General features: G+C 62.4%; 57 protein-coding genes, 1 tRNA gene and 2 pseudogenes (1 of these 60 running past the window's edge). 31 read left to right on the top strand and 29 right to left on the bottom strand.

From position 1 onward, the window contains the following. Positions 1-1377: the 5' end (the start) of an FAD-binding and (Fe-S)-binding domain-containing protein gene (locus ACT3UA_RS12340; protein ID WP_444616713.1), read on the bottom strand. 1458 nt of this gene lie to the left of the window's left edge; the window shows 1377 of its 2835 coding nt (coding positions 1-1377); it begins with the start codon at positions 1375-1377; its stop codon lies beyond the left edge, outside the window. A 127-nt stretch (positions 1378-1504) separates the two neighbouring features. On the opposite strand from ACT3UA_RS12340, the gene ACT3UA_RS12335 reads away from it, so the two are divergent. Then, complete coding sequence (locus tag ACT3UA_RS12335) at positions 1505-2158, top strand: GntR family transcriptional regulator (RefSeq protein WP_444616711.1); 654 nt, start codon at positions 1505-1507, stop codon at positions 2156-2158. A 63-nt stretch (positions 2159-2221) separates the two neighbouring features. Here ACT3UA_RS12335 and ACT3UA_RS12330 read toward each other — a convergent pair whose 3' ends face one another. Next, the gene (locus ACT3UA_RS12330) at positions 2222-2581 is read right to left on the bottom strand and encodes an ArsR/SmtB family transcription factor (protein ID WP_255248422.1); all 360 of its coding nucleotides are present in this window, start codon (positions 2579-2581) and stop codon (positions 2222-2224) included. A gap of 60 nt (positions 2582-2641) precedes the next feature. Here ACT3UA_RS12330 and ACT3UA_RS12325 point away from each other — a divergent pair, with 60 nt between their 5' ends. The 5 genes from ACT3UA_RS12325 (at position 2642) to ACT3UA_RS12305 (ending at position 8761) form a co-directional block, all read left to right on the top strand. Next, positions 2642-4315 carry an ABC transporter substrate-binding protein gene (locus ACT3UA_RS12325; protein ID WP_444616709.1) on the top strand — a complete coding sequence of 558 codons (1674 nt, stop codon included), beginning with the start codon at positions 2642-2644 and terminating at the stop codon, positions 4313-4315. Further along, entirely contained in the window at positions 4312-5319 is a 1008-nt protein-coding gene (locus ACT3UA_RS12320; protein ID WP_444616707.1) for an ABC transporter permease, read from the top strand. The genes ACT3UA_RS12325 and ACT3UA_RS12320 overlap by 4 nt, the downstream gene beginning before the upstream one ends. Further along, on the top strand, positions 5312-6865 hold the full coding sequence (locus ACT3UA_RS12315) for an ABC transporter permease subunit (RefSeq protein WP_444616705.1): 1554 nt from the start codon (positions 5312-5314) through the stop codon (positions 6863-6865). Before ACT3UA_RS12320 ends, ACT3UA_RS12315 begins: the two co-directional genes overlap by 8 nt. Continuing rightward, a complete protein-coding gene (locus tag ACT3UA_RS12310) occupies positions 6862-7578 on the top strand; it encodes an ABC transporter ATP-binding protein (RefSeq protein WP_444616703.1) in 717 nt (238 codons plus the stop codon). The genes ACT3UA_RS12315 and ACT3UA_RS12310 overlap by 4 nt, the downstream gene beginning before the upstream one ends. A 199-nt stretch (positions 7579-7777) precedes the next feature. Further along, the gene (locus ACT3UA_RS12305) at positions 7778-8761 is read left to right on the top strand and encodes a diaminopimelate dehydrogenase (RefSeq protein WP_096285905.1); all 984 of its coding nucleotides are present in this window, start codon (positions 7778-7780) and stop codon (positions 8759-8761) included. Between the two features lie 12 nt (positions 8762-8773). On the opposite strand, the gene ACT3UA_RS12300 is transcribed toward ACT3UA_RS12305, so the two are convergent. The 8 genes and pseudogenes from ACT3UA_RS12300 to ACT3UA_RS12265 all read right to left on the bottom strand — a co-directional run bounded on the left by ACT3UA_RS12300 (position 8774) and on the right by ACT3UA_RS12265 (position 14838). Continuing rightward, positions 8774-9661: an urease accessory protein UreD gene (locus ACT3UA_RS12300; protein WP_255248423.1), complete on the bottom strand. Its 888-nt coding sequence runs from the start codon at positions 9659-9661 to the stop codon at positions 8774-8776. Continuing rightward, entirely contained in the window at positions 9661-10272 is a 612-nt protein-coding gene (gene ureG / locus ACT3UA_RS12295) for an urease accessory protein UreG (RefSeq protein ID WP_444616700.1), read from the bottom strand. Before ureG ends, ACT3UA_RS12300 begins: the two co-directional genes overlap by 1 nt. A 47-nt stretch (positions 10273-10319) precedes the next feature. Further along, positions 10320-11015: an urease accessory protein UreF gene (locus tag ACT3UA_RS12290; protein ID WP_444616698.1), complete on the bottom strand. Its 696-nt coding sequence runs from the start codon at positions 11013-11015 to the stop codon at positions 10320-10322. Further along, complete coding sequence (ureE, locus tag ACT3UA_RS12285) at positions 10996-11469, bottom strand: urease accessory protein UreE (protein WP_444616696.1); 474 nt, start codon at positions 11467-11469, stop codon at positions 10996-10998. The genes ACT3UA_RS12290 and ureE overlap by 20 nt, the downstream gene beginning before the upstream one ends. A gap of 35 nt (positions 11470-11504) precedes the next feature. Further along, positions 11505-13217 (bottom strand): urease subunit alpha, encoded by a 1713-nt coding sequence (gene ureC, locus ACT3UA_RS12280; RefSeq protein ID WP_096285913.1) that lies wholly within the window; start codon positions 13215-13217, stop codon positions 11505-11507. Between the two features lie 248 nt (positions 13218-13465). Continuing rightward, positions 13466-13768: pseudogene (locus ACT3UA_RS12275) on the bottom strand (urease subunit beta); the annotation flags it as partial. 14 nt (positions 13769-13782) lie between these two features. Then, positions 13783-14085, bottom strand: a complete 303-nt coding sequence (locus ACT3UA_RS12270) for an urease subunit gamma (protein WP_096285917.1) — start codon at positions 14083-14085, stop codon at positions 13783-13785. A 465-nt stretch (positions 14086-14550) separates the two neighbouring features. After that, on the bottom strand, positions 14551-14838 hold the full coding sequence (locus tag ACT3UA_RS12265) for an LLM class flavin-dependent oxidoreductase (RefSeq protein ID WP_141393527.1): 288 nt from the start codon (positions 14836-14838) through the stop codon (positions 14551-14553). Between the two features lie 424 nt (positions 14839-15262). On the opposite strand from ACT3UA_RS12265, the gene ACT3UA_RS12260 reads away from it, so the two are divergent. From ACT3UA_RS12260 to ACT3UA_RS12250, 3 genes are all read left to right on the top strand, one after another. After that, on the top strand, positions 15263-15433 hold the full coding sequence (locus tag ACT3UA_RS12260; RefSeq protein WP_217990367.1) for a hypothetical protein: 171 nt from the start codon (positions 15263-15265) through the stop codon (positions 15431-15433). 69 nt (positions 15434-15502) lie between these two features. Continuing rightward, the gene (locus ACT3UA_RS12255) at positions 15503-17080 is read left to right on the top strand and encodes a BCCT family transporter (protein WP_444616692.1); all 1578 of its coding nucleotides are present in this window, start codon (positions 15503-15505) and stop codon (positions 17078-17080) included. 264 nt (positions 17081-17344) lie between these two features. Beyond that, complete coding sequence (locus tag ACT3UA_RS12250; protein ID WP_105553630.1) at positions 17345-17797, top strand: hypothetical protein; 453 nt, start codon at positions 17345-17347, stop codon at positions 17795-17797. A gap of 110 nt (positions 17798-17907) precedes the next feature. On the opposite strand, the gene ACT3UA_RS12245 is transcribed toward ACT3UA_RS12250, so the two are convergent. The 5 genes from ACT3UA_RS12245 to ACT3UA_RS12225 form a co-directional block, all read right to left on the bottom strand. Beyond that, positions 17908-18369 (bottom strand): pyrimidine dimer DNA glycosylase/endonuclease V, encoded by a 462-nt coding sequence (locus ACT3UA_RS12245; RefSeq protein WP_444616690.1) that lies wholly within the window; start codon positions 18367-18369, stop codon positions 17908-17910. Positions 18370-18378: 9 nt separating this feature from the next. Next, a complete protein-coding gene (locus ACT3UA_RS12240) occupies positions 18379-18792 on the bottom strand; it encodes a DUF779 domain-containing protein (RefSeq protein ID WP_444616688.1) in 414 nt (137 codons plus the stop codon). A gap of 108 nt (positions 18793-18900) precedes the next feature. Then, positions 18901-19929, bottom strand: coding sequence for an alcohol dehydrogenase AdhP (adhP, locus tag ACT3UA_RS12235; protein ID WP_444616686.1), 1029 nt, complete (start codon positions 19927-19929; stop codon positions 18901-18903). A 150-nt stretch (positions 19930-20079) separates the two neighbouring features. Then, the gene (adh, locus tag ACT3UA_RS12230; protein ID WP_105553633.1) at positions 20080-21603 is read right to left on the bottom strand and encodes an aldehyde dehydrogenase; all 1524 of its coding nucleotides are present in this window, start codon (positions 21601-21603) and stop codon (positions 20080-20082) included. A gap of 126 nt (positions 21604-21729) precedes the next feature. After that, positions 21730-22641 (bottom strand): EamA family transporter, encoded by a 912-nt coding sequence (locus tag ACT3UA_RS12225; protein WP_444616683.1) that lies wholly within the window; start codon positions 22639-22641, stop codon positions 21730-21732. Between the two features lie 84 nt (positions 22642-22725). Between ACT3UA_RS12225 and ACT3UA_RS12220 the strand changes: the two genes are divergently transcribed. After that, positions 22726-23637: a LysR family transcriptional regulator gene (locus ACT3UA_RS12220; protein ID WP_444616681.1), complete on the top strand. Its 912-nt coding sequence runs from the start codon at positions 22726-22728 to the stop codon at positions 23635-23637. 9 nt (positions 23638-23646) lie between these two features. On the opposite strand, the gene ACT3UA_RS12215 is transcribed toward ACT3UA_RS12220, so the two are convergent. After that, positions 23647-24867 carry a GAF domain-containing protein gene (locus tag ACT3UA_RS12215; RefSeq protein WP_444616679.1) on the bottom strand — a complete coding sequence of 407 codons (1221 nt, stop codon included), beginning with the start codon at positions 24865-24867 and terminating at the stop codon, positions 23647-23649. Between the two features lie 236 nt (positions 24868-25103). Here ACT3UA_RS12215 and ACT3UA_RS12210 point away from each other — a divergent pair, with 236 nt between their 5' ends. The 7 genes from ACT3UA_RS12210 to ACT3UA_RS12180 all read left to right on the top strand — a co-directional run bounded on the left by ACT3UA_RS12210 (position 25104) and on the right by ACT3UA_RS12180 (position 30665). After that, positions 25104-25442 (top strand): ArsR/SmtB family transcription factor, encoded by a 339-nt coding sequence (locus tag ACT3UA_RS12210; protein WP_096285933.1) that lies wholly within the window; start codon positions 25104-25106, stop codon positions 25440-25442. 11 nt (positions 25443-25453) lie between these two features. Continuing rightward, positions 25454-26425 (top strand): SRPBCC family protein, encoded by a 972-nt coding sequence (locus ACT3UA_RS12205; RefSeq protein ID WP_096285935.1) that lies wholly within the window; start codon positions 25454-25456, stop codon positions 26423-26425. A gap of 58 nt (positions 26426-26483) precedes the next feature. Further along, positions 26484-27185, top strand: coding sequence for a demethylmenaquinone methyltransferase (locus tag ACT3UA_RS12200; protein ID WP_444616676.1), 702 nt, complete (start codon positions 26484-26486; stop codon positions 27183-27185). Positions 27186-27459: 274 nt separating this feature from the next. Beyond that, positions 27460-29067 carry an ABC-F family ATP-binding cassette domain-containing protein gene (locus ACT3UA_RS12195; RefSeq protein WP_444616674.1) on the top strand — a complete coding sequence of 536 codons (1608 nt, stop codon included), beginning with the start codon at positions 27460-27462 and terminating at the stop codon, positions 29065-29067. 72 nt (positions 29068-29139) lie between these two features. Beyond that, complete coding sequence (locus ACT3UA_RS12190; RefSeq protein WP_105569833.1) at positions 29140-29391, top strand: hypothetical protein; 252 nt, start codon at positions 29140-29142, stop codon at positions 29389-29391. Between the two features lie 73 nt (positions 29392-29464). Then, positions 29465-30055: a dienelactone hydrolase family protein gene (locus ACT3UA_RS12185; RefSeq protein WP_444616671.1), complete on the top strand. Its 591-nt coding sequence runs from the start codon at positions 29465-29467 to the stop codon at positions 30053-30055. Positions 30056-30167: 112 nt separating this feature from the next. After that, positions 30168-30665, top strand: a complete 498-nt coding sequence (locus ACT3UA_RS12180) for a hypothetical protein (RefSeq protein ID WP_096285945.1) — start codon at positions 30168-30170, stop codon at positions 30663-30665. An 83-nt stretch (positions 30666-30748) separates the two neighbouring features. Here the strand turns inward: ACT3UA_RS12180 and ACT3UA_RS12175 are convergent. Beyond that, positions 30749-30824, bottom strand: a tRNA-Lys gene (locus ACT3UA_RS12175). 314 nt (positions 30825-31138) lie between these two features. Between ACT3UA_RS12175 and ACT3UA_RS12170 the strand changes: the two genes are divergently transcribed. The 4 genes from ACT3UA_RS12170 to ACT3UA_RS12155 all read left to right on the top strand — a co-directional run bounded on the left by ACT3UA_RS12170 (position 31139) and on the right by ACT3UA_RS12155 (position 34958). Continuing rightward, positions 31139-31804, top strand: a complete 666-nt coding sequence (locus ACT3UA_RS12170; protein WP_096285947.1) for a hypothetical protein — start codon at positions 31139-31141, stop codon at positions 31802-31804. Between the two features lie 61 nt (positions 31805-31865). Beyond that, on the top strand, positions 31866-33074 hold the full coding sequence (locus ACT3UA_RS12165) for an MFS transporter (RefSeq protein WP_444616668.1): 1209 nt from the start codon (positions 31866-31868) through the stop codon (positions 33072-33074). Positions 33075-33316: 242 nt separating this feature from the next. Then, entirely contained in the window at positions 33317-33931 is a 615-nt protein-coding gene (locus tag ACT3UA_RS12160; protein ID WP_096285949.1) for a DUF47 family protein, read from the top strand. A gap of 7 nt (positions 33932-33938) precedes the next feature. Beyond that, positions 33939-34958, top strand: a complete 1020-nt coding sequence (locus ACT3UA_RS12155) for an anion permease (RefSeq protein WP_444616666.1) — start codon at positions 33939-33941, stop codon at positions 34956-34958. Here the strand turns inward: ACT3UA_RS12155 and ACT3UA_RS12150 are convergent. The 8 genes from ACT3UA_RS12150 to pstS form a co-directional block, all read right to left on the bottom strand. Further along, positions 34955-37276 (bottom strand): FdhF/YdeP family oxidoreductase, encoded by a 2322-nt coding sequence (locus ACT3UA_RS12150; protein WP_096285953.1) that lies wholly within the window; start codon positions 37274-37276, stop codon positions 34955-34957. The genes ACT3UA_RS12155 and ACT3UA_RS12150 overlap by 4 nt on opposite strands. Before the next feature lie 17 nt (positions 37277-37293). Next, complete coding sequence (gene fdhD, locus ACT3UA_RS12145) at positions 37294-38127, bottom strand: formate dehydrogenase accessory sulfurtransferase FdhD (protein ID WP_105553647.1); 834 nt, start codon at positions 38125-38127, stop codon at positions 37294-37296. A gap of 88 nt (positions 38128-38215) precedes the next feature. Beyond that, positions 38216-38413: a helix-turn-helix transcriptional regulator gene (locus ACT3UA_RS12140; RefSeq protein WP_096285957.1), complete on the bottom strand. Its 198-nt coding sequence runs from the start codon at positions 38411-38413 to the stop codon at positions 38216-38218. Next, on the bottom strand, positions 38413-38877 hold the full coding sequence (locus tag ACT3UA_RS12135; protein ID WP_096285959.1) for a hypothetical protein: 465 nt from the start codon (positions 38875-38877) through the stop codon (positions 38413-38415). Before ACT3UA_RS12135 ends, ACT3UA_RS12140 begins: the two co-directional genes overlap by 1 nt. A 194-nt stretch (positions 38878-39071) precedes the next feature. Next, complete coding sequence (gene pstB, locus ACT3UA_RS12130; RefSeq protein WP_444616662.1) at positions 39072-39851, bottom strand: phosphate ABC transporter ATP-binding protein PstB; 780 nt, start codon at positions 39849-39851, stop codon at positions 39072-39074. 48 nt (positions 39852-39899) lie between these two features. Continuing rightward, positions 39900-41033, bottom strand: a complete 1134-nt coding sequence (gene pstA / locus ACT3UA_RS12125; RefSeq protein ID WP_444616660.1) for a phosphate ABC transporter permease PstA — start codon at positions 41031-41033, stop codon at positions 39900-39902. Then, complete coding sequence (gene pstC, locus ACT3UA_RS12120; RefSeq protein WP_444616658.1) at positions 41033-41968, bottom strand: phosphate ABC transporter permease subunit PstC; 936 nt, start codon at positions 41966-41968, stop codon at positions 41033-41035. Before pstC ends, pstA begins: the two co-directional genes overlap by 1 nt. A gap of 105 nt (positions 41969-42073) precedes the next feature. After that, positions 42074-43189 carry a phosphate ABC transporter substrate-binding protein PstS gene (gene pstS / locus ACT3UA_RS12115; RefSeq protein ID WP_444616656.1) on the bottom strand — a complete coding sequence of 372 codons (1116 nt, stop codon included), beginning with the start codon at positions 43187-43189 and terminating at the stop codon, positions 42074-42076. Positions 43190-43405: 216 nt separating this feature from the next. Between pstS and ACT3UA_RS12110 the strand changes: the two genes are divergently transcribed. Genes ACT3UA_RS12110 through disA form a run of 3 tightly spaced genes read left to right on the top strand, consistent with a single transcriptional unit; the run spans position 43406 to position 47068 of the window. Continuing rightward, positions 43406-44536, top strand: coding sequence for an FUSC family protein (locus ACT3UA_RS12110; protein WP_096285967.1), 1131 nt, complete (start codon positions 43406-43408; stop codon positions 44534-44536). A 30-nt stretch (positions 44537-44566) separates the two neighbouring features. After that, complete coding sequence (radA, locus tag ACT3UA_RS12105) at positions 44567-45961, top strand: DNA repair protein RadA (RefSeq protein WP_096285969.1); 1395 nt, start codon at positions 44567-44569, stop codon at positions 45959-45961. A 33-nt stretch (positions 45962-45994) separates the two neighbouring features. Continuing rightward, a complete protein-coding gene (disA, locus tag ACT3UA_RS12100) occupies positions 45995-47068 on the top strand; it encodes a DNA integrity scanning diadenylate cyclase DisA (protein WP_105553650.1) in 1074 nt (357 codons plus the stop codon). Here disA and ACT3UA_RS12095 read toward each other — a convergent pair. Beyond that, positions 47065-47667 (bottom strand): hypothetical protein, encoded by a 603-nt coding sequence (locus tag ACT3UA_RS12095; protein WP_444616653.1) that lies wholly within the window; start codon positions 47665-47667, stop codon positions 47065-47067. The genes disA and ACT3UA_RS12095 overlap by 4 nt on opposite strands. 86 nt (positions 47668-47753) lie before the next feature. On the opposite strand from ACT3UA_RS12095, the gene ACT3UA_RS12090 reads away from it, so the two are divergent. Continuing rightward, the gene (locus tag ACT3UA_RS12090) at positions 47754-48662 is read left to right on the top strand and encodes an A/G-specific adenine glycosylase (RefSeq protein WP_096286059.1); all 909 of its coding nucleotides are present in this window, start codon (positions 47754-47756) and stop codon (positions 48660-48662) included. Positions 48663-48715: 53 nt separating this feature from the next. Beyond that, positions 48716-48931 (top strand): annotated as a pseudogene (locus ACT3UA_RS12085) (DUF1206 domain-containing protein); the annotation flags it as partial. Between the two features lie 54 nt (positions 48932-48985). Here ACT3UA_RS12085 and ACT3UA_RS12080 read toward each other — a convergent pair. Beyond that, positions 48986-49192 (bottom strand): hypothetical protein, encoded by a 207-nt coding sequence (locus ACT3UA_RS12080; RefSeq protein WP_444616748.1) that lies wholly within the window; start codon positions 49190-49192, stop codon positions 48986-48988. Between ACT3UA_RS12080 and ACT3UA_RS12075 the strand changes: the two genes are divergently transcribed. Continuing rightward, positions 49191-49517 (top strand): DUF1206 domain-containing protein, encoded by a 327-nt coding sequence (locus ACT3UA_RS12075; protein WP_444616650.1) that lies wholly within the window; start codon positions 49191-49193, stop codon positions 49515-49517. The two genes, ACT3UA_RS12080 and ACT3UA_RS12075, sit on opposite strands and share 2 nt — an antisense overlap. Here the strand turns inward: ACT3UA_RS12075 and ACT3UA_RS12070 are convergent. Continuing rightward, entirely contained in the window at positions 49514-50020 is a 507-nt protein-coding gene (locus ACT3UA_RS12070) for an amino-acid N-acetyltransferase (protein WP_255248426.1), read from the bottom strand. The two genes, ACT3UA_RS12075 and ACT3UA_RS12070, sit on opposite strands and share 4 nt — an antisense overlap. 115 nt (positions 50021-50135) lie before the next feature. Here ACT3UA_RS12070 and ACT3UA_RS12065 point away from each other — a divergent pair, with 115 nt between their 5' ends. Genes ACT3UA_RS12065 through ACT3UA_RS12050 form a run of 4 tightly spaced genes read left to right on the top strand, consistent with a single transcriptional unit; the run spans position 50136 to position 52636 of the window. After that, the gene (locus ACT3UA_RS12065; RefSeq protein WP_176484164.1) at positions 50136-51335 is read left to right on the top strand and encodes an MFS transporter; all 1200 of its coding nucleotides are present in this window, start codon (positions 50136-50138) and stop codon (positions 51333-51335) included. Continuing rightward, complete coding sequence (locus ACT3UA_RS12060; protein ID WP_096285977.1) at positions 51336-51725, top strand: helix-turn-helix domain-containing protein; 390 nt, start codon at positions 51336-51338, stop codon at positions 51723-51725. It abuts the gene before it with no gap. 47 nt (positions 51726-51772) lie between these two features. Continuing rightward, positions 51773-52180, top strand: a complete 408-nt coding sequence (locus ACT3UA_RS12055; protein ID WP_096285979.1) for a VOC family protein — start codon at positions 51773-51775, stop codon at positions 52178-52180. Between the two features lie 9 nt (positions 52181-52189). Further along, entirely contained in the window at positions 52190-52636 is a 447-nt protein-coding gene (locus tag ACT3UA_RS12050; RefSeq protein ID WP_444616647.1) for an iron chaperone, read from the top strand. 70 nt (positions 52637-52706) lie between these two features. Here ACT3UA_RS12050 and ACT3UA_RS12045 read toward each other — a convergent pair whose 3' ends face one another. Continuing rightward, positions 52707-55220: an ATP-dependent Clp protease ATP-binding subunit gene (locus ACT3UA_RS12045; RefSeq protein ID WP_096285982.1), complete on the bottom strand. Its 2514-nt coding sequence runs from the start codon at positions 55218-55220 to the stop codon at positions 52707-52709. Between the last annotated feature and the right edge of the window lie 300 nt (positions 55221-55520).

Here is a 55520-nt window from a genome sequence, read left to right as displayed (position 1 = left end):
GCGGTTCAACGCCGTCTCGCCCTCGAAGCGGTCGGTGAGCATGAAGTGGATATTTCCATCCTTGGCGTGGCCGAAGATCACCGAATCTTCATACTCGTACTCCTCAAAGAGCTCCTGCAGGCTTCCGCAGGTTTCGGCCAACGAGGCAACGGGCACCGCAACGTCCTCGAGCAACGCGGTAGTTCCCGACACGCGTGCGCCGGCCACCGAAGCATAGAGCCCCTTGCGGAACTTCCACGCGGCCTGGCGGTTCGCCGCATCGGTTGAAAGCATGGCCGGGGCGCGGAGCGACGCCGCGTCCAGCAGGCGCTGCCCATCACCTTGCAGCCCGGCAAGCTCTTCCTCCGAGTCCGCGTGGTATTCCACGAGCAGGGCCGCTTGGGCGTTGATTTCGAAGCCCATAATTGCCTCGGGCACCCCGGGCAGGCTCTGGCCCACGCGCAGCGAGGTGGAGTCCATGAGCTCCAGAGTCGCCGCGCCCGAGTCCAGCAGATCCGGTAGCGCGCGAGTTGCCAGATCCAAGGAATCAAAGACCGCCAGGGTGGCGATCGCGAGCTTGCGAATCGGCACGGTCCAGAAGACCGCCTCGGCGACAAAAGCCAAGGTGCCCTCGGAACCGATAATCAGGTGCGCGAGCAGATCCGCCGGCGTCTGGTGATCCAGGAAGGAATTGATGCCGTAGCCCATGGTGTTCTTCAGGGCAAAGTGCTTTTCGATCAGCGCCACGGAATCCTTATTTCCGCGCACGCGGTCCCGCAAGCGCTCAAGGGTGGCGACAAGTTCCGGTTCGGCAGCGGCCAGCTTGGCGTCGGCATCCGGGGCAGCGGTGTCGATCATGGTGCCGCTGGGAAGCACAAAGGTCATCGATTCCAGCGTGCGGTAGGTGTTGAACTCGGTACCACAAGCCATGCCCGACGAGTTGTTGGCGATTACGCCACCAATGGTGCAGGCCGCCTCGCTGGCCGGGTCTGGCCCAAGCTTGAAGCCGTATGCCGAAAGCCGCGCATTGACCTGACGCACCGTCGCGCCGGGCTGCACCCGCACGCGCTTGCCCTGATCAAGCACCGTGATGCCGCGAAAGTTTCGACGCACATCGAGCATCAACCCGTCACCGCTCGCCTGGCCGGCGAGCGAGGTGCCGCCGGAGCGAAGCGTTACCGGCTGACCGGCGCGCATGCTGGCCGCAAGAAGCTGCGAAACCTCGACTGCGTCCTTGGCGATGATCACCGCCTGCGGGGTGTAGAGGTAGTGCGAAGCGTCGGAGGCGTATGCCACCCGGTCGATTGACGTGGTTTTGACGCGGTCGGGCTCGGCGACCAAGTCAAGGATGCTCGGCGAAACCCTGGTTTCGCCGAGTGCCGGCGTGCTCAATGCCATGATGCGCTCCTGTGCGGTTGGTAGGCCCAGCCTACCGAATAAGAATATTGTCTAACAAGTACACATGCTATGTTAGTGCCTTTCGTGGGATACTCGAGGGGTCAGCAAGTTTCTTGAAAGGAATTCCATGCCCGCAAGGCTCGGTGTCGTCTCGGTAGTCCAGGCGATCATCAATGATCTGCGGAGCAGAATTTTCGCCGGAGAACTGACCCCCGGCACCGCGCTGAGCGAGGTGGACGTCGCCGCGCATTACACCGTGGCCAGGCCCACCGCGAAGGCGGCACTCGAAAACTTGGTGGCCAGCGGGCTCTTGACCCGCAACGCGCATCAGAGCGCCCGGGTCACCGTGCTGAATTCGGCCGACGCCCGAGACATCTACCGGACGCGCGCAATCATCGAAGCCGAAGCGGTGCGACTGCTTGCAACTACCGGGCAAGTTCCAGCGGCCGCATATGAGGCCAACGCCCAAATCACCGCACTATCCAATGCCTCACCGGTGCAGATCGTGGAACCGGATGTCAGATTCCATTCTGCGCTGGTCAATGCCTTGGGCTCACAGCGCACCAGCGCAAGCTATGCCCAGCTCAGTGACGAGATTCGGTTGTGCATGACACACGTGCAGGATGCCACGCTGCTAAGCACCAAGGACATTGCCGCAGAGCATCAAAATCTGCTGGAGCAGATCGAGGCGAATGACGCGCAGGGGGCCGCCAGCACCTTGGCCGATCACCTCAGCCGCGCCAGCAGCAAGCTCGAGGCGCATCTGGATCATATCCAGTAGACCGCCAAGTAGGCACCTGCCGCCTTTCCGGCGAGCGCCGCCGGAGGACGCCGATGCGAGTGCTTATTCGGCTTGCGGCGGCAGGTGTTCGGGGTGTAATTCGGAATGCGGCGCATCCATCTGGTGCAGGAGTTGGTGAACTCCTGCGTGAACTAGTCGCCAGCGCCGGAAACGCCCGTCAGGCGTGGATTGAACTACCTGCGCCCGCTGCAGTGTCGCCAAGGCCTGGGTGACGGTATTCGGGCTGAGTCCCGCCGCCGCAGCGAGCTGATTCACCGAGGAATCCGGGGCTGCATGAATGGCGAAAAGTATTTTTATTCTGGTCGGATCGGCGCAGAGGGAAAACACCTCTGCCCACTGGGAAATGCGTCGTTGGGCATCATTGACCGCATCGGCAGCGATCTGGCTGCGCTTGCTTTCCATCAATACGTTTCCTCCCCCGAAATTCGGTCCCCGCGGCGCAACACCTGTTCGGCTGGACACATGTATCCTGTGAACATATCCCCCTCCTCTAGAGTAGCGAAAGGATCCTCCCTGCGTACGCCAAACAGCCGCGGCCGCGTCATCGCATTCTTGGCGCTTCCGCTGATTTTATTCACCGCCGGCTGCCAGCCTGCCAGCGGACAGGCTGCTGACGAGCAACCCATCTCCCTGCTCACCGCGGCGCTGCCAGAAACCCTGAATCCACTGGCCGGCTTCGACAGCTACGGCCTAGGGAAAATCAACGAGTCGCTGTTCACCGTCGAGGGCGAACCGGATCAGCTTCCGAATCTCGTGCCCCTCTTGGCTGCCAAAGAACCGACAATTTCCGCTGACTCTCTGGTCTGGGATATTTCGCTGAGCCAGGGCATCAAATTCAGCGACGGCACCTCCTTCGACGCCCAAGACGTCGTGGCCAGCTACCAGGCGATCCTCGATCCACGAACCGCCTCGCCCCTTGCCGGCAGCTTGGAAAACCTGGAATCCGTCTCCGCACCCAACGAACATACGGTGCGCTTTAGGCTCAAGGAAGCGCAGACGTCCTTCAAGACCTCGCTGCTGATCGGCATCGCTCCGGCAGAACTCGCCGACCCGGCGAAGCCCGTCGCCGAATCGGCGCTCAGCCGCACACCGGTTGGCACCGGACCGTATGCCGTGGAAGATTTCTCCTCCGCACAGCTGGTACTCACCGCCAATCCGAATTACCGCACCGGCCCGGTCCAAGCGTCCCCGGTGATCTACGAGGCGGCGCCCGATGACAACGCCCGGAGCCAACGACTGGCCACGGGAGGATTCACCGGCACAGTCCTGCCTCCGCGGCTGGCCCACAGCTTTGCCGGCCGCGCAGGCTACGAGGTGCTCACCGCTACCTCGGCGGACTGGCGCGGCATCTCCCTGCCCGCTGAGCATCCGTTCACCTCAGATCCCGAGGTACGGCTGGCGCTGAACCTCGCGGTCGACCGCGAGCAGCTGATCGACGCCGTGCTCGATGGCAGCGGCCGGCCGGCATACACCTTCGTTTCCCCCGAATACGGCCGGAGCTACGCGGCGAAGGCGACCTTCGCGCATGACCCGGAACGCGCCGCGGCCTTGCTCGAGGCAACCGGCTGGGTCGAGTCGGAGCACGGGGTGCGCAGCAAGGACGGTACCGAGGCGGCATTCACCGTGCTGCACAACCCGGGAGACACCTTGCGCCGCGACCTCTCCCTGGCGGTGGCCGCGCAACTAGCCGAACTTGGCATCACGGTGGATGTTCGGGCAGCGACCTTTGACGAGGCCGAGCCGCGCAGCAACTACGATGCCATCATGCTCGGCGGTGGCGACGACCCCTACGACGTTGATACCCAACTCTACAAAATGCTTCATTCCTCCTACCCGGACGCCGGGGCCTATTACGACAACCCCAGCCGGTATGCCGACCCGGCGATGGATGAACAGCTGCATATCGGACGCACCAGTCTAGACCCGGACGCGCGGTCCACGGCCTACCGGAAGGTTCAGCAGCTCTACGTTCAGCAGCCCTCCATGCTTCTGCTCGCCTTCCTGGACCACAGCTACGTGCAGCGCAGCGACGTCAGCGAACACTGGGATACTTCCTCGCTGCTCCTGGAGCCCCACGACCACGGAACCACCTGGGGTCCTTGGGCAAAGATCCATGAATGGACCCGCAAGCAATGACACGGCGCCTCGGGCCGCCAGGTGGCCAACGGCTGCGGGTGCGCACCGCCTCAGGCATCCTCGTGCGCCGGTTGCTCCTGGCGCTTCCGGTCACCGCGGGCATCACCGCACTGGTGTTCTGGCTGGCCTCTGTTGCTCCTTTCAACCCGTTAGCCAACTATCTCGGCTCGCGCTACGTACGCACCGATGCCGCGCAGCGCGAAGCGCTGAACGAACAGTTGGGGCTGGACAATCCTTGGTTCCTCATGTGGTGGCGCTGGGCAGTAGATGCCGTGCAAGGGAACTGGGGATTCTCCCGGCTCTACGCGCAACCGGTGCGCGAGGTACTGCTTGAACGTTTGCCCTATACCGCGCTGCTGGCCCTGGCCGGTTTGCTGCTTGCGGTCGTGGCTTCTCTGCTGCTGGCCTGGCTGGCCGCACGGCACCGAGGGGGCGTCCTGGACCGGGCGGCGGTGCTCTTCGCGCAGTGTGCCCAGGCGCTTCCACCCTTCGTCCTGGCCTTGATCGCCATCGCAATCTTTGCACTGGGGTTGGGCATGCCCGCCGGTGGGGCCTCCTCGTCCGGAGCGGCCCCGACCGCCGGCACCGTGCTGGTGCATCTGGTCCTTCCGGCGATGGTCCTGGCCGTGAGCCTCCTGCCCTGGCTGCTGCTGAACCTGCGCAGCTCGATGTTCGAGGTCCTCGAATCGGATGCGGTGCTCGCCGCGCGTGGGCGCGGGGTATCCGAAGCGCAGATCCTGCGCCACGAGGTATTGCCGGTTGCGGCCTTGCCTTTTTTGACCGTGGTGGGCAGCAGGTTAGGCGAGCTAGTCACCGGGGCGCTCCTCGTGGAGAGCGTATTCGCCTGGCCGGGCATCGCCTCGGCCGTCATCGATGCAGCGGTGGCGGGAGATTTTGCCCTGCTCGCGGCCGTCACCGCTTGTTCCTGCCTGATGGTTTTTGCCGGCAACGCGTTGGCCGACGCCGGGTACGTCCTGGCGGATCCGCGGGTGCGCGATGTCTAGACGACAGCTTTCCGCCGTACTCATAGTTGGCGCGCTGGTGCTCTATGCGGTGTGCGTGCCATGGCTGAACCCGCAGGCAGTTCACGGCGCCGACCTTGGTGCCGTCTATCAGCGCCCAAGCCTCGATCACCTGTTCGGCACCGATCAGCTGGGACGGGACCTGTGGGTGCGTTCGGCGCAGGCGCTGCGGCTCTCACTGCTGCTGGCAGCGGCCTCCGCTGCCGCATCCACGCTCATCGGTGTGGGAGTCGGCGTGCTGGCCGCCTACGCAGGGGGAATCGTCGACCGGATCGCCATGCGTCTGGTGGACACCTTGAACGCGGTGCCGCACCTGCTGCTGAGCGTGGTGGTGTTGTCCATGTGGCCCGGGAGGTGGTGGGCTATCGTCGCCGCGATCGCGCTGACGCACTGGACTCAGGTCGCGCGCATTGTCCGTTCGCGCTTGATCAGCGAACGCGAATCGCAGTATGTTGCGCTGTCCCGGGCGGCAGGCGCGCGGCCCTTGGCGATCTGGGCCAACCACCTGATCCCCGCGGTAGCTCCCCAGGCTGCCATCGCCTTGGTGCTGCAGCTGCCCCATGCCATCTGGCATGAATCGGCATTGTCCTTCCTGGGCGTGGGGCTCCCTCCGCAGGCGGCGTCCTTGGGGCTTATCCTGGAAGACGCCCGCGGCGGGGTGCTCTCCGGAGCCTGGTGGCTGCTGGTGATCCCCGCGGGCTTGCTGGTGCTGCTCAGCGCGGCGCTCTCCGCGCTGGCCCGCGAATCGTTTCCGCGCTCCCGGACTCGGCGGCCGGCGCCGCAGATCGCTTCCGGGGGATCCGCACCCACCGCAGTGAACCAGCCGGCCGTTGAGGTCCGGGACCTGCGGCTCTGGTCCGAGTCCACAGCCGGGGTGCGCACCGAGATCCTGCACGAGCTGAACTACCAGGCAAAAACCGGACGCATCAACGTCATCCTCGGGCCTTCCGGCGTCGGCAAAACCATGCTGCTGCGAGCCATGGCGGGGGTACTTCCGCCTGCGCTGCAGGCCACCGGTTCCCTGTTTCTGCATGGGGCACGGCTGCAATTGGGAACCACGCCTCATGCCACCGGCGGGCGGTTGGCCTTCGTTCCGGGCTCCGCGGCCACCGCGCTCAACCCGGTGCGCACCGTGGGCGCCACCATGCGACGCGAATTGCGCCGGCAGCGCCGCGGCAGCTCCGCCAAAGCGGTGGGCCAGGCCTTGGAACGGGTCGGGCTGGATGCGCAATTGCGGGTGCACTATCCGCATGAGCTCTCCGGCGGCCAGGCCCAACGCGTGCTGCTTGGCTTGGCATTGCTCGGCAACGCGCAGCTGATTCTCCTAGACGAACCGACCTCGGCCTTGGACCCGGCGAGCCGGCAGCAGCTAGGCGAGGTGTTGCAGGATCTGGCCCGTGCAGGGCGCACCGTCATCATGGCCACCCATGATCTGGAACTTGCCGCAGAGCTGGCGGACGAGGTGAGCGTGGTGCAAGACGGCCGCGTGGTGCGCAGCGAAGAAACGCGGCAGGAGCGGATCCAATGAGCCTGGAATTAGTAGATGTCTGCTCCGGATACCCGAGTGCGCCGCAACTGCTTAGCGGGATAAATCTGCGAATCGAGCGGGGCGAAGCAGTGGGTATCCGCGGGGATTCCGGAGCCGGTAAAAGCACCATGCTCAACATTGCGGCGTTGCTGAAGGCCCCGGCCAGCGGGCGGGTAATGGTCTCCGGGCAACCGGTGGACCAACGCCGCCCGGTGCCGCTGGAAATCCGCACCAAGATCGGCATCGTGCCCCAGTCCCCTCGCGCGGCCACCGACCCCCGGCAGCGCCTAGGCACCCTGTTGGCGGCCCCGCTGGCCTTCGCCGACGGCGCGATCCGGATCCGCCCCGAACGCTACCGCGAGCAATTGCATCGGCTATGCATGCTCGTCGAGCTCGACCCGGGCTTGCTCCAACGCCGCGCGGCGGAGGTTTCCGATGGCCAGCTCCAGCGGGTGCTGCTGGCGCGCGCGCTGAGCCTGGACCCTCGGGTCCTGGTGTGCGACGAACCGACCGCGCAACTCGATGAGGCGACCAAGGCAACGGTTCTGCGGCTGCTCACGGCGCAGGCGGCGGCAGGTACGGCGGTGCTGCTGGCCTCACACGACGCCGCCAGCCTGCACGCGATTTGCGACCGGGTACGGGACTTCCCCGGCTCATTTATGCCACCTCCTGCCGCTGACCCGGTGGCACCCGGCGCACCGGACTTCGTGTGAAGCTGCGCCAATCGGGCTCTTTGACCCACTATTTAGCCTGCGAGCCCGGTGTTTAGGGTTCCGCGTGCTTCTTTGGAATAATCCCAAGTGGTGGCGCTTGGCCACCGGCGCCTTTCGCCACTTCTTCTCCGGCCAGTGAGCCACCTCCTGCCGGCCAATGACCGCGGCTCTCAAGCCAGATCAAGGGACTGTGAATCTAATGTCTTCGAAAATCCGTATTGGCATAGCCGGCTATGGCAACCTCGGCCGCGGCGTGCAGGCCGCAATTTCCAAGAACCAGGATATGGAACTGGTCGGTGTCTACAGCCGCCGCGACCCGCAGAGCCTCGAGCTGGCCCAGCCAGCCGCGCGCTACTCGGTCGACGTCTTGGCCGAGCACGTCGACGATATCGACGTGCTGATCCTCTGCGGCGGTTCCAAATCCGACTTGCCCGAGCAGGGCCCGCGGCTGGCGGCGCTGTTCAACACCGTGGACAGCTTCGACACCCACGCGCGCATCCCGGAGTACTACGCGTCCGTGGACGCCCCGGCGAAGGCCGCGGGCAAGACCGCGCTCATCTCCGCCGGTTGGGATCCGGGCATGTTCTCCATCAACCGGGTCTATGGCGAAGCCCTGCTGCCGGACGGGGAAACCTACACCTTCTGGGGCCGCGGGCTGAGCCAGGGACATTCCGACGCGGTGCGCCGCGTGCCCGGAGTCGCCGGCGGCGTGCAGTACACCATCCCAAGCCCCGAGGCGATCGAGCAGGTGCGCGCCGGGCTGCGCCCGAGCCTGAGCACCCGCGAGAAGCACCAGCGCGAATGCTTCGTGGTCCTTCAAGACGGCGCAGATGAGCAGACCGTGCGCCAGGCAATCGTGAGCATGGAGCACTATTTCGACCAGTATGACACCACCGTGCACTTCATCGACGCGCAGACTCTGGCGGCGGAGCACTCGGACATGCCGCATGGCGGATTCGTGATCCGTTCGGGCAATACCAGCGACGCGCAGAAGCAGGTTATCGAGTACTCGCTGGCGCTCGGCTCCAACCCTGAGTTCACCTCCAGCGTGCTGGTGGCTTATGCCCGTGCGGTGTACCGCATGAACCGCGCCGGGATCACCGGCGCGCAGACCGTCTTCGATGTGGCCCCGGGGCTGCTTTCGCCACGCACCGCGGCGCAGCTGCGCGCGGACATGCTCTAAAGTCAATCCGCGCTAGTACTTGCGCAGGTTCACCGGTCCCTGGCCGCGCAAGCGCGCACGCAGCTCGTTGACGATGCCCAGCATCACCGCGGTGGCGGACTCGGTCGAGGTGCCAAGCGTGCGCACGGCCACCCCGGCGGTGGGCGTCTGTGAGACGCCCACCTGCACCGCTTGGCGCTGCTGCCCGGCAATCCGGTAGGCCACCTCGCGCAGCTGCTCCACCAGCACGGCGTCGATGCGCGCATCCACCGCCAACAGCATGCCCACGTGGGTAGCTTGCTGGAGGTAGAGCTGCGAGTCGATCGACTGGTCGCCAGGCTTCACCCAGAGGTTGTCCAGCACCGCCAGCTTTCCCTCCACCCGCACCTGCGTGCGAAGCCGCAACTGGTCATAGCGGAAGAGCGTGCCGTCCGGGCTCCACCCCGGGGTGAGGATCTCGAACTGCACCAACGAGGCATCGGCGGCCATATCCACCACCAGTTCCTGGCGGTAGCTGGCATCCCGGTAGGCGATCAGCTGGTCGGGCAGGTATTCAAGTACCGCACCGGGGCCCAGGCGCACCAGCATCTCCTGGCTGGCCTCGCCCTGCGGGGTGCGGTAGACCTTGGTGGCCGACTGCGTGGCCAGCAGCAGGCTGCTGCCGGCTTCCACCTCCACCTCGATGCCGTAGCGATCGGCTCCCAGGTACCCGCCGCCGGGGTTAACGATGGTGTAGCAGACCTGCGCGCTGTCATCCAGGTAGTGCGGACGCAGCACCCGCAAGGCACCCTGATGGTACTGCGCGGTGGCGATGTCCTTGCCCGAACGCCGGCCGATGCGCAGCCGCAATTCCCCGACCAGCCGGCCGGCGAACGGAGTGGGAGCCAGCGCCGGGACGCGGCGCGCGGTGGGAGCGGCCACTAGCCCAGATCCGTCATCAGCACGTCGCGGCGCAACCAGCCAATAACCTGCTCCAGTCCTTCATCGGTTTTCAGGTTCGTGAAGCAAAATGGCTTGTCCGCGCGGAACTGCTTGGAGTCCGACTCCATCACCGACAAATCCGCTCCGACGTATGGGGCCAGGTCGGTCTTGTTGATGATGAACAGGTCGGACTTGATCATGCCCTGCCCGGCCTTGCGCGGGATCTTCTCGCCCTGGGCTACGTCGATGATGTAGATGGAGAAATCCACCAGCTCCGGCGAGAAAGTAGCCGAGAGGTTATCTCCCCCGGATTCCACGAAAATGATCTCCAGGTCTGGGTGCTTGGCTTTCAGTTCCTCGATGGCGGCGGAGTTCATCGAGGTGTCCTCCCGGATGGCGGTGTGCGGGCAGCCGCCGGTCTCTATGCCGACGATCCGATCCAGCGGCAGCACCCCATTGGCGGCCAGGATCTTGGCGTCCTCGATGGTGTAGATGTCGTTGGTGATGGCCGCCATGGAGATCTCGCCATCCAGCGCGCGGGTAATGCGCTCAATGAGCTGGGTTTTTCCCGCCCCAACCGGTCCTCCGACGCCAATACGAATTGGTTCCATAACTGTGCTCCTCAAATTATTGGGGCCGCCACTCGGCGGCCGGTGTGCTAGGACATGAACATGCGGGCGCGCAGGTGCTCATGTCGCATTTGCGCGATCTCCAGACCGGGGATCGCGGCGCCCAGATCTTGGTCATCAAGGCTGAAGATCTTCGCCACGGAGCGCGTCACCGGTTCGTGCATGGCGCGCAGTACCCGTTGTCCCGCATTCTGGCCCAGCGGGATCGCGCGGATGGCGTTCTGCGTCAGGCTCGTGACGGTGGAGAACAGATAGCTGTTCACGGTGTCCGCCACCGGGGCTCCGGCCGCGCGGGCACCGAGCGCGAAGGCGATCCCCGGATGCCCGGCGCAGCGCCCGGATTCGACCGCCTGCACATAGCCTTCGAGTTCCTGGCTCGGAGAGACGACGCTGGCCACCGCGAGCATCCGCTTGCCCATTTTGACGGCGGCTTCGCGCAGTTGCCGCGGCAATGCCGCGGCGTGGATCATCGCGTCCAGCTCCATGATCCGCTCCGGGCTCATCGCCTCGTGGGCCAGGCGCACCACCAGCCCGTCGGTGTAGCTCAGCGATTGGGTGAGGAACAGCTCCACCCACTTGGCGAAGCTCCCCTCGTCATGCACCTGCCCGTCCGCCAGATAGCTTTCCATCCCGAAGGAGTGGCTGAATGCCCCGGTGGGCAATGCCGAGTCGGAAAGCTGCATCAGGGTCAGCAGGTGCGAGGCGCTAGTGGGTGTGTTCGGCATGGCGGAACGGTACCGGCATCACGCGTTCTTGCCGGTTGTACGGGGTTCGCTGGTGTTCCAGGAAGTCGGACACGGTGTGGTCGTACTGGACCACCATGACCTGCGCCGCGTATTCGGATTCTTCGCCGAAGAATTGCGCCTGCAGGTGGCGGTTGCCCAGCGCGTGGGCGACCTGCCCCATTTCCAGGATGCTGCGCGGGGCGATCACCAGCACGTCGGTGGGCAGCACCGACACGGTGATCATTTCGGTGTCCGAAAGATACAGGATATCCCCGTCACGCAGGTCCGGGCCGGGGGCCAGCCGGATCCCCAGTTCCCGGTCGTGGTCGCTGGTGACCCGTTGGATTCTCTTGACCAGCGCGGAGCTGGGCAGCACCACCTTTTCGTGGTGCCGGCCGGCGTATCGCTCCGCCGGCTGCTCGTGGACATTGCCCACAAGTTGTTCAATGATCATTGTTCTCCTCTAGAATTTGCCGGGCCGCAAACGGCTTAGAACAGGAAGTAGCGCTGAGCCATCGGCAGGACCTCTGAAGGTTCGCAGGTGGCCAGCTCCCCGTCCACGGTGACCTGGTAGGTCTGCGGGTCAACCAGGATCTCCGGGGTACCGCTGTTATATTTCAGATCCGCCTTGGACAGCTCGCGGATGCCCTGGCAGGCGCGGATCACCTTGCGCAGGCGCAACCGCTCGGGCACGCCCTCGTCGATGGCCGCCTTGGACAGGAAGGTGATCGATGAAGCCTGCACCGCGGTGCCCAAGGCGCCGAAGTTCATGCGCATGGTGCGCGGCTGCGGGGTCGGGATGGATCCGTTTGCATCTCCCATCACCGACTGGATGATCTGTCCGCCCTTGATGATCATCTCCGGCTTGACCCCGAAGAAAGCCGGATCCCAGAGGACCAGGTCGGCGAATTTGCCTTCCTCGACGCTGCCGATGGAGTCTGCAATGCCGTGGGCAATGGCCGGGTTGATCGTGTACTTCGCGACGTAGCGCTTGAGCCGGAAGTTGTCCCCCACCACGCCGTCGCCCTCCAGTTTGCCGCGCTGGCGCTTCATCGCGTCGGCTACCTGCCAGGTGCGCAAGACGACTTCGCCCACGCGGCCCATGGCCTGTGAATCCGAAGAGGTAATCGAAAAGACTCCCATATCGTGCAGCACGTCTTCGGCGGCGATGGTCTCCGGGCGGATCCGCGAGTCGGCGAAGGCCACATCCTCGGGGATGTCGGCATTCAGGTGGTGCGCGACCATCAGCATGTCCAGGTGCTCGTCCACCGTGTTGACGGTGTAGGGAAGCGTCGGGTTGGTCGATGCCGGCAGCACATTGGGCAGCCCCGCCATGCGGATGATGTCAGGGGCGTGGCCGCCGCCGGCACCCTCGGTGTGGAAGGTGTGAATCACTCGCCCGGCGATCGCGGCGATGGTGTCTTCCACGAAGCCGCCTTCGTTGAGCGTATCCGCGTGAATGGCTACCTGCACGTCAAATTCATCGGCTACCTTCAATGAGTTGTCGATGGAGGAGGCAGTCGCGCCCCAGTCCTCGTGGATCTTCAACCCGATGGCTCCCGCGCGCACCTGTTCGGCGAGCGGCGCACGGTCGCTGGCGTGGCCCTTGCCGAGCAAACCGATGTTGATGGGCAGGTTCTCCACCGCCTGCAGCATCCGGGAGATATGCCAAGGTCCGGGGGTAACCGTGGTGGCCTTGGAAGCGTCGGAGGGGCCCGCTCCGCCACCGATGAGCGTGGTGGTGCCGGCGGATAGGGCCACCGGAACCTGGTCCGGGGAGACGAAGTGGATATGGGTATCGATGGCCCCCGCGGTGAGGATCTTGTGCTCGCCGGCAATGATGTCGGTGGCCGCGCCGATGACGATATCCACGCCATCGGAAATATCCGGGTTGCCGGCCTTGCCGATCTTGAAGATATGCCCGTCGCGCAGGGCCACATCCGCCTTGTAGATGCCGGTGTAGTCAAGCACAACGACGTTGGTGATCACCGTATCGGGCACATCCTGGTCACGGGTCAACCGTCCGTTTTGGCCCATGCCGTCGCGGATGACCTTGCCGCCGCCGAAGACGACTTCCTCGCCGTAGGTGGTGTAGTCCTTTTCAATTTCAAGGATCAGTTCGGTGTCTGCCAGGCGGATGGCGTCGCCGGTGGTAGGCCCGTACATTTCCGCATATTGCTTGCGGCTGAGTTCGAAGCTCATCTTTAGCTATCCTGCTCTTCGTCCGGGCCTGGCGTCTGCGATTTCTCGGCCTGCCGGACCTTATGCGGCTTGGGCGGCAAGCTCTCGTCCACCGGGTCCACGCCGAAGGTGGTATGGAAACCAATTGTTTCTTCGCTCTTGTTGGGCAGATCGATATCGTAATCCTCGACTAGATCGGCCTCGACGATCGGGTCGATACCCGCGGTACCGCCAATAGCGTCGGTTTCGACAACCGGGACGGTGCGTCCCAGCGGTCCGTTCACCCGGTCCTGGAAGCCGTGGACTTCGCGTGCGCCAGCGTATTCCACCAGGTGCACGGTGCGCGCATCCCCCGGTTCAAAGCGCACGGCGGTTCCCGCAGGGATGTCCAGGCGGAATCCGCGGGCTGCGACTCGGTCAAAATCCAGCCGCGGGTTGGCTTCTGCAAAGTGGAAGTGCGAGCCGACCTGGACCGGCCGGTCCCCGCGATTGACCAGGTTCAGGATTCGGGTCTGTTGACTCGCATTACAGACGATTGGGTCAGCGGCAAGTATGTACTCTCCCGGTTTCATCTCTACTCCTGTACTTAACGAATCGGATTGTGGACGGTGACCAGCTTGGTCCCGTCGGGGAACGTTGCCTCGACCTGGACGTCGTGGATCATCTCTGAGATTCCGTCCATGACATCCTCGCGGGTCAGGATCGTTGTACCGTAGCTCATCAGATCGGCAACGGTGCGTCCGTCGCGCGCCCCCTCGATAAGTTCGTAGGTAATAACGGCCACCGCTTCGGGGTGGTTGAGCTTCAAACCGCGTTCTTGCCGGCGGCGGGCCAGATCGGCCGCGACGACGATCATAAGCTTCTCTTGCTCGCGGGGAGTTAAATGCATCAGTTCCCTTCCAAATAATTAACAAATTGACGGTAATTTCATGCCGTCGGATTTGCTCTAGGCCAGGTTTTCGACCTGCATTTAAGGCAAGGATAGCAGAGCAAAGTCGAAGCGCTCGGAGCACGGGAATTCGGGAAAGATGTCGCACCACCTGGATTGCACCAACGTTTGTCGCAATCACTACCTACCACCTTGTCAGGTATCAATTAGGGTGGAAAATCAACACCATTTCAGCGCCAGATTTTTGCCGTCCTCCAGGGTATCGGGCGCGGGTAAAAATAATTCTGGCCGCGGGATGGCGAACAAAAATGGTTATTTAGCTGCAGTCCCGATTTGCTGGTGGTCTGAGCAACCGAGGCGCGGGGTTGTGCCGCATTCTTTTGGATGAATGCAAATGCCCGCGGCGCGCCAAAAGCCGGGATCCGATTATTGATGTCGATTCCCGGCTCGGGCGCGGATCACTTGCTACTTTTGCAACGCCTCAACCTGTGCAAAGTGCGGCATTACCTGCTCGATGAACAACTCGATCGAGCGCTTCTTTTCGGCATGGCTGAGCGTGTTGTCGTTCCAGAAGCTGAACTCGGTGACTCCCAGCTCCTCATAACGGCGCAAGCGCTCGACAACTTCGGCAGGGGTGCCGATCATCGCGGACTTGTGCAGGGATTCGGGAGAGAATTCTTCTCGTCCGGCGAATTTTCGATGGGGCTCGGCTCCATGAACCCATCTACCGGATCCTGCTTGTTTCCAAACCACGCTTAGAAGGTGCGGTAGAACTTCTGCACGCCCTCGGCGGCCGCACGCCAGCCCTCCGGCTCTTCTTCAGCGCGACCATCACGTTGCAGCCGTTGGCCACGGCACAGTCATGGGATTCCGGGCTGCGCACGGCAACCCAGACCGGCAGGTCGCGCTGCACCAGATTATTCCTGGGAACTACGCCTGAAAGCGGAAAACCTAAGGATTTGGCCATCTCTGTATACTCTTCAATCCCTTTGAGCCTCGCTGGCTATGGTGTGCGTACATCAGATTCCTTCTACCTGCTCTGCGTTGTTCGCGACCGCTCACTTAGCCAACTGTGCCCCTTCACGTGAGCAGATAGACACCTGTTTCATCCTTCTTTTCCAATTCGGCTGACAAGTTCGCTGATATCGTTTGGCAAGAAGATTCTGGCTGAAGCCCGTTGAACAACTCTTCAATCGCAATGATTGTGGCGGAAATTCGCGAACGCTTCCAGGTCAGAACTCTCACCATTTTCGTGCGCCGCGTTCGTCACGCAGAAGTTTCCAACATCGAACCGATGGTCTACAAGGCCGGTCGATTCTACGACGGCGCAAATCTAGAGACGCTCTAGCACCCGTCAATCAGCCGACCTCCTAGGCACCGTGTCAAACGATGTCAGAACATCGAAGCGGAGAAAATCATGGTCGAAAAAACCCTGGCCGAGGAGTCCAGCAATGCCTCCTCGGCCAAGAAACTAGACATCCCTCTCGGCAAGAAAGCGCACGTGGGCAGCGTATTCTATACCGCCATGATTCTGCTGGCGGGGATCCTGCTTTGGGCTAGCCTTTCACCGGAAAGCCTTGGCCAGCTGATGGCCTCCAGCATGGACTGGGTCACGCGCACCATCGGTTGGAGCTACCTGGTGGTGACCCTAGGATGCATCGGACTCATGATCTTCCTAGGAACGAGCCGCTACGGCGGCATCCGGCTGGGCAGCGAGGATTCACGCCCCGAATACTCCACCTGGGCTTGGCTGGCAATGATCTTGTCCGCCGTAATGGGCATCGGTCTGATCAGCTACGGCGTAGCAGAACCGATCTCGCACTTCATGGCCCCGCCACACGGACTGGAAGACCCCGGCACCCTGAACGCGGCAGTTCGCGCACTGCAGTTCAGCTTCTTTGACTGGGGCCCGCATGCTTGGGCGGTCTTCGGCGTCTTCGGCCTGGCAATCGGCTACTCCACGCACCGGAAGGGCCGCCCGGGGCTCGTCTCACCGATGTTGCGACCGGTTCTCGGACGCCTCGTGGACGGCTGGTTCGGCAAGCTGATTGACGTGTTTGCCATTCTGGCGACGCTGTTCGGCACCACGACTTCATTGGGTCTGGGCGCTGCGCAAATCGAAGAGGGCCTGAACCGAGTATTCGGTCTTGCCACAGGTGTCGGCGTGCAAATTGTCATTATCGCGGTCATCACCGTCCTGTTCACCTTGTCTGCACTTTCCGGGGTCAATCGCGGCATCAAGTACATCAGCCAGATCACGATGTCATTGTCGGTGCTGCTGGCACTGTTCGTCTTGATCTTCGGCCCCACCAGCTTTATCGGAAATATTTTCTTCCGCTCCGTAGGCCAGTACTTCAATGATTTCTTCCAGGTTTCACTAATCACTCCGACTACGCCTGATGACCTTCAGTGGATGCAGTGGTGGACGTACTTCATGATGGCCTGGTGGCTTAGCTGGGGCGCATTTGTCGGAGTATTCCTTGCCAAGATATCCAAGGGCCGCACCATTCGTCAGTTCGTCGCAGGCGTTCTGGGCATTCCAAGTTTGGTGTTCTTTGCATGGTTCACCATCTTCGGCGCAAGCGCAATCAAGTTCGAGATGGATGGTGCTCCGATCGCGGCGCAAACCTCGGAGAATCTCAACTCCGCGTTCTTCGCGATGCTCGCCGAGCTTCCACTGGTAGAGCTCACCTCCGTGGTGACCATGATCTTGGTCGTGCTGTTCTTCGTCTCCGGCGCAGACGCAAACACATTTGTTTTGAGCATGATGTCCAGCAATGGGCATTTGAACCCAACGCGTCCGGTTCTGGGCATCTGGGGCATCCTCACCGGCCTGAGCGCAGTGCTGCTGTTGCTAGTTGGCGGGCTCTCCGCCCTCCAACAGGCAGCAATGCTTTCGGCGCTGCCATTTACGATCATCGTGGCGCTACTGGGAATATCGCTCACGATGGAACTGCGCAGAGATTCAGGTCTCCCGGTTTTGGTTAAATCATAGGATCGATAGTCGCCGAGTTGCGCACGAACTAATACTCGCGCCGCAGCCCAACGGCCCAATCCTTAGGCATCTACGCCACAGTGGCTCACGCAGAAATGCGCGACGCTGCTGTGGCGGCCTTGCTTTATGCTGCCACTAATCAGATTCAAGTGTTTTTGCGGACCTGCCGAAGGACTGAACTAAGGTTGGGTTCAAAGGTTGGGTTCAAAGGTTGGGTTCAAAGGTCGGCTACCTGGCCCGGCACCTGAGGTAAAGGAATTCCGCTTGGCTTGGTTTGGACGTAAGAAATCCGTTGATCCGGAGAAAATTCAGCCTGGCTTAGCCCTAGTCCCGCAGCTGGAAGGGCCGGGATTCGTCCTGCGCGCTACGAGTGCGCCTGCAGGATTCAAGTCCCGCTCCTTGGCTACTGTTGCGGAAATTAGATTCGAATTGGGCGCCGGGTGGTTCCACCGAGATGATCTGCAACGGTTTTTCGATAGGAAAAATTCAATTGCTGAATCCTGGAATGGCAGCGATACCGAACTTTTCCTCTGCATGGTCTCAGGCGTCGCCAAAGGCTCCATAGCCGATAAAGCGCTATCGGCCCAAGCCGGGCTCCCCGCCGGTTCCGCAGTCCTGCTTCGGCCGGCAAACGACGGGTTAGAGATCGTGCTACTGCTTGACTCAGCGCAGTTGGAGCGCATCTCGGTTTGGCTGCAAGCCTTGCCCAAGATCTAGCGGTACCGCACAGTAACGGTCCGTTGGATCGTGCCCTGCACCAAGCAGGCCCTGAAGATTCAGTATTCACGCAATTGCCTATCGAGGCCGGGCACCGAATCTTGAACGGTCTACTCGTCTGCGGCGTGAACGTCTTTTTCCCACGCTTCGACCGGACCGGGCACCACACGAAATAGCGGATGAGGCGGCAGCCCGCCGACCTCCCGCGCCATCAGTGCGCTGGCGCTTTCTGGGGCACGAATCTCCAGCTTGCGCAGCAGGTGGCAGTACTCGAAATTCAATTGGCCGCTGGTGACAGCCAGTTGACCTCGGCTCCCTGCTGGCACGGAGTGCAGAATTTTCGTCTGGTCAAACCGGTACCCGCGCTTCAACGATTCATCGTGAAGCCCCTGCAGGTATGCCCCCACCATCCGCAACGGGGCGCCCGACGCCCGGAAGCGGACCAATTGCGGGTGATTTACATAGCCGGCGGTCTGCCCGGCGAGAGTTTTCTGGGCCAGCAGTGTTTCACGCCAGCATGCGACAAGACCCTTGGCATCGAGCAGTTCGGGATGTAGGGACCAGAGGCGCATTCAATGATCCTACGCCGTGGGGAACTCGATGATTTCGCTGCGGATGAGGAAACGTTTGCCTTCCGGAGCCTCCACGGAAAAGCCCGATCCCCGCCCGTCGACCACATCCACGGTGAGCTTGGTGTGCTTCCAGTATTCGAATTGTTCCTTGGACATCCAAAAGTCGATCTGCCCCAATTCTTCTCCCGTCGCGTCCTTTAGCTCCAGCACCCCGAGCAGGATGTCCGCATTGCCGGTTTTGAAATCGCCTGCCGGATAGCACATAGGCGATGAACCGTCGCAGCAACCACCAGATTGGTGGAACATCAATGGTCCATGGATATTCCAGAGTTTGCGCAGCAATTCCAGGGTCTCGTCCGTAAAGGCGACGCGGGAAAATTCTTCCCCAACGATCGCAGCCCGGGATTCGGTGACGGTGCTCATGGAGTACTCCTTTGCGATAGCGGTTAATTACCGCTGCCCGGATGCAACGATGGTTCGTTGAACCCGGGCAACGGTCCTTGCGGCAAACCCGTTAGGGCCAGTGTCCTACTATTTCTCCAGGTAGTCTATGACCACTCGTCCATCGATTTTGGCGTGACGCATCTCGTCAAAGACCGCATTGATTTCATCGAGTTTCCGGGTGTGGAATGTCGGTTTGATTTTGCCATCCGCATAGAATTCCAGAGCCTCGATCATGTCCTGGCGGGTGCCAACAATTGATCCACGGATGGTCAAGCCTTTGAGCACAATGTCGAAGATTGGTGCGGGGAAATCACCGGCAGGCAAACCGTTGAATACGATCGTTCCACCGCGCCTGGTCATGCCGATAGCCTGCCCAAAGGCTGCCGGGTGCACTGCGGTAACCAGCACACCGTGAGTTCCACCGATCTTTTCCTGGATGACGTCGGCAGGTTCCTGCGCGAACGCGTTGACCGTGATTTCCGCGCCATGCTTGGTCGCCAGCGCGAGTTTCTCGTCTGCCACATCAATGGCAACCACACGCATTCCCATGGCAACCGCGTACTGCACGGCGATGTGGCCCAAGCCTCCGATGCCGGAAATTGCGACCCATTGGCCCGGGCGCACCCCGGTCATCTTCAGCCCTTTGTACACGGTCACTCCAGCGCATAGCACCGGAGCGATCTCATGCGGGTCGGATCCTTCCGGAATCTGCGCGGCGAATTTAGCGTCGACTAGCATGTACTGGCCAAAGGAACCGTCCAGCGAGTAGCCTCCGTTGGCTTGGGACTCGCACAGGGTCTCCCAGCCGGTACGGCAGAACTCGCAGCTACCGCAAGCGCTGGCCAGCCAGGCATTTCCAACCAGGTCTCCAACCGCTACCTCGATGACGCCTTCGCCGATCTTTTCAACTGTTCCCACACCTTCGTGGCCGGGGATCAGCGGAAGCTTCGGCTTGACCGGCCAATCGCCTTCCGCCGCGTGCAGGTCAGTGTGGCAAACACCGGAGGCAATCAGCTTCACCAGGGCCTGCCCTGGGCCGGGCTCGGGAATCGGCGCGTCCTTGATCAGGAGCTCTTCTCCGAAGCCTTCAACGGTTGCGGCTTTCATCGTAGTCATGTAATTTTTCCTTTGCATTGCTTTGGAGGCGTGGGAGCACACGTGCATGTCCGGGAATGAGTCCAATCGTGCCCCGGGCGAGCACCTAGGTGACCCCACGCCTTCGGGGTCTCTTGAATTTTCTAGCGTAGCCGGCGGCGGTTTGCCGGCTTAGAAGAAGCCGAGCTTGTTCTCCGAGTAGGAGACGAGCAGGTTCTTGGTCTGCTGGTAGTGATCCAGCATCATCAGGTGGTTCTCTCGACCGATACCGGAGGATTTGTAGCCACCGAAGGCCGAGTGCGCCGGGTAGGCGTGGTACTGGTTTACCCAGACACGTCCCGCTTGGATATCGCGGCCTGCACGGTAGGCGGTGTTGCCGTTGCGGCTCCAGACGCCGGAGCCCAGACCGTAGAGGGTGTCGTTGGCGATGCTCAGCGCGTCGTCGTAGTCGCTGAATTTCGTCACCGCTACGACCGGCCCGAAGATCTCTTCCTGGAAGATGCGCATCTTGTTCTGGCCCTCGAAGATGGTCGGCTGCACGTAGTAGCCGCCTTCCAGGTCACCGCCGAGTTCCGCCCGGGCACCACCGGTCAGCAGCTTCGCGCCTTCGGCCTTGCCAATATCCAGGTAGGAGAGGATCTTCTCCAGCTGGTCGTTGGAGGCCTGCGCCCCCATCATGACCTCGGTGTCCAGCGGGTTGCCCTGCTTGATGGCTTCGGTGCGGGCGATGACCTTTTCCATGAACTCGCCGTAGATGCTTTCCTGGACGAGTGCTCGCGATGGGGAGGTGCAGACCTCGCCCTGGTTCAACGCGAAAAGCGTGAACCCTTCTTGCGCCTTGTCGTAGAACGCATCATCCTTGGCCGCGACGTCCTCGAAGAAGATGTTCGGGGACTTTCCGCCGAGCTCCAAAGTGACCGGGATCAGGTTCTCGGAGGCATACTGCATGATCAGTCGGCCGGTGGTGGTTTCGCCGGTGAACGCGATCTTGCGAATGCGCTTGTTGCTCGCCAACGGCTTGCCGCACTCTACGCCGAAACCGTTGACGATGTTCAGCACACCGGCAGGCAGCAGGTCACCGATGAGTTCGGCGAGCACCAGAATCGAGGCGGGGGTTTGTTCGGCGGGCTTGAGGACTACCGCGTTGCCGGCGGCTAGCGCTGGAGCCAGCTTCCAGACCGCCATCAGAATTGGGAAGTTCCACGGGATGATCTGACCGACCACACCCAGCGGTTCATGGAAGTGATAGGCGGTGGTGTCCTCATCCAGCTGCGACAGCGAACCCTCTTGGGCGCGGATCGCACCGGCGAAGTAGCGGAAGTGGTCTACCGCCAGCGGGAGGTCTGCATTCAGGGTTTCACGCACCGCCTTGCCGTTATCCCAGGTCTCGGCGACGGCAAGCATCTCGAGGTTGTCCTCGATGCGATCCGCAATCTTATTCAGAATGACCGCGCGGGCCGCCGGGCTGCTCTTTCCCCAGGCTGGTGCGGCCGCATGGGCGGCGTCCAGTGCTAGTTCGATGTCCTCGGCGGTTGAACGGGCCACTTCGCAGAAGGACTTTCCGGTAATGGGGGTGACGTTTTCGAAATACATGCCCTTGACCGGGGCAACCCACTCACCACCAATATAGTTCTCGTAGCGCGATTTGAAATTGACTAGTGCCCCATCGGTGTTCGGGTTTGCGTAGACGCTCATTGCTTCACGACTCCTTCGTCATCATCCGTGCGGTGGCGGAATGTTTCCGCCACCCGGCCATGAATGTGACTCTAGTCACTCAAAGGTTGCGGTTAGGTTGCATGCCCGCGCCGCCGCTGAGGAAGTTCAGTGCGGCATGACCGGAGACGGGGAGTCCACCACCGCTGGCGGGCCTGCAGTCGGATCGCGCCGCCCGGTGCGCGTGGCGCCGACGCCGGCCAAGATGACCAGCACGATGCCCGCAATGGCCGCCGGGCTCGGGATCTGCTGCAAGAAGAGCAACCCGACGACCATGGCGATGGCAGGTTCAAGGCACATCAGGGTCCCGAACGCCGAGGCAGTCAGTCGGCGCAGTGCCAGCAGCTCGAGGCTGAAAGGGATGACCGGCAGCAGCAGCCCGAGCCCAAGCCCGATGGCCAGCACCGGCAGGTCCATCCGGCCGATCACCTCCGGGCCCACCACCACCGTGGCGGCAATGGCCGCGATGGGCATCGAGATGGCCAGGGCGCCAATGCCGTCCACCGCATCCCCGGCGCGCTGCGTGAGCAGGACGTAGAGGGCCCAGCAAGCTGCGCCGACCAGCGCGAAAAGCACGCCCGTCAGATCCGCGGACCCCTGCCACGGTTCGGTCAGCCCGAGCACTCCGGCGGCCGCGACTAGCGCCCACCAGCGTCCGCGGCCCCGGCCCTGGATGATGGCGACAGACAGCGGACCCATGAACTCCAGCGCGCTAGCGGTACCCAGCGGGATCGTCTCCACCGCCTTCATGAACGCCAGCGTCATACCCGCGGTGGCCAACCCCAGCAGGGCGCAAATCCCCAGTGTTGCTCGGGAGTAGCGCAGGCGCCAGGGACGGGCAATGGCCACCAGGATGACGGCGGCCCAGGCTAGGCGCAGCCAGGCGACGCCCTCGGAGCCCAGAGTTCCAGCAAGTCCAATCGATGCGGCAAGGCCTAGCTGCACGCAGCCCATCGCGGCAAAGGCCATCAGCGAGCCGGCCCCGGCGGAGTTGGAAGTGTTCGCGGCAGTTGAGTTCATGGCTCCAGTAGAGCCGAGAAAAGTCATCCATGTCCACGCGAGAATCATCAACATATTGTCAATGAATCCTGCACAATGGAACCTATGGATACCCGCCGCCTGCAATACCTGTACGAGCTGGCCCGCATGGGCTCGATGCGGGCCGTCGCCGATGTGCTCGGAACCACCACCTCGACCGTCTCCCAGCAGATCGCGCAGCTGTCCAAGGAGACCGGCGCCAGGTTGCTGGAACCCGACGGGCGCGGCGTCCGGCTCACCCCCGCCGGCCGCCGGCTGGCGGAGCACGCGCAGAGCATTCTTGGCGCAGTCGACGCAGCGAAACTGGATCTGGACCCGGAAGCCGCTCCCTCGGGCACCCTGCGGGTCGCGGGATTCGCCACCGCGATCCGCACCACGCTGATGCCCATTTTCGAGGAGCTGGCGCTAGCGCACCCCGCAGTGAGGATCGTGGTGCTGGAGCACGAGCCCGCCGAGGCCCTGGCCCGGCTGGCGGTGGACGAGATCGATCTGGCCCTGACCTACGACTACAATCTGGCCCCGGACGATGCCGGACCCGGGGTGGAAACACTTCAGCTGTGGAGCACCCCATGGGGACTAGGGGTGCCCACCACCGACGCCGCGCAGCTGGCCACCGGCGGCGGGGCCCCTGATGCCCCCGCGGTGCTGGCAGCTTTCCGCGACCGCGACTGGATCGGGAATTCGCGCAACGTCGCCGACGAGTCGGTCCTGCGGCTACTGTCCTCGATGGCCGGATTCACCCCGGCCATGCGCCACCAGGCCGACAGCCTGGATCTGGTCGAAGACCTGATCCTGGCCGGGCTAGGCGTGGGACTGCTACCGGAAAACCGGCCAGGGCGGGATGGGATCACGATTCTGCCGCTGCAGAACCCCGACCTGCGACTGCGCGCCTTCGCCCGGACCCGCAAAGGGCGTGGCGCCTGGCCGGCCCTCGCGCTGGTGCTGGAGAAGATTCGCCAGGGACGGCAGCACGGATAATGGAAGCGCCTACGCCTCCAGCTCTTGGACCTCTGCAACAATCAGCGAACGCGCCGGCGAATCGGCTGGCAATTCGCGCAAGGCCGCACGCAAAAGGTCGGCATCGGCCAATTGCCGGCCAAGATTCAACAGCTGCTGCGGCCGACCCCGGTCCAGCGCCATTTCCCGCAACGCCGCCTCGGTCCGATGACGCAGCATCAGGACCCCCGGGGCCTGCGAGCGAACCAATAGTCCGGGCGAATACAATTGCAACGCCGCTTCCAGGTCCCCTAGCTCCAGCGCATCCCACAGGCGGCCCAAGGTCGTTTGCAGAGCCCACTGCAGCCGGTAGGGCCGGGAGGTCAGCGTCCGTCCGGGAAGTTCGGCCAGGACCTTGCGCAACCTGACCATTTCGGCGCGCACCGTGCCTTCGGCCGCCGCATCGGGCCGCTCGAAAAGCTCCTCCACCAGCCGGGCGGTATTCATGCCATCACGGTGCTGAGCCAGCAGCGTCAGAATTTCGGCATGCCGCAGTGAAATGGGCAACGATCCCAGATACACCCCCTCGCAGCGGCCCAGATCCAGATAGTCGGGGTCCGCCACGACCCCGACTCCCGGCAGGAGCAGCTGGGTTTCGGCGGCCATGACGGCCGCTTGCAGCAACGGCATCGAATGCGTGGCGATCGCATCCGGGCCGCCGGTCAGGTCGATCGCGCCAATTACCTGTCCGGTGCGCGGGTTCCGAATCGGGACCGCCGAGCAGCTGTACTGCTGCGCCCGCTCATACAGGTGCTCAGCGCCCGATACCTGCGACCCGGACCCGGTGGCCAGCGCCATTCCGGGGGCGGAAGTCCCCACAGACCTCTCGGCCCAGTCGGCACCCGCCATGAAACCGACCCCTTCGGCCTGGCTCAGTGCACCATTGCTGCCGGCAACCCACAGCAAGGTCCCACCAGCATCGGCCAAGGCGACCAGCAGATTGGCGTCCGTAGCCGCGGGCACGAGCAGCTTTTCAAACACCGGCCAGATGCGCTGCAGTTCGCTCCGCTCGCGTTCCAGGCGCAACCGCTCGTTGCTCAGCACGGCGGGCTGTTCGACGGCCGAGGCGTGGGCCAATGACCTCTTCCAGGATTCGCGCACATCGTGCCGCAACGGAAGATCACCCAAGCCAGTGTCGGGGGCGCCTAGGAGTTCGCGGGCTTGCAAGGCCTGGCGCGACGCGTCAGTCCAATTTATGGCGGGCCCGCTCATATGCCTCCCCTACCCGGATGAATGGATCGCTTTTGCAATTCCACCCAGCTTAGGCGAACTCCGAAAGTTTTAGTAGAGCCTGCCTCGCATTGCATGGAGGGGCCCAAAAACAAGGCGATAAATCATCTAGAATAACGCTACCCATAGTCGACAAGTAGCCTGAATTCTGGTTGAATTTCCACTTTTCTGCCCATTCCTCTTTACCTTCCCTAAGCATCGGAGTATCGTACAACCAAATGGTTGTATATAAGTTGAGCGAAGAGCAGACGAACAAGGTTTTCCGCGCCTTGGCAGATGCCACACGAAGAGACATCGTGAGGCGAACCCTGCACGCCGAGGTCAGCATCTCCGAACTGGCCGCCAGCTACGACATGTCTTTTGCAGCAGTGCAAAAGCACGTGGCCGCGCTGGAAGCCGCCGGCCTGGTCAGCAAGATCGCACGTGGCCGCGAACGCATAGTTCGCGGGCAGCCGGACACCATCCGGCACGCGCAGGAACTACTCTCATCCCTCGAGGACATCTGGCGCCAGCGCATCAGCCGGCTTGATGATTTCCTCGCCGACGAGACTCCCTAAGGAGCAATCTCATGCCCGTCACATCAGTTGTCAAAGACGCAGAATCCCTCACCCTCACGGTCCACGCCGAATTCCCGGTCAAGGTATCCCGGCTCTGGGATGCCTACCTCGATCCGCGCCAGATCGAGAAGTTCTGGGGACCGGTCGAATATCCGGCTACATTCACCCGTCACGACGCCGCACCAGGCGGCCGCACCCAGTACCACATGACCTCGCCCGAAGGAGAGGAGTTCCACGGCTACTGGGAATGGAACGAAATCGTCGACCAGAAGTTCTTCGAAGTCACCGACGGTTTTGCAAATGCAGACGGCACGCCCAACTCCGAGCTGCCGACCACCCGCACCGTCTTCAGCTTCGACCCGCAGCCAAACGGCACCAAGCTGACCATCACGGCGAATTTCGATTCCGCGGCAGACCTGGAACAAGTCGTCGACATGGGCATGATCGACGGGACGCGTTCGGCCATGAGCCAGATCGAACAGGTGCTGGTGGACCTGCGCAACTATGCCCAAACGTTCGCCACCGAAGCCCAGATTCTTTCGGATACCCAAATTCGGGTTAGCCGCATCATTCGCGGAACCCGCGATCAGGTTTGGCAGGCACACCATGACGCGGCGCTTATGAAGCGCTGGCTGCTTGGCCCCGACGGTTGGAAGATGACCGAATGCGTTCTGCCCGAGTCCGTAGGTGGAAGCTACCGCTACCGGTGGGAACCGGAGACCGGCACCGAGGGGCAGGGCTTCGGCTTCACCGGCGAGCTGCTCGAACGACTGCCCAAGTCCTACGAGCGAACCACCGAACAAATGATCGACACCGACTATCCGCCGACTATCAACGAGTCGACATTCGCCGACAGCAGCGCGGGGACGCTGCTGTCGATTGTGATCACCTATCCCGATGCCCAGACGCGCGACATGGTGCTGGCTACCGGAATGACCGACGGAATGGAGGCGAGCTACGCGCGGCTGGAATCTCTGCTCTGAACGCGATTCGCCCCACATCCGGCGCTCGGGCATCGTCAGATATGAAACACTTGGAAGCATGACTTCCCACAATGTGCGCGCAGGCCTGGATAAGCAGGCCAACCAGGTCCAGGAGATGTTCGATAACGTAGCTCCCCGCTACGATCTACTCAATACCCTGATGACCGGCGGCATCGTGAATTACTGGCGCAAGATCACCACCGAGGCGATCGCCCCCAAGGCCGGCGAGCGCATCCTGGACCTGGCCGCCGGCACCGGCACTTCGTCGATGCCGCTGGCCAAGGCCGGAGCCACGGTGACCGCCTGCGACATGTCCGAGGGCATGCTGGCCGAGGGGCGCAAGCGCTACCCGGAGCTTGAGTTCGTCTACGGTGACGGAACCGACCTGCCGTTCGAGGACAACTCCTTCGACGCGGTGACCATCTCCTACGGTCTGCGCAATATCTCGGACACCGAGAAGGCCCTGTCCGAGATGCACCGCGTAACCAAGCCCGGCGGGCGCATCGTGGTGGCCGAGTTCTCCACCCCCACCGTCACTCCGATCAAGGTGGCCTACCAGCAGTTCCTGCCGCGCGTAATTCCCGCGCTGGGCTACCTGGTCTCCTCGAACCCTTCGGCCTATGCCTACCTGGCCGAGTCGATCACCGCCTGGCCAAACCAGCAGGACTTGGGCCAGAAGTTCATCAATGTTGGCTGGAAGAACGTCGAATTCCGCAACTTGACCGGCGGCGTGGTCGCCGTGCACCGCGCCTGGAAGTAGACCAACGCACTAGCCGGCTTTCGGCCCGTATCCGCAAATGGATACGGGCCGAAAGTGCTCGAGCACACCTTTTCCCGCCCCATCACCTGCTGTTACACTCGATTGCATGGATACCTACTAAGCCAGCCAATGACCAAGCACCCTATTTCCGGTGCAATCCGTTCATTTTGGCTACCGGCTTCGGTATCCCTTTTTTATGGCTCCTTTAAATAGTTGAGCCAGCTTCGAGATCCCTAAGCTCGGCAGCCTCTTCACATCCGTGGGAGAGCCACTTATGCCTTTGACTCCGCCGATCACACTGCACAACCTCAGCTTCAGTTGGCCTACCGGCGAGCGCGCCCTGACTAACCTGGAAGGCACTTTTCCTTCAGGACGCACGGGGCTTACCGGCGCGAACGGCAGCGGCAAATCAACTCTTTTGAAGCTCATCGCCGGGCAACTAAGCCCTAGCGAGGGCAGGGTGGAGGCCGCGGAAGAGCTCGCCTACCTGCCGCAGACACTTACCTTGCATCGGGACACCACCGTGACCGAACTGCTTGGGATCGATAGAACCTATCGCGCGCTGAAAGCCATCGAAGCCGGAAGCGTAGATCCCGAAGATTTTGATGCGGTGGGAGATAATTGGGACTTGGAGGCCCGGCTGGAGGCTGAACTGAGCCCCTTGGGACTCGGAACACTGGATCTGGATCGCCAGGTCGGCACCCTATCGGGCGGCGAAGCGATGCTGCTTGCGGTGCTCGGCCTGCGGCTAGCCGCATTGCCCATCACGCTGCTTGACGAACCAACGAACAACCTCGACGCACCAACCCGAGAATTGCTGTACGGGCTCGTGCGCTCCTGGAAGGGTACGTTGATCGTGGTCAGCCACGACATCGAGATGCTTGAGCTCATGGATCATACAGTGGAGCTGTACGCAGGAAAACTCAGAGTTTTCGGCGGACCCTACAGCGCCTACCGCGAGCAGTTGGAGACCGAGCAGCATGCCGCCGAACAGGCAGCAAAAACGGCTAGTGCTTCCCTAAAGGTGGAAAAACGCCAACGCGTCGAAGCCGAAACCAAACTCGCCCGCGCCAAACGCAAGGGGCGGGCCGAGCAGCTGGGAGGCGGCATCCCCAAGATTCTGGCCAATCATCTACGCCAGAAGTCCGAAGCCAACGCTGGCAAGATGCGTTCAAACCTCGACGGCAAAGTTGACAGCGCGCAGACCAAACTCGATCGGGCCGAAGAACGAGTCCGACAGGTAGAGCACATCAATCTGGAATTACCGGATCCGAAACTGCCTGCCAGCAAACAGGTTGCCCAGCTGAGTTCGGCCGCAGGTAAACACATTATCCAAGGCCCCGAACGCGTGGCGCTCATCGGCCCCAACGGGTCAGGTAAGACCACGTTGTTGCGGCAGCTGCTCTTCGGGGATGACGCTGGCGCCGGACCGTCTGGAAGGCTCTATCTGGAGCGGGTTGGCTATCTCCCGCAATTGCTAGTTGGACTTGACGAAGATCGTAGCGCCATCGAAAACATAGGCGAGGTCGCCCCATCGGCCGCGCCCGGGCAGGTGCGGAATATGCTCGCACGCCTGTTGCTCCGCGGAGCGAGCGTTGACCGTCCGCTGTCCGCGCTTTCCGGCGGAGAACGTTTTCGCGTTTATCTGGCCTCGCTGCTGCTGTCCGAACCTCCCGTGCAACTGCTCATTCTCGATGAGCCGACAAATAATCTGGATCTCGAGAGCGTGCGCCAACTCTGCGAGGCGCTGGCTCTCTACCGCGGCGCCTTATTGGTGGACAGCCACGACCAGCATTTCTTGGACAAGCTGAATTTGGACTACCAGTTGGAGCTGTCTGCGGAAGGAACCATGACTAAGTCCTATCCCACGCCGGTTCGGTAGCCCCTCTGCGGCGTGTTGCCGGTTTACACTTGATCAAAGCACACCGCCGAGGACCCCGAAAGCAAGTTGAAAATGTCCTACCCCCAGCGCACCGTCGAAGTAGTCACCACCGGCCTGGTCATCGATCAGTCTGCAACTCTGCTCTGGAACGACATCCGACGAGCATTCATTTACGAAACCGGCTCCGGCCATGAGACCCTCACTTGTGCCGAGTTCATGCTGACCGAGGGCTACAGCGTAGAGATCAACAGTCAGATGCCTGGCTGGGATTCGGCTATCGAGCACCTACCGCAACGCATCGAGAATCTGGTTGACGAGCGCTAAGTGACTCATTGACCCGAAGCATCTAGGGTCATAGGCTCGGTGGGGTAATCACCCGTCTCTGCTGGGAGCCCCGATGGCCGAGATCGTCTTATTTCACCACGTCCAAGGCCTCACCCCTGGTGTACGAGCCATGGCCGAAGAACTGGAAACTGCTGGCCACAAGGTACATACCCTCGATCTCTATGACGGCGCGCTGCCGGAATCCCTTGAGGCCGGACTGCAATTGGCAAACTCAATTGGTGAAGCTGAGATCAACCAGCAGGTCTCTGCCCTGCTCGATTCGCTACCCCAAAACTTGGTGTTTGCCGGCACCTCGTGGGGAGCCGCATTGGCCCAACGGTACGCCCAGCAACGTCCCGGAGCCTTGGCCGCCGTCTTCTTAGAATCATTCGTTGATCTGGATGCCGAATGGGGTTTCGGACCTTGGCCAGCCTCTGTGAAGGCCCAGATCCACGGCATGGACGCCGATCCGTTTTTTGCATCGGAAGGTGACCTGGCAGCCGCTCAAAAATTTGTTGCGGGGCCCGGAACCGGCCTCGCTGAACTCTACACCTACGCGGGAGATCAGCACCTCTTCACCGATAGCTCGCTTAGTTCCTGCGATCCGAAGGCACGGGCCCTGGTTATGGAACGCGTCCTTGGGTTCTTGGCAGCATGGGCATGATGGCACCTAGGCACTGGTTATCCACAGATCTTCTGAAGTAGCCCCAGACTTCTGAAGCTGCTTCTAGGCTAAGCGGACTGGCAACTTTCCACTCAGCTTCCAGGAGCACCCCATGGCCGTCAGCAAGAAACGTCATCAGCACACCCACCGCGAGCGGCGCCGTCAACGCGAACGCTGCGAAGTCCAGGAACGCGCAACTCATCGCCGACATCGCTTCACCGTTGCCGTCAATGATCTGTGCAATGCTGACGGGTACGACGAGGTCCGTGCCGCATTACGCCGGGTGCAGAAGATCGCCCCGGATAAGGAAGAGATGCTTACCAGCGTCCTGAACGCCGAACCAGGGGAACTCTTAGCCGGTCGTCGAGGCTGGAAATCTGTCACCAATAATCTCAACGACGTCGAAAGCGAGTTATGGATCTACACTCCAACCATCCCGAAGGATTGGGATGAATCCTCGGTCGACCAACCCACGACGCTCGTCGTTTGGGAATATGGCTGCTGCGAAATCGTTCCCGCCCTGCGCGGCGGAACACGTGCCCACAAAATCGTCTTCTACGACAATCCGTTCCGCCTCATTCGGGAATTCACGCAGATAGAGAGCTGGTAAAGACTCAGGCCGCCCCGGGCCTGATTCAACATGAAAAAGAACCGGGGTCCACTTGCCTGAGCAAGCGAACCCCGGTTCTTATGTGGTGCGCCCTGCGGGGGTCGAACCCGCGACCAATGGATTAAAAGTCCAGTGCTCTACCAACTGAGCTAAAGGCGCACGGCCGAAGCCAAAATCCATAATACCCGAAGTAGCGATTCATCCTTAATCGAGCCAATTTTCGTGGCGTTGCAAGGGGTCCATGGCCGGCCAGCGGCCGCTCTGGAACGCGCTACCGCAGGTAGTTGCAGGCCCCTCATAGTGTCGGTGAAGCATGCAATTCATTGTAGATATCGGGGCAAGCTTCCTCTCCGCCAGCACCCTCTCACGCTGAAAACCCTGCCGCCTTCCGCGAATAACCAGTTTTTTGTATGCGTCGTTTCACACCCAGCCCAATGGGGCGCCGTCCACCAAAGAGGAGTAGTCTCGAAGCCATGAAAGGTGCACGCGCAGGATCCAAAGTTGGCCAAGTCGCAGGGTTCAGACATCACAAGCCACGGCCCTTCGCTCCCATAGATTTCGACCCCTACGAAGGCGGCGCCGACCCGGCGCGCATCTCGGAAGCAGCTCATCTTTCGGCGCAGGCCTTCGTTCGCCGCGGAATCGCGAACGAGGACCCTGAGGTTTCGCAAAGGCTAATTCAAGTCGCCGAAACCGAAGGTCTAGAGGTTCTTGCCGAACTCTGGTCCGAAGCCCCTGCGAGGTCCCTGCCAGGAGCCTTGTGGCGCCTCTATGCCATCCGCGCGGCAACCATGAACAACGCTGAAACCATGTCTGCCCGGTTCCGTGCCGGATCCCATCGTGCCGAGGTGGAACGCCTGGTGGCCGGTGTTGCCGAACCGCCGACGGCCGAAGAACTTAAAAACATGGCAACTTCCATCCTTTCCGGAGCCTTCGACGGAGACTTTGCCCACGCGTTGGAGCGCACCGCGGCCTATTGCCGGGTTCTCGCGTTGGGAATGACCGAGCATGCAGACGCGGCAGATCTGGCGCATGAAACCCGCGGCTCGAAACTGACCGCCCGAGCCAAGTCGATGGCGAACACCGCAGAGGACTTGGAAGCCTGTGCCCGGCTCTGGCGGCAGGGCACGTTGGACTGATTGCCAATCATAAGCCTATAGGATTGATTTGAGATACTGACGGCGAGAAAAGGTAGGCATAGTGGGCGCGGAAGCCAATAATGCAGCTTCTGGAACCCTGCGATGGCTACTGATCCTCGTCGCTACCGCCCTTCTTTCGCAGACCACGCTGAACCTTGTACGCCCGGTCACCACATACAAGCTCATATCCCTGGACGCCGGTCCGGTCACGGTGGGGCTCGCCACCGCGGCATACGCCCTGTTGCCGATGGTCACCGCGGTGTGGCTGGGACGCTTCAGTTCACGCATCCCCAAAATTCGCTTTCTCATGCTCGCCGGAGCCGGGTTGATGGGGCTGGGGTCATTGGGCATTGCCGCAGCTCAGGGATACATCATGGTGGCCGTTGCCAGCGCGATACTGGGCATGGGGCATTTGATGTTCACCATTGGCGGGCAGTCCTCCATCGCCCGCTATTTTCCCGATGACCAGCTGGATAAGGGCTTCGGCTGGTTCACCGCCGCGTACTCGGCCGGCCAGTTCCTCGGACCGCTGATCGCAGGAATCATCCTCGGCACTTCCACGGTGGCCGACTCCCCCGAACGCATTGCCGATATCAATCTTTCGCTGTGGATCGGCGGCGCCTGCGCGTTGCTTGCCATTCCGCTCCTCCTGCCTAATCTGCAGCCGAGAATCAAGAAGGTTGCTGCCAGCTCCACGCCTGGGCCACAGGCTTCGATGGTTTCGATTCTCAAGGTCAAAGGCATGCCTTCGCATATGCTCGCCTCGCTGACATTGCTGTCGATCTTGGACATCCTCACCGCGTTCCTCCCCTTGGTGGCAGAAAAGCATGGCGTAACACCGGCCGCCGTGGGTGTCTTGCTGGCAATCCGAGGCAGCGCTTCGGTGGTCTCGCGGCTCTTCCTTCCCTGGATCTCACGCCACTTCAGCCGCAAGTCAATACTGCTCACCAGCCTGTATACGGCGGGCATAACCATCGCCCTTGCGCCCCTGTTCATCGATACGCTCTGGCTCGCCGGATTGGCGCTGCTGATCGGTGGGTTCTTCCTCGGCATGGGTCAACCGGTGACCATGACCATGGTGTCCACCTCCGTGCCCTCGCAGGACCGCGGGGGAGCACTCGCGGTCCGCCTGATGGGCAATCGTCTGGGCCAGGTGATCCTGCCGATGGCCGCCAGCACCGTGGCAGTCGGGGCGGGGCCGGCCGGGGCCATCTGGTTCTGCTGTGGCTTGCTGTGCCTCAGCGGCATCGAGAAATCACTGCGTAACTAACGTGAGAATGCGCACGCGGTTCCCCCTATGGTTGACAGCAAGCGCTTAGTGCGAGAAAACTAGTAGACGGTGCCGGGCCGCTGGTAACCCCGGGCTCCAAAATTCTGCCGCTTCGAGCGGCCTTCCGCCGAGAGGCGTTCCCGGCCCGGCATCACTTACGTTTCGAAGTTAACCTTTGCGACGTAAACTGTTCAGCGTTAGTACCAAAACTGTGACCTGAGACGAATGGTGCGCCGAACAACGTGAAGTTCCAAATCTTTCCTTCAGCATCGCGCGGCATTGAATTGCTGAGCGACTTGGCAAGCACCATCCGCAATTCGGTGGCCAGCGTTTCCGAAATGATCGGCAATCCCGAGGGACGTTCCGAGCAGCTCAAGGAGCTCGCCACGGCGGAAGCCCAAGCCTCGGATCTCTTGCACGCGTTGCTCACCCATCTGCGTACCAGCTACATCAGTCCGCTACCGCGCGAAGACATGTACATGTTTTCGCGGCTGCTGCACGAAACCATGGAGCAGCTACGCGGCATTGGCGAACTGATCAATACCTTGGGTTCCACACCGCTGTCGGAACGAGCCGCCGAGCAGCTGGAACTGATCTCTCAGCTCGCCGAGCTCGCCTCGAATTCCGTGCGAAGCCTGAATAAGCTTGATGATTTGGAAGACAACTGGCTGCAGATGATGCAGTACTCAAAGCGTGCGGCGCGTACTCACCTGGTTTGGATTGATGAAATCTCCAACTTTTCCAAAGCCTCCACAATTCACAAGCATCAGCGCGTAGCCGATCACTTGCTGCTCACCGCGAACACCCTGCGCCAGTTCTCCGATCACCTCGGCCGCGTGCTGGTCAAGGAATCCTAGAAAACTCATGGATTTGCTCCCCTTATTCACCACCATCGCCATCGTACTGACTCTGGGTTATGCGGTGCTCAACGGGTTCAGGGACTCCTCTACCGCCGTCGCGGCGGCCGTACGTACCCGTGCGCTGAGCCCGGCTATCGCGGTCGGTGCCGCCGCTTTGTTCGCCTTCATCGGCACCATGGCGACCACCACCTTCAGTACGGTGCTGATCAGCCGGTTGAACATGCAGCTGCCCGACGGCACCGTCGGGATGAAGTTGTTGATCGCAGCGCTCTTGGCCGCCGGGGCCTGGCTGCTGTTTTGCTGGTGGCGAGGCATACCGGTCTCCTCCACGCACGCTCTGATCTCCGCGTTGGTCGGTGCCGGTGCGGCGAACTCCTGGCTGGGCAATGAGTCGCTGGGGGGCGCGGTGGACCTCTTTACCCGCTCCGTACTGCTGCCACTGCTGGTCACCCCGCTCATCGCGTACACCGCCTCCTTCTTGCTGGTGGTCCCGGCAACCTGGCTGATGCGCCACGATACTTCCCGGGACGTCAATACCCGCTCCCGAGCGGGCCAGGCTATCGCGGCCTGCGCCGTGGCGCTGGGCCTCGGGCTGCAGGACGGCCAGCGTACCGCGGCAACGATCACCCTGGTGCTCATCACCGGCGGACATATGGATCCGGGACCGGTGGCCTTGGCCATTCAGCTGATCGCCGCTTCGGCGCTGTCTTTCGGGGTGCTCCTCGGCGGCTGGCGGATCACCTATACGCTCTCGCGCCGGCTGGTGAATTTTGATCCGCTGCGTGGCATGGTCGCCCAAGGCGTCGCCGCGACCATGCTCTACGTCGGCTCGATGCTGCTGCACCTGCCGCTGTCCACCACCCAGGCCGTCACCAGCTCTATTGTCGGCGCCGGCGCGAACCAGGCCTTCGAGTCGGTCGTCTGGTACCGGGTCGTGAAGGTCTACGGGCACTGGATCGCCACCCCGGCAATCTGCATACTTGCCGGGGCGATCCTGGCCCTTGCCATGGACCCGGTGGGCTAGCTATCCAAGGTCGGTCCGGGCTGCTCGGTATGCGGCACGAAGCGTACGCTCATCGCCTTGAAGCCAGGAGTATTGGACTCGCGGGCGACTAGTCCGCGGTGCACCAAAGCGTTGGCTTCCGGGAAGTAAGCCGCGGCACACCCCTTTGCCGTCGGATAGGACACCAGACGGAACCTGTTCGCCCGGCGTTCGGTGCCGGCGAAGGTCGAGATCACATCGACCAGCTCGCGGTCCTTGAACCCCATTTCGGCCAGGTCCTCCGGGTGAATGAGGATTACCCGACGCCCGTCCTTGATGCCACGGTACCGGTCATCCAGTCCGTAGAACGTGGTGTTGTACTGGTCATGGCTGCGCATGGTCTGCAAGATCAGGTGGCCTTCCGGGGCCTTGAGCGCCTCGAAAGGCGAGACCGTGAACCGGCCCTTGCCGATGTCGGTGGCGAAGGAGCGTGTATCGCGTGGCGCGTTGGGCAGCACGAACCCGTTGCGTTCGCGCACCCGCCGATTGAAGTCCTCGAATCCGGGCAGCACCCGAGCGATATGATCACGGATCACGTCATAGTCCTCGGCCATGCCCCGCCAGTTCACGACGTGGTCATCGCCCAGGATGGCCTGGGCCATGCGGGCCACGATCACCGGTTCGGACAGCAGATGCTCGGAGACCGGGGTGAGCCGGCCCTGGGTCGAGTGGATCACCGACATCGAGTCCTCCACGGAGAGGAACTGCGCACCCTTTGGGTGCTTATCGTCCTTGTCCGTGCGCCCCAGCGTCGGCAGGATCAGCGAGGTCTGCCCGTGCACCACGTGGGAACGGTTTGGCTTGGTGGAGATGTGCACCGTGAGCTTGGCACGCTGCATGCCCGCTTCGAGCAACTCGGTTTCCGAGTTCGCCAGGGCGAAGTTGCCGCCCATAGAGACGAACACGTCCACCTCGTCCTGCTCAAAGGCGTCCAAGGCCTCCGTGGAGTCGTAGCCATGGGCGCGTGGGGAGTCGATGCCGAATTCGGCATCCAGCGCCTCCAGGAGCTCTTCTGTGGGCTTCTCCCAGATCCCCATGGTGCGGTCGCCCTGCACATTCGAGTGGCCGCGTACCGGGCAAGCCCCGGCGCCGGGCTTGCCGAAGTTGCCTTGCAGCAGCAGCAGGTTGATGATTTCCTTCAGCGTCGGCACCGAATGCGGCTGCTGGGTCAGGCCCAGCGCCCAGCAGAAGATGGAGGCCTTGGAAGCAATGAGCAGTTCGGCGATCTCGGTGATCTGCGCACGGGTCAGGCCGGTGGCCTCTTCAGTGGCTTCCCAATCCAGTTCGGCGCGGGCGCTCTTGTAGGCTTCGAACCCGTCGGTCACCTCGGCGACGAACTTCTGGTCCACCACGGATCCCGGATTCTTCTCCTCCTCTGCGAGCAGGAGATGCCCGAAGGCCTGGAAGAGCGCCAGGTCTCCACCGACCTTGATCTGCAGGAAGTGCGTGCTGATTTCGCTCGGCTTGCCGAGCATGCCGCCCACGGTCTGCGGGTCTTTGAATCCAAAGAATCCGGCCTCGGGCAGCGGATTCACCGCAACGATCTTGGCCCCGCGTTTGCGTGCGTCGGCGAGCGCCGACAGCATCCGCGGGTGGTTGGTTCCCGGGTTCTGGCCGACCACGAAGATCAGTTCGGCGTGGTCGAAGTCTTCCAGCGAGACGGTGCCTTTGCCGATGCCGATGGTCGGATTCATGGCCGAGCCCGAGGACTCATGGCACATGTTCGAGCAGTCGGGCAGGTTGTTGGTGCCCAGCGAGCGGGCGAGCAACTGGTACATGAACGCCGTCTCATTTGCCGTGCGCCCCGAGGTGTAGAAGACACACTTCTCCGGGGTGCTGGCGTTGACGTGCTCACCGATGGTGCTGAAGGCTTCGGCCCAGCTAATCGGCTTGTAGTGGGTATCTCCGGCGCGGATGATCATCGGTGCGCTGATGCGCCCCTGCGAACCAAGCCAGTATTCTGTTTTTTCGCGCAATACGCTGATCGGGTGCTGTTCCCACCACTCCGGGGTGACGGTGCGGGCGCTGGCTTCCTCGGCAATGGCCTTGGCACCGTTCTCGCAGAATTCTGCCGGCTTGCGCGCCCCGGTAATCGATTCGGGCCAGGCGCAACCCGGACAGTCGAATCCACCGCGCTGGTTGATGCGCGCCATGGAAAGCAGGGTGCGGCTTACCCCTGCTTCGGCGAAGCCGCGTTGCAAGGAAACGGCGACGGCCTTGAGGCCGGCGGCGCTGCGCTTGGGGTCACCGACCTTGAGATCATCTTCATTGATGTCATCTTTGGGGGCTGGGAGATGCATGGTCTTCCTCCACTGAGCTACTGAGTGCCTAAAATGCGTTGGGCATGAGTGTATAAGTTGATGCTGTTCCCACGGGAGAATCCGGCCAGCGTTACGCCACATTCATCTGCCAGCTCTACGGCTAGCGAAGAAGGTGCGCTGACGGCACTGAGCACCGGGATTCCCGCCATGGCGGCTTTCTGCACTAATTCGAATGACGCGCGTCCGGAAACCTGCAGAATTGTATGGCTCAGCGGCAGGCGGTTATCACGCAGCGCCGCGCCGATGACCTTGTCCACCGCGTTGTGCCGCCCCACGTCTTCGCGCAGGATGAGCAGCTCACCGGTGGTGCTGAAAAGCCCCGCGGCGTGGACCCCGCCGGTGGAGCTGAAGAGCTTCTGGGAGTCGCGCAGGGTGTCCGGCATCGCCAACAGCACCGCGAGCTCCAGCCGCCCGGCTTCAGGATCGAGTTCGTAGCTGGATTTCTTGCGGACCTCGTCGATGGAGTTGGTTCCGCAGATGCCGCAGGCCGAGCTGGTCACCACGTTGCGGGCCGCGGACGGGTCAGGAGGCTGGGCGCCGAAGCCCAATTGGGCCTCGATGACGTTATAGGTTTGGTTGCCCTCATCGTCGGTGCCCATGCAGTAGCGCATGGCGGTCAGCTGCTCGGAGCGCGCAATGATTCCCTCGGCGTGCAGGAAGCCGGCGACCAAGTCGAAGTCGTCCCCTGGGGTGCGCATCGAGGTGGTGAATGCGGTGGATCCGAAGCGGATCTCCAATGGCTCTTCACCGGCGAGCTTTTCCTCGCGGACAAAGCTGCTACCGCCCAGCGTGGCGCGGATAATGCGCCGTCGCAGGATCTTGCGTCCCATTGCGGTATCTCTTTTCTTGCAAGTGCCCTGAGTCACATACCAACGTAACCTAAAATCTGCTTCCGGCGCATCCCCGTGACTTCATTTATTACTTGGCGTCCGGCCGGAAGAGGTCTTCGATCTTGCAGTCGAAGACCTCGGCGAGTTTGAACGCCAGCGGCAGGGACGGGTCATAGCGGCCCTTCTCCAGCGAAATGATCGTTTGCCTGGAGACTCCGAGCTCGTCGGCGAGCGCCTGCTGGGAGAAGCCACGCTCCAAGCGGCGTGCGGGCAAGGTGTTTTCCACTACCCCTCGACTCGCTTGATCAGCCAGTAGCGCACCGCGAAGTCCACCATGGCCAGCAAGACGACACCGGCTAATACCAACCCGATCGAGGCCTGGACCTGCAGGAAGGAAAACACCGCGCCACCCAGGCCGCAGACGAGCAGGAGGTCCTGGAAGACCCCGACCGCAGCCTTGTCGTACCACTGGGATTCCACCGATATCTCGGGATTCTTCGTGGCCCCGCGCAAGGTATCCCGGTCCAGCAGCAGCGCCCAGCAGGCCACCGAAAGCACCGGCAGCAGGCCGGCCATCATGACCAGGGCCGCCATTACGAAATTTTCCGGGAAGTTCAGTCTGGCGAAGAGCAGTCCCCCGCCGGCGGAGAGCAAGATCCCCACTAGCAGGCTGGTGATGATCAGCGCCGCCGAGCCGCCGCCGAAGCGCGATCGCCCCCACTTGGACTGGGCCACGGTTTTCGTATTCATCTCAACTCCTGGTTCAACCTCTCAGCACGTAAATCAAACTTTACAGTCAAGCGACCTTTACATCATTGCTTAAAAACCAGCGGCGCCTTGCTTTCGCATGGCGCCGCTGGCGGTGATCCCCTCCAGGATCCCCGGAAGACCCCCCTTCCGGTCCGTCTGCCGCCCCGTCGCAATAGGGGCGGCAGACGAAATCTTTATCCGAAGCGTCCGGAGACGTAATCCTCGGTGGCCTTCTGCTCCGGGTTGGAGAAGATAGCAGCGGTTTCGTTGTACTCGATGAGCTTGCCCGGCTTGCCGGTGCCCGCGATGTTGAAAAACGCGGTCCGATCCGAAACACGCGCGGCCTGCTGCATATTGTGGGTCACGATCACCACGGTGAATTCGCTCTTCAGCTCGTTGATCAAATCCTCGATAGCCAGCGTGGAGATCGGGTCCAGCGCCGAGCAAGGCTCATCCATCAAGATGACGTCGGGCTTCACCGCGATGGTGCGCGCGATACACAGGCGCTGCTGCTGGCCACCGGAAAGCCCGGAGCCTGGCTTGTCCAATCGATCCTTGACCTCGTTCCACAGGTTCGCGCCACGCAAGGACTTCTCAACCAGCGAATCCGCATCGGAGCGGGAGATCTTCTTGCCGTTCAGCTTCACTCCGGCCAGCACATTGTCCTTGATGGACATGGTGGGGAATGGGTTCGGACGCTGGAAGACCATGCCGATCTGGCTGCGCACGGTCACCGGGTCAACGCCTGGGCCGTAGAGGTCATCGCCGTCGAGCAGCACCTGGCCCTCGACGCGGCCGCCGGGGATGACCTCGTGCATGCGGTTCAGCGTGCGCAGGAAGGTGGACTTGCCGCAGCCCGAGGGGCCGATGAATGCGGTGACGGACTTTGGCTCGATGTTGATCGAGATGTCTTCAACCGCGAGGAACTTGGAGTAGTAGACGTTCAGATCATTGACGTCGATACGTTTTGCCATGGTGTAATCCTTGAAAATCTAGTGGGGTGAGTGCCGGAGCCTAGCGGCTCAACGGCCCTTCTTCGGGGCGAACAGCGAGGCGATCAATCGGGCACCGAGGTTCAGTGCCATCACCATCAGGATGAGCAGCAGGGCAGCGGCCCAGGCGCGCTGCACCGAAGGATCGATATTCGTCGGGCTGGTCGGAGTCAGGATCTGGTAGTAGATGAAGGTCGGCAGCGTGGACATCCAGTTTGCGAAGACGTTCATATTGATGCTGCTGGCAATGCCTGCGGTCACCAGGATCGGCGCGGTCTCGCCAATCACGCGGGCAATAGCCAGGGTGACGCCGGAGGCGATGCCGGAGATCGCGGTCGGGATCACTACCTTCAAGATGGTGCGCCAGCGGCGCACGCCCAGCGCGTAGGAAGCCTCGCGCAACTCGTTCGGAACGATCTTGAGCATTTCCTCGGTGGAACGCACCACCGTAGGGATCATCAGCACGCTGAGCGCTACGGCCGCGACGATGCCCATGCGGGCGTTCGGGCCTAGGATCAGTCCGAAGAACGCGGCGGCGAACAGGCCGGCAACGATCGAAGGGATACCGGTCATCACGTCGACGAAGAAGGTGATGGCCTTGGCCAGCACTCCGTTCTTCCCGTATTCGACGAGGTAGACCGCGGTGAGCATGCCCACCGGCACCGAGATGACGGTAGCCCACAAGGTAATCATCAGCGTGCCCAGCAGCGCGTGGTAGGCACCGCCGATAACCGGCGCGCCGTCCGCTACGCTCTGGTTGTCCACCGCACCGGTGACCCCGTTCATGGAGCTGAACAGGAAGTGCGAGTTCATCCCCGGCAATCCCTTTTCCAGCACCGTATAGAGCACCGAGGCGAGCGGGATCAGCGCCAGCAGGAAGGCCCCGTAGATCAAGTAGGTCCACATGGCGTTCCGGCCCTGGCGCCTGCCCTCGACCACCGAGGTGATCACCGTACCGGCGATCACGAAGAGCACCGCCGAGTAGATCGCGAAGGTTGCCACGCTGAAGCCGGTCAGCGTGGAGAACGCGGCACCGATGATGATCGCGCCGGCCGCGGTGGCGGGCACCGCCCAGCGCGGCAGCTTTCCCTTGGAAAGCGAATTGCGCTTGCGGCTCGGCGGGGTCGGCTGGGCCGCTTGGGTGTTAGTAGTCATGACACTCATCAGTTAGCTCCCGAGAATTCCTTGTGCCGGGCGATGATGCCACGGGCGATCATGTTCACGATCAGCGTGATCATGAACAGAACCAGGCCGGCGGCGATCAGCTCGGCCAGACGCAACCCGAAAGCCTCGGGGAAGTTCAACGCGATTTCTGCCGCGATCGTCTGGTTGCCGGTCTTGATCAGCGATGGGATCAGGTTGCCGGTGGAGAGCACCAGTGCTACCGCCATGGTTTCACCCAGCGCGCGCCCCAGGCCCAGCATGACCGCGGAGATGATTCCCGGACGGGCGAAGGGGATCACCGCGGTGGTGATCATTTCCCAGCGGGTGGCGCCCAAAGCCAGGGCCGCCTCCTCGTGGAGCTTCGGGGTCTGCAAGAAGATTTCGCGGCTCAGCGAGGTGATGATCGGCAAGACCATGACCGCCAGCACGATGCCTGCGGTGAGCATGGTCTTACCGGTCTGCGAGGCAGGACCGGCGAAAATCGGGATGAAGCCCAGGTTCGTAGCCAGCCATTCGAAGGCCGGAACAAGCGCCGGGGCGAGCACCATATAACCCCAGGCGCCGTAGATCACCGAAGGGATCGCGGCCAGCAGGTCGATGACGTAGCCCAGCGGGCCGGCGACCTTGCGCGGGGCGAAGTGCGAGATGAACAGGGCCACGCCGATACCGACGGGAGTGGCGATAAGAATTGCGATCGCCGAGGCGATCACGGTGCCGATAACAATCGGCCAGATGTAGGCGAAGAAGCCTTCCCCGCCGGAAATGTCGGCCGGATCGGCGACAAACGTCGGCAGGGCCTGAATGAGCAAGAAGATCGCAACGGCGAACAGCGTGACTAGGATCAGCACCCCGGCGGCTAATGCCGTTCCGGAGAAGATCTTGTCGCCCGCTTGACCCGAGGTCGATGACTTGCTTTTCAAAGCATTGGTAGTCATGGCAGGAGCCTTTACAAGGGAGGGGGTTACGACTGCGAGGTCGTGGGGTGGAGGGGGTTGCGTGGGCGAATCACTTCGATCCGCCCACGCGGTGCTGCGTTGTTACTACTTGGCGACGGTGATTGCGTCCAACGACTTAGCGGCCTTCTCGGCGATTGCCGCCGAGATTGGCGCGTTGCCCGCCGAGTCCTGAGCGGTCTTCTGGCCGTCTTCCGAGATCACGTAGTTGCCAAAGGCCTTTACCAGGTCAACTGTAGCCTGATCTTCGTAGGTGGTGCAGAAGATGTGGTACGAAAGCAGCACGATTGGGTAGGTGCCGGCTTCGGTGGTGTCGCGCTCCAGGTCCAGCGCCAGATCGATCTCGGCTGCGCCTTCGACTGGGGTCGCGGTCTCCAGCGCCTTGGCTGCCGCCTCGGCCGAGATCTTGGTGTATTCCTCGCCGACCTTCACGTTTACGGTGGACAGGTTGCCTACCGCGGAGAAGTCGGCGTAGGTGATGGCGCCATTGGTGGAGGTGGTGGTCGAAACCACGCCGGAGGTGCCCTTGGCGTTCTCCGACTGGATGTCGCTTGGCCAGTCACCGGAAACGTCGTAGTCCCAGACATCGCCGGCAGCGGCGGAGAGGTACTCGACGAAGTTCTCGGTGGTGCCGGATTCGTCGTTGCGGTGCACCACGGTGATGGCGGTGTCCGGAAGTTCAACGTCCGGGTTCTGGCTGGCGATAGCCTCATCATTCCACTTGGTGATTTCCTTCTTGAACACCTTGGCGATGGTTGCCGAATCCATGTTGATCTCTTCGACGCCCTCCAGGTTGAAGGCAATCGCGATCGGGGAGACGTAGGCAGGGATGTTGAATGCGCCCTCGGGACCGCAAACTTCCTTGGCCTTGTCTGCCTCATCGGCCTTCAGGTAGGCATCCGAGCCGGCGAACTGCGCGCCGCCTGCGAGGAATGCTTCGCGGCCCGCGCCGGAGCCATCTGGCGAGTACTGCACGTTGGCGTCTGCATTCTCAGCCTTGAAGCCGGTGATCCAGGCTTCCATGGCCGAGTTCTGGCTGGAAGCGCCAATGCCGGTCAGCGTGCCGGTGACGCCGGCTGCCGCCGAGCTGTCTGCACCTTCCGAGCCAGCGGCTGCGGTTGGGTTGTCGGATCCGCAGGCGGTCAGCGCGAGCGCGGCGACGGAAAGGACTGCAGCTGCGCTGCCAAAACGATTGAGCTTCACGAGTATAACTCCCCATTTATCGATGATCTAAGTAGAACCAGCAGCGGACATCTGCCACGCTTCGTATACGACGTTAAACGCCCGAGGTAACCAGCTGACCCGGCGAAGGTGAACAAAAGGTTAACAACCTTTCGAACGCACCGTGAGCTCGCTCACGGCCGCAATAACCTCGTAGCCAGTGCGCCACGTCACGGCGGCTCGTGGAACACTAGTCACATGCCCCAAGCACGAATTCCGCAACGCGTGAGCAAGTTCCTGGCCCAACGCAACCGTTCCGGGCTGGTGCGCGCGCGCAATTCCTTGCCGCGCATCCTGCGCATGACCCTGGGGGCAATCGGCGCGTTCTGGATCGCCTCGGCGATCTGGGGGCACACGGACCCCATCTTCGCCGCCACCAGCGCGCTGATCTCGCTGGGCTTCGGGGCCGCCACCACCACCCGGCGCACCGCCGAGGTGGCCCTGGGCTGCACGCTCGGCGTGGCGCTGGGCGATGGGCTCATGCACTGGTGGGGGCAGGGCATCTGGCAGGCCGCGGCGGTCATGTCGCTGTCCTTGGTTGTTGCCCGCTACCTGGATTCGGGAGCGATCTTCTCCACCCAGCTGGGCATGCAATCCGCCCTGGTGGTATTGCTGCCGATCAGCGCGGACGGGCCCTTCGCCAGATCATTCGACGCCATGACCGGTTCTGTGCTGGCGCTGCTGATCATCGTGCTATGGCCCAGCGATCCGCGGCGCACCCCGATCGGCGCCCTGTCGGATCTGCTCAAAGAACTCTCCGAGGCAATGATCGAATGCTCCTGGGCGGTGCGGGACGACGATCACCGCTCGGCCTTCCACGCCCTGATCAAGGCGCGCGCCACGCAACGCCACGTCGAAAAGCTTCCCTCGGCCTTCCGCGTGGCCAAGGAAATCGCCACCCTGTCCCCCACGGCGCGCAGGCACCGGCACGAACTTGCCCGGCTCGCCTTGCGGCTGGAGCACTACGACCGTGCCGCACGCAATAGCCGCGTCTTCGCCCGCCGCCTGGCTTCGGTGCTCAGCAACGGCGCGCTGACCGCCGAGGGGGCGCAGAATGTGGCACCGCTGCTGCGCGATGTGTCCGAGGCGGTCAACACCATGGCCCATTCGGTGCGCGAACCCACCGTGGCGGGGCAGCGAAAATTCGAGAAGGCCGCGCGCCACCAGCTCGAAGCCGTGGCAGCCCAGCTTGACCCGCGGGAGCTGGGCGTCGAGGGGCTCCAAGGCGAAGGGCTGGTGCTGCTCCTGCGTCCGCTGGTCGTCGACCTCCTGCAGGCCGCCGGCCGCGATCACCAAGAAGCCGTCGGGCCGCTGCCCCGCCTGAGCTGAATTGTCCGCCGGCCTCGATAGCATTGGTACATGGCCAAGACCTCGACACGCAGCAAGTCTTCAGCAAGCTATAAATGCGCCGAATGCGGCTGGACGACGATCAAATGGGTCGGCCGTTGCGGCGAATGCCAGGCCTGGGGTTCGGTGGAGGAAGTCGGCGCGGTAACCGCTCGCACCGCCCCGGCGGCGAAGGTCGCAAACCTTGCCCAGCCCATCTCGGAAATTGACGGTTCCGCGGCGGCTTTCCGCAGCAGCGGCGTCTCCGAACTGGACCGGGTGCTTGGCGGCGGCTTGGTGCCCGCCGCGGCGATCCTGCTCGCCGGCGAGCCCGGAGTGGGCAAATCCACGCTGCTCCTCGACGTCGCGGCGAAGGCCGCCCAGACCGGGCTTCGCGTGCTCTATCTAACCGGCGAAGAATCCGCGGCGCAGGTGAAATCCCGCGCCGAGCGCATCAACGCCATCGCGGACAATCTCTACCTGGCGGCCGAAACTGACCTGTCCTTGGCCCTCGGGCAGATCCGCGAGATCGACCCGCAGCTGCTGGTTTTGGACTCGGTGCAGACCTTCTCCTCGGCCGAGATCGATGGTTCCGCCGGCGGCGTTTCGCAGGTGCGTGAGGTTGCCGCCTCCATCATCAACGCGGCAAAGACCCGCGCGATGACCACCATCATGGTCGGGCATGTGACCAAGGAAGGCTCGGTAGCCGGCCCCCGCCTGCTCGAGCACCTGGTGGACGTGGTCTGCCAATTCGACGGGGAGAAGCATTCCCGGCTGCGCATCCTGCGCGCGCTGAAAAACCGCTACGGCGCTACCGACGAGGTGGGCTGCTTCGACTTGAATGAAGATGGCATCCAATCGCTGACCGACCCGTCGAAACTCTTCGTAACGCGAACCCGCAATCCGGTGCCCGGCACCTGCATCACGGTGACCTTGGAGGGCCGGCGCCCACTGGTCGCCGAGGTGCAGACGCTGCTTTCGCGCTCAACCGCACCGGCCCCGCGCCGCGCGACCAGCGGCCTGGATCCGGCCCGTGCGCAGATGGTGCTCGCGGTCCTCCAAGCGCGTGCCCGCATGGATCTGTCCTCCATGGATTCCTATATCGCCACCGTCGGCGGAGTGAAAATCTCCGAACCGGCTGCCGATCTCTCCTGCGCCCTGGCGATCGCTTCCTCGATGAACGAATTCCCGCTCCCGCAGGACTTCGTCGCCTTCGGCGAGGTGGGCCTGGCCGGTGAGGTCCGCCAGGTTCCGGAGATCTCCCGCCGCATCACCGAGGCGGCCCGCTTGGGGTTCTCCTTCGCCATGGCTCCGGCCACCCCCGAGCCGCTGAAAAACATTCCGGCAGGCATCCGCGTCTTCCAGGTCGAGTCGATCGCCGAGGCCCTGGATGTCGCCTTTACCCAAAGGCAGAACTCCACGCGATAAAATGGGGGTTGCTGCCCGCTGAAAGGACGCACGGTGAAACTGCACCCCACCCCCGCATTGCTCTCCACCCTGGCCCGCATCGCCCCGGGAACCGAACTTGCCGAAGGTCTCGAACGCATCCAGCGCGGACGCACCGGAGCGCTGATAGTCCTCGGCCACGACCGGGTGGTCGAGTCCATCTGCTCCGGCGGTTTCCGCATCAATACCGAATACGCCCCGACCCGGATCCGCGAACTGGCGAAAATGGACGGGGCGATCATTCTTGACGCAACCGGCAAGCAGCTGCTCCAAGCCGGCGTGCAGCTGATGCCGGACGCGGTGATCGAAACCCAGGAGTCGGGCACCAGGCACCGTACGGCCGAGCGGGTGGCGATGCAGACAGGTTTCCCGGTGATTTCGGTGTCCCAGTCGATGCACACCATCACCCTCTATGCCGCCGGCGAGCGCTACGTGCTGGAAACCAGCGGGCGGCTGCTGGCTCGCGGCAATCAGGCGGTGGCCACCCTGGAACGCTATCGGCACCGCCTGGATCAGGTGACCAGCGCCCTGTCGGCAGCCGAAATCGAGGACGTTGCCACGGTGCGCGAGGTGCTTGCGGTGTTGCAGCGCACCGAGATGCTGCGGCGCACCAGCGAAGAGATCTCCCGCCACGTGCTCGAACTCGGTGTGGATGGCCGCTTGCTGGCAGCTCAGCATGCCGAGCTGCTCGCCGGGATCCAGACCGACAACCAGCTGATCCTGCGTGATTACTCCAACGCCGAGGGCGCGGAGCTGGATATCGATGCGGCGCTTGAAAAGCTGCATGAGATTTCCGATTCGCAGTTGATCGAGCTGGAGGCGCTGACCAAGATCCTGTTCCCGCACGCGACGGTGAGCCAAGATGACCAGCTCACCCCGAAGGGCTACCGGCTGCTCTCGCAAATCCGCACGGTGCCCAAGGCTATCGGCGAGCGCTTGGTAGCCGCCTTCGACAACCTGCAGCATCTCATGGCCGCTTCGACCACGTCCTTGATGGAAATCGAAGGGGTTGGCGAACAGCGTGCACGGTCGATCCGCGAGGGGCTGGCCCGCATGGCCGAATCCTCGCTGCTGGACCGCTACATTTAGTCCAGTTGGAAGGTGACGGGCTCCGAGTTGTTTTCGCCCAAGGCCGCGGTGAACTTGTAGGTTCCAGGTCGGGGCTGCACGTTGACCGACTTGCAGCCCGGGGCCGAACGCTGCCGGGACCAGGAGAAGCGCGCAGATTCTTTCTGCCCCGGCTTCATCATGAGCTGTACGTCTTCGCCGTCGGTGAGGCAATCGACCGTGGAGAAGATCCGATCGTTGCCGCTGGTAATCAAAAATTCCTGCTGCGTGGTGCCCACGTTCAGCTCGCACTCACGCTTGGAGGTATTCTCGATCCCGAGGATGAGCACAGGCTGCCTGTCGGTGGCGTAGGAACCGGCATCCGTCTGCGCGGTGATTTCGATCTCTTCCACCGTGCATTTTCCGTCCGAGCTCGGTTCGGCTGATTCGCTGGGGCTTGCCGAGTTGGTCGGCGCGGCTTGCGGATCGCCAGCTCCTGCCGGACTGGCCCCGAGGATTCCGGCCAGCGCAACGGCGCCCCACACCAGCAAACCGACAATAGCCAGCGCGATCGCGACCACGGCAATGCGCCGTCGGCGATATACGCTCGCCGCCGATTTTGCCCCCGATGCATTGCTCATAGCTTAAGGCTAGTTCATCTCTGGCCCGCAGCGCGGTAATGCGAGCCGATTCCGCACCGTGAATCGGCTCGCTTAGAGTGGAGTACGTGCAAGAAATCCACCGCCTTATCAATGACTGGTACTCCGCCAACGCCCGCGACCTTCCTTGGCGACGCCCCGGAGTCACCGGGTGGGCCGTCATGGTCAGTGAATTTATGCTGCAGCAAACCCCCGTAGTACGAGTGCAGCCCGTCTGGGAAGAGTGGATGCGCCGCTGGCCGCGGCCCCAAGATCTTGCCGCGGAGCCACTATCCGAGGCGCTCAAAGCCTGGGGGCGCCTAGGCTACCCGCGCCGGGCCATGCGCTTGCATGCGGCGGCCATCGAAATTACCACCGAATACAACGGCATCGTCCCCGAAACCGAAGAGCGGCTGCGGACCCTGCCGGGGGTGGGCGAGTACACCGCCGCGGCGATCGCCTGCTTCGCCTACGGGCAGCGCACCGTGGTGGTGGACACGAACATTCGCCGGGTGCACGCCCGGCTCTTCGGCGCGATGGCCCTGCCCGAACCGAACCCGCGGGCCAGCGAGTTCGCCCGCGCCCGGCAGGTGCAGCCCGAAGACACCGAAACCGCGAACCGTTGGAACATCTCGGTAATGGAACTCGGCGCGCTGATCTGCACCGCCCGCTCCCCTAAATGCGAGACTTGCCCGGTTTTCGAGCACTGCGCGTGGATCAAGGCCGGACAGCCGGCCCCGCACTATGCCCCCAAGGGGCAAGCCTGGAAGGGTACCGACCGGCAGGTTCGCGGGGCAATCATGGCGATCCTGCGCGAACACGAAGAACCCGTGCAGCGCGAAACTTTCCTAGCCGACCTCGCACGCCAGGAGCACGCCAAGTACGTTGCGCTAGGCAAACTCGAATCCCCGCTTGAGCAGCGCGAACGTGCGCTAGCCGGGCTGCTGCACGACGGGCTGGCGATTGACGATGCAGCCGGGGTGCGGCTGCCAAGCTGAGCCGGTGCGCACCGCATCTCGCATTTAGCGCCCGGCCAACTTATGCTGTGCCTATGAAAGGTTCAGCCGACGCAGTTCACGCCGCCCGCATGGCGGCCGATCACCCCTGGTTTGAGCGCGCCGCGCGCCTGGGCTACGCCGCGAACGGCCTGCTGCATGGGGTCCTTGGCATCCTCGCGGTCCTCTTGGCCGCCGGCGGGTCGGCGGAAGCCGACCAGAGCGGTGCGCTGCAGGCGCTTGCCGCGCAACCCTTTGGCGAAGTGCTGCTGTGGGTCTGCGCCGCCGGGGCCCTGCTGCTGGGATTCTGGCATCTCGGGCAGGCTTTATTCGAACAGGAGAAGCTTTTTGGCCGACTCAAATATGTGGCTACGGGTCTGGTTTTCATCGTGGTCGGCGGCACCTTTGGCCGCTACGCGCTCGGCGGCAGGAGCGACTCCGGGCAAACGGCAAGCAGCTTCAGCGCCGAACTGATGGGCCATCCCGCTCGGGCGGATCGCGCTGATCGCCTTGGGCTTGGCCCTGATCGCCATGGCCGGCTACTACGCCTACAAGGGTGCGACCCGAAAGTTCTTGGCCGATCTCTCGGCCTCCGGCGGAACCGTGTTCTCCCCCGCCATCAGGATCAGCGGAACCATCGGCTATGTGGCCAAGGGGCTGGTACTTGCAGCCCTCGGCTTGCTGTTCATCAGCTCAACGATCCAGCAGGACCCCGAAGAGGCCACCGGTGTGGACGGAGCATTGAAAGCGATCCGTGAGCAAAGCTTCGGAGCACCAATCCTCACGACGATCGGCGTGGGCCTGCTGGCTTACGCCCTCTACCTTTTCTTCCGCGCGCGTTTTGACTCGATGGACTAGAAGGCCAAGATCATTCGAGTGTTGCCCAGCGTATTCGGCTTCACGCGGGCCAGATCCAGGAATTCCGCGACGCCTTCATCCCGTGAGTGCAAGAGTTCCTGATACACCTCATGGTCTACCGCCGACTGGTCCTCCATGACGGTGAACCCGTGACGTTCGAAGAAGGCCACCTCGAAGGTCAGGCAGAAGACCCGTGAAACTCCGACGGCCTTGGCCCGGCGCAGCAATTCCTCGATGAGCGCATGCCCCACCCCCTGCCCGCGGTACCGGGCACCGGTGGCGAGGGTGCGGATCTCGGCGATATCCTCCCAGATCACATGCAGGCCGCCGCAGCCGGCTACCTCCCCGCCTGCGTCTTCGGCGATCACGAACTCCTGAATGGACTCGTAATAGGTCACCGACTCCTTATCCAGCAGAATCCGGTCTACCGCCAAGGGCCGAACAAGATCCCTGATTTTGGCAACATCGCTGGTACGGGCTGAACGGACGGTAAAAGTATTCACCTGCCAAATACTATTCGCGCGGTCAACGTCACCCAAGCATTCACGTCTTTTTTGTGACACATCAGCTAGGCAATATGCAACACTAAGGACGGACAAGTTCAAATCAAGGAGCATCATGCAACGGCATATGGCCAAACCCGGAGCCGGCCTGCTGCTGGTACTCCTCGCGGCGGTGGGCATTGCACCGCTGTTCACCTACGGGTTGAGCGCGACCAGTGACCTTGTCATCCGCGACCTGCAAATCAGTGAGGCGCAGTTCGGCTTGCTGGCTACCGTGTGCTTCGGTTGCGCAGCCGTCGGCAACGCCGCTTTCAGCTCCTTCGCGGACCGGCAAAAAGACACCACCCTATTCATCATCATCTTCGGCCTGGCCGCGGCCGCGCTGGCGCTCGTTGCGCTTCCCGGCGGCTATGCGGTACTCCTGATCGCGGCCATGCTCGCCGGGTTCGCCCAGTCATTCCCGAATGGGGTGACCAATCGGGTGCTGGTCCAACGCGTGCCAGTTGCCCAGCGCATCACCTGGACCGGGGTCAAGCAATCCGGGGTGCAGGTGAGCCAGCTGGTAGGCAGCCTGGGATTCCCGCTGTTGGCAGCTTGGGTGGGTTGGCGCGGTGCCTCGCTCGCCGGAGCGGTGCTGGCAGGGGTGCTCGGTGTGCTCGCGGTGAAGCTGGTCAACGCCACCGCCATGCTGCCGGCCGCCCCGAGCATCAAGCGGGAGAACTCGGCAACCGCTACCGGCCCGTCCACCCGTTTTATCGTCGTCACGCTGACCGTCTTCGGCTTCATCAACGGCTTGGGGGTGCAGGCGACCAACGTGTACCTTCCGCTCTTTGCGGTGCGCGAGTTGGACTTTTCATTGCTGCTTGGCGGCCTGACCGCCGCAGTGGCCGGCGCCTTCGGAGTCAGCGCCCGCATCGGCTGGGGCGCGCTGATGGCACGCGGGGTCTCCGCGCCGAAGCTGCTGCTCACCCTGGCGTTGCTGGCTACCAGCGGAGGGGTGACCTTCTGGCAGGCTCAGGTGCAGGACTCGGCGTGGCTGCTGTGGCTGGCGGTGATCCTGCACGGTGCGGCGGCGCTGGGCGTCTCGGTGGTGCTGATGGCGGCTTTGCTTCGCACCGTGCCTGCGGCGTCGCTGGGCAGCTCCACCGGCATCGTCTCGGCCGGGCAATTCGCCGGCTTCACCTTTGGCCCGCTGCTGATGGGCGCGCTGATCTCTTCGCCTGGCGGATTCACCGCCGGGTGGATTGCGGTCACCGGAATTTACCTGTGCTGCGTGCTCTTGGGGCTCTACCTGGTCTTCCGAAAGCGCGCCTAAATGGATTTGCAGACGCTCGCCCACCTGCGCAGGGCCCGTGACCTGATGGACCGCAGATATGCCGACCCCTTGGACGTGCCGGCCATGGCATCTCGTGCGCTGATGTCCCCCGCGCATTTCTCCCGCGAGTTCAAGCGCGCCTATGGCGAAACGCCGTATTCCTACCTGCTGACCCGACGTATTGAGCGGGCCATGCACCTGCTGCGCGCCGGGGTGTCGGTGACGGATGCCTGCATGCAGGTCGGCTGGAGCTCGCTGGGTTCCTTCAGCAGCCGTTTCACCGAGGTGGTTGGGCAGTCCCCTTCGGCCTATCGCGAGCGCGAGCATTCGGCGACGGAAGAGATTCCCGCCTGCATTGCCAAGATCCTGCTGCGTCCACCGCGATTCTGAGCAGTTTTGAAGAAGCCGGGCGGAAATCCCGCCGCTAGGCTGAAATCATGACAAATATTAGTGTGCAGTATGTTCCCGTGACGGTTCTCGACGTTGATGAGGCCCTGGTTTTCTACCGTGACGCGCTCGGTTTAGCGGTAGCCTCCGACGTGGCTCACGGCGGGTTCCGCTGGGTATCCCTCGCCGTTTCGGGTCAGCCCGGGCTGAACTTGGTGCTTTCCGCTCCGGGCGCGGGGCGCTCCGCAGAAGACGCCGCTGCCCTCGGGGAGCTTATCGCCAAGGGTGCGCTGGGCGGTTTGGTGCTTTCGGTTCCCGACGTGGATTCGCTCTTCGAATCGCTGAGCGCCAGCGGTGCGGAGGTATTGCAAGAGCCCGTGGACCAGCCGTGGGGGCCACGGGATTGCGCCTTCCGCGATCCCTCGGGCAATATGGTTCGCATCAATCAGGTTACCTAGGAGAAAAGCATGCCGGATACAGACCAGTCGGGATTCAGCGCCGCCGAGAAGGCCGCAATCAAGGAACGCGCGGCGGAGGTAAAGGCGCCGAAGAAGCGCATGACCAAAGCCGAGAAGCAGGAGCAGGCGCGCAAGGATCTTGAAGCGAAGATCGACTCCTTCGAAGGTACGGATAAGGAACTGGCCCAGCGCCTGCACGAGCTCATCATCGTCAACGCGCCGCAGTTGGAGCCAAAGCTCTGGTATGGCATGCCCGCCTACGCGCTCGATGGCAAGGTGCTGTGCTTCATTCAGGATGCGAAGAAGTTCGAGGCCCGCTACCTGACCTTCGGATTCAACGATGTGGCGATGCTCGATGAGGGGACGCTGTGGCCCACCTCGTTCGCGATCACCGGGTTGAACGACCAGCAGGCCGCGATGCTCGCCGAGCTGGTGACGAAGGCCGTCGGAAACTAATTAAAAAGCACCGCGGGTGCGGCTTCCGGATTTCTCCGAAAGCCGCACCCGCAGTGCTTTATGCTTCGCCTTAGCTTTCCAGCGCTGCCGGTGCCGGCTCGCCTTCCAGCTGGCCGTTGCCGCCCTCGGCGTGGAAGGTGAACTTGCGTGTCTCCGCCTCGCCTTCGACGTCTACGGTGATCTTCTGGCCGGTGACGATCTGCCCGAAGAGGATTCGCTCGGAGAGCTGGTCCTCGATATCGCGCTGGATCGTGCGGCGCAGCGGGCGTGCGCCCATTGCAGGATCGTAACCGCGCTCGGCGAGCAGGCTGCGTGCGGCCTGCGTCAGCTCGATGGTCATGCCGCGGTCGTCCAAGCGCTTGGACAGGCGTGCGATGAATAGATCAACGATCTCTTCGATCTCATCCTGGCTCAGCTGCGGGAAGACCACGGTGTCATCAACACGGTTCAGGAATTCCGGGCGGAAATGCTGGCGCAGCTCCTCCTGGACCTTGGCCTGCATCCGCTCGTAACCGGTCTTGGTGTCCGAGGCGGACTGGAAACCAGTCATCACACCCTTGGAGATGTCGCGGGTACCAAGGTTGGTGGTCATGATGATGATGGTGTTCTTGAAGTCCACCACACGACCCTGGGAGTCGGTCAGTCGGCCGTCTTCCAGAATCTGCAGCAAGGAGTTGAACAGGTCCGCGTGGGCCTTCTCCACCTCGTCGAAGAGCACAACGGCGAATGGACGACGGCGCACCTTCTCGGTCAGCTGTCCGCCCTCTTCGTAACCGACGTAGCCCGGAGGGGCACCGAACAGTCGCGACACGGTGTGCTTCTCGGAGTACTCGGACATGTCCAAGGTGATCAGCGCGTCTTCCTCACCGAAGAGGAATTCGGCCAGCGCCTTGGCCAGCTCGGTCTTACCTACACCGGTCGGGCCGGCGAAGATGAACGAGCCGCCGGGGCGGTTCGGATCCTTCAACCCTGCGCGGGTACGGCGGATCGCCTGGCTGATCGACTTGATCGCCGAGTCCTGGCCGACGACACGCTTGTGCAGCTCTTCTTCCATGTTCATCAGGCGCGTGGACTCTTCCTCGGTCAGCTTCACTACCGGAATACCGGTCGAGTTAGCTAGCACCTCGGCAATAAGATCCTCGGTGACCTCGGAGATTTCATCCAGGTCGCCGTTGCGCCAGGACTTTTCCTTCTCGTTTCGGGCCTCGATGAGCTTGGACTCCTTGTCGCGCAGCGAAGCGGCACCTTCGAAGTCCTGCGCATCAATCGCAGCTTCCTTCTCCAGTCGCACGGTGGCGATTTCCTCGTCCATTTCCTTCAGCGCCGGCGGGGCGGTCATGCGCTGGATACGCAATCGTGCACCCGCCTCGTCGATCAGGTCAACGGCCTTATCCGGAAGGAATCGGTCCGAGATGTAGCGGTGCGCCAACGTGGCGGCAGCCTGCAGGGCGCCGTCGGTGATGGACACGCGGTGGTGCGCCTCATAGCGGTCACGCAGGCCGCGCAGGATCTGCGTGGTCAGCTCGACCGAAGGCTCCTTGACCTGGATCGGCTGGAAACGGCGCTCAAGCGCCGCGTCCTTCTCGATATTCTTGCGGTACTCATCCAGCGTGGTGGCGCCAACGGTCTGCAGCTCGCCGCGGGCCAGCATCGGCTTCAGGATCGAGGCCGCGTCGATTGCGCCTTCGGCGGCACCGGCACCCACCAAGGTGTGGATCTCGTCGATGAACAAGATGATGTCACCGCGGGTGCGGATCTCCTTGAGCACCTTCTTCAGGCGTTCTTCGAAGTCACCACGGTAACGCGAGCCGGCCACCAGCGAACCGAGGTCCAAGGTGTACAGCTGCTTGTCCTTGATGGTCTCCGGCACGTCGCCACGCACGATTGCCTGGGCCAAGCCCTCGACAACCGCGGTCTTGCCGACACCAGGTTCACCGATCAAGACCGGGTTGTTCTTAGTACGGCGCGAGAGGACCTGCATAACGCGTTCCATCTCGTGCTCGCGACCGATCACCGGGTCCAGCTTGCCCTCGCGGGCGGCTGCGGTGAGGTTGCGGCCGAACTGATCCAGCACTGCCGAGCCGGCAGGAGTTCCCTCCTGCTGGCCACTGGAGCTGACACCAGCCGAGGCGGTGTCCTTGCTTCCCTGATAACCCGAGAGCAGCTGGATGACCTGCTGGCGTACGCGACCGAGGTCGGCACCCAACTTCACCAGCACTTGGGCTGCGACGCCCTCGCCCTCGCGGATCAGGCCGAGCAGGATGTGCTCGGTTCCAATGTAGTTATGCCCCAGCTGCAACGCTTCACGCAGCGAGAGCTCCAAAACTTTTTTGGCGCGTGGAGTGAAGGGGATGTGACCGGAAGGTGCCTGCTGGCCCTTTCCGATAATCTCCTGCACCTGCTCACGCACGGCACCCAACGAAATATTCAGCGATTCGAGCGCCTTGGCGGCGACCCCATCACCTTCGTGGATAAGACCGAGCAGCAGGTGCTCGGTGCCGATGTAGTTGTGGTTGAGCATGCGCGCCTCTTCTTGGGCGAGCACGACAACTCGACGGGCACGGTCGGTAAATCTCTCAAACATCTTCGGCACACTCCTTGCTTACCAATAATTCGATGCTACGCACCGCGGGGCCACAATGCGCCCTTGTTCGCCATAGGGATAACCCGCAGGGCTAGATGACGGTTTATTCGAATGGCAAACCAATATCTGTCAGACAAATTTTATCGTCAATTTACTTGTTCTATCTTCAAGCAAATGATTTTGATTGGTGCACCAATCAAAATCTTCGTAATCTAGTCGTGATACAGGCAAAGGGCCGGAGTACCTTTCGATACTCCGACCCTTTGCAGAGACTAACCCGGGTATTTCATGAAGGCCGGT

The sequence above is a fragment of the Glutamicibacter sp. 363 genome (genome assembly GCF_052379505.1).
In the GTDB taxonomy this organism is placed as follows: domain Bacteria; phylum Actinomycetota; class Actinomycetes; order Actinomycetales; family Micrococcaceae; genus Glutamicibacter.
The sequence above is the reverse complement of the archived record's forward strand: the minus strand, read 5'-3'. Positions and strand labels throughout refer to the sequence as shown.

Coding starts and splice junctions, on each gene's coding strand:
- ACT3UA_RS12335 (WP_444616711.1), top strand. CDS start 1,505: ATGCCCGCAAGGCTCGGTGTCGTCTCGGTAGTCCAGGCGATCATCAAT.
- ACT3UA_RS12330 (WP_255248422.1), bottom strand. CDS start 2,581: ATGGAAAGCAAGCGCAGCCAGATCGCTGCCGATGCGGTCAATGATGCC.
- ACT3UA_RS12325 (WP_444616709.1), top strand. CDS start 2,642: ATGTATCCTGTGAACATATCCCCCTCCTCTAGAGTAGCGAAAGGATCC.
- ACT3UA_RS12320 (WP_444616707.1), top strand. CDS start 4,312: ATGACACGGCGCCTCGGGCCGCCAGGTGGCCAACGGCTGCGGGTGCGC.
- ACT3UA_RS12315 (WP_444616705.1), top strand. CDS start 5,312: ATGTCTAGACGACAGCTTTCCGCCGTACTCATAGTTGGCGCGCTGGTG.
- ACT3UA_RS12310 (WP_444616703.1), top strand. CDS start 6,862: ATGAGCCTGGAATTAGTAGATGTCTGCTCCGGATACCCGAGTGCGCCG.
- ACT3UA_RS12305 (WP_096285905.1), top strand. CDS start 7,778: ATGTCTTCGAAAATCCGTATTGGCATAGCCGGCTATGGCAACCTCGGC.
- ureG (WP_444616700.1), bottom strand. CDS start 10,272: ATGGAACCAATTCGTATTGGCGTCGGAGGACCGGTTGGGGCGGGAAAA.
- ACT3UA_RS12290 (WP_444616698.1), bottom strand. CDS start 11,015: ATGCCGAACACACCCACTAGCGCCTCGCACCTGCTGACCCTGATGCAG.
- ureE (WP_444616696.1), bottom strand. CDS start 11,469: ATGATCATTGAACAACTTGTGGGCAATGTCCACGAGCAGCCGGCGGAG.
- ureC (WP_096285913.1), bottom strand. CDS start 13,217: ATGAGCTTCGAACTCAGCCGCAAGCAATATGCGGAAATGTACGGGCCT.
- ACT3UA_RS12270 (WP_096285917.1), bottom strand. CDS start 14,085: ATGCATTTAACTCCCCGCGAGCAAGAGAAGCTTATGATCGTCGTCGCG.
- ACT3UA_RS12255 (WP_444616692.1), top strand. CDS start 15,503: ATGGTCGAAAAAACCCTGGCCGAGGAGTCCAGCAATGCCTCCTCGGCC.
- ACT3UA_RS12245 (WP_444616690.1), bottom strand. CDS start 18,369: ATGCGCCTCTGGTCCCTACATCCCGAACTGCTCGATGCCAAGGGTCTT.
- ACT3UA_RS12240 (WP_444616688.1), bottom strand. CDS start 18,792: ATGAGCACCGTCACCGAATCCCGGGCTGCGATCGTTGGGGAAGAATTT.
- adhP (WP_444616686.1), bottom strand. CDS start 19,929: ATGACTACGATGAAAGCCGCAACCGTTGAAGGCTTCGGAGAAGAGCTC.
- adh (WP_105553633.1), bottom strand. CDS start 21,603: ATGAGCGTCTACGCAAACCCGAACACCGATGGGGCACTAGTCAATTTC.
- ACT3UA_RS12225 (WP_444616683.1), bottom strand. CDS start 22,641: ATGAACTCAACTGCCGCGAACACTTCCAACTCCGCCGGGGCCGGCTCG.
- ACT3UA_RS12220 (WP_444616681.1), top strand. CDS start 22,726: ATGGATACCCGCCGCCTGCAATACCTGTACGAGCTGGCCCGCATGGGC.
- ACT3UA_RS12215 (WP_444616679.1), bottom strand. CDS start 24,867: ATGAGCGGGCCCGCCATAAATTGGACTGACGCGTCGCGCCAGGCCTTG.
- ACT3UA_RS12210 (WP_096285933.1), top strand. CDS start 25,104: ATGGTTGTATATAAGTTGAGCGAAGAGCAGACGAACAAGGTTTTCCGC.
- ACT3UA_RS12205 (WP_096285935.1), top strand. CDS start 25,454: ATGCCCGTCACATCAGTTGTCAAAGACGCAGAATCCCTCACCCTCACG.
- ACT3UA_RS12200 (WP_444616676.1), top strand. CDS start 26,484: ATGACTTCCCACAATGTGCGCGCAGGCCTGGATAAGCAGGCCAACCAG.
- ACT3UA_RS12195 (WP_444616674.1), top strand. CDS start 27,460: ATGCCTTTGACTCCGCCGATCACACTGCACAACCTCAGCTTCAGTTGG.
- ACT3UA_RS12190 (WP_105569833.1), top strand. CDS start 29,140: ATGTCCTACCCCCAGCGCACCGTCGAAGTAGTCACCACCGGCCTGGTC.
- ACT3UA_RS12185 (WP_444616671.1), top strand. CDS start 29,465: ATGGCCGAGATCGTCTTATTTCACCACGTCCAAGGCCTCACCCCTGGT.
- ACT3UA_RS12180 (WP_096285945.1), top strand. CDS start 30,168: ATGGCCGTCAGCAAGAAACGTCATCAGCACACCCACCGCGAGCGGCGC.
- ACT3UA_RS12170 (WP_096285947.1), top strand. CDS start 31,139: ATGAAAGGTGCACGCGCAGGATCCAAAGTTGGCCAAGTCGCAGGGTTC.
- ACT3UA_RS12155 (WP_444616666.1), top strand. CDS start 33,939: ATGGATTTGCTCCCCTTATTCACCACCATCGCCATCGTACTGACTCTG.
- ACT3UA_RS12150 (WP_096285953.1), bottom strand. CDS start 37,276: ATGCATCTCCCAGCCCCCAAAGATGACATCAATGAAGATGATCTCAAG.
- fdhD (WP_105553647.1), bottom strand. CDS start 38,127: ATGGGACGCAAGATCCTGCGACGGCGCATTATCCGCGCCACGCTGGGC.
- ACT3UA_RS12135 (WP_096285959.1), bottom strand. CDS start 38,877: ATGAATACGAAAACCGTGGCCCAGTCCAAGTGGGGGCGATCGCGCTTC.
- pstB (WP_444616662.1), bottom strand. CDS start 39,851: ATGGCAAAACGTATCGACGTCAATGATCTGAACGTCTACTACTCCAAG.
- pstA (WP_444616660.1), bottom strand. CDS start 41,033: ATGAGTGTCATGACTACTAACACCCAAGCGGCCCAGCCGACCCCGCCG.
- pstC (WP_444616658.1), bottom strand. CDS start 41,968: ATGACTACCAATGCTTTGAAAAGCAAGTCATCGACCTCGGGTCAAGCG.
- ACT3UA_RS12110 (WP_096285967.1), top strand. CDS start 43,406: ATGCCCCAAGCACGAATTCCGCAACGCGTGAGCAAGTTCCTGGCCCAA.
- radA (WP_096285969.1), top strand. CDS start 44,567: ATGGCCAAGACCTCGACACGCAGCAAGTCTTCAGCAAGCTATAAATGC.
- ACT3UA_RS12095 (WP_444616653.1), bottom strand. CDS start 47,667: ATGAGCAATGCATCGGGGGCAAAATCGGCGGCGAGCGTATATCGCCGA.
- ACT3UA_RS12075 (WP_444616650.1), top strand. CDS start 49,191: ATGGCCGGCTACTACGCCTACAAGGGTGCGACCCGAAAGTTCTTGGCC.
- ACT3UA_RS12080 (WP_444616748.1), bottom strand. CDS start 49,192: ATGGCGATCAGGGCCAAGCCCAAGGCGATCAGCGCGATCCGCCCGAGC.
- ACT3UA_RS12065 (WP_176484164.1), top strand. CDS start 50,136: ATGCAACGGCATATGGCCAAACCCGGAGCCGGCCTGCTGCTGGTACTC.
- ACT3UA_RS12060 (WP_096285977.1), top strand. CDS start 51,336: ATGGATTTGCAGACGCTCGCCCACCTGCGCAGGGCCCGTGACCTGATG.
- ACT3UA_RS12055 (WP_096285979.1), top strand. CDS start 51,773: ATGACAAATATTAGTGTGCAGTATGTTCCCGTGACGGTTCTCGACGTT.
- ACT3UA_RS12050 (WP_444616647.1), top strand. CDS start 52,190: ATGCCGGATACAGACCAGTCGGGATTCAGCGCCGCCGAGAAGGCCGCA.
- ACT3UA_RS12045 (WP_096285982.1), bottom strand. CDS start 55,220: ATGTTTGAGAGATTTACCGACCGTGCCCGTCGAGTTGTCGTGCTCGCC.